The 55,655-nt window shown below is 63.7% G+C and carries 55 protein-coding genes (2 of these 55 only partly in view); 22 read left to right on the top strand and 33 right to left on the bottom strand.

Annotation, left to right across the window (positions count from 1 at the left end; genetic code table 11):
- From ftsH to dacB, 6 genes are all read right to left on the bottom strand, one after another.
- Nucleotides 1-124: the 5' portion of an ATP-dependent zinc metalloprotease FtsH gene (gene ftsH / locus ACIQH5_RS15015; RefSeq protein ID WP_400404665.1), read on the bottom strand. 1,946 nt of this gene lie to the left of the window's left edge; 124 of the gene's 2,070 nt are visible here — the first part of the coding sequence; its start codon is at nt 122-124; the stop codon falls past the left edge of the window.
- Between the two features lie 264 nt (nt 125-388).
- Nucleotides 389-1,204 (bottom strand): hypothetical protein, encoded by an 816-nt coding sequence (locus ACIQH5_RS15010; protein WP_400404662.1) that lies wholly within the window; start codon nt 1,202-1,204, stop codon nt 389-391.
- A gap of 187 nt (nt 1,205-1,391) precedes the next feature.
- Entirely contained in the window at nt 1,392-1,943 is a 552-nt protein-coding gene (gene hpt, locus ACIQH5_RS15005; RefSeq protein ID WP_026540856.1) for a hypoxanthine phosphoribosyltransferase, read from the bottom strand.
- Between the two features lie 30 nt (nt 1,944-1,973).
- Nucleotides 1,974-3,044, bottom strand: a complete 1,071-nt coding sequence (gene tilS / locus ACIQH5_RS15000) for a tRNA lysidine(34) synthetase TilS (protein ID WP_400404710.1) — start codon at nt 3,042-3,044, stop codon at nt 1,974-1,976.
- A gap of 110 nt (nt 3,045-3,154) precedes the next feature.
- Nucleotides 3,155-4,276, bottom strand: coding sequence for a zinc-dependent metalloprotease (locus tag ACIQH5_RS14995; protein ID WP_400404660.1), 1,122 nt, complete (start codon nt 4,274-4,276; stop codon nt 3,155-3,157).
- A gap of 60 nt (nt 4,277-4,336) precedes the next feature.
- Nucleotides 4,337-5,782 carry a D-alanyl-D-alanine carboxypeptidase/D-alanyl-D-alanine-endopeptidase gene (dacB, locus tag ACIQH5_RS14990; RefSeq protein ID WP_400404707.1) on the bottom strand — a complete coding sequence of 482 codons (1,446 nt, stop codon included), beginning with the start codon at nt 5,780-5,782 and terminating at the stop codon, nt 4,337-4,339.
- A 147-nt stretch (nt 5,783-5,929) separates the two neighbouring features.
- Here dacB and ACIQH5_RS14985 point away from each other — a divergent pair, with 147 nt between their 5' ends.
- The 7 genes from ACIQH5_RS14985 (at nt 5,930) to ACIQH5_RS14955 (ending at nt 10,888) form a co-directional block, all read left to right on the top strand.
- Entirely contained in the window at nt 5,930-6,418 is a 489-nt protein-coding gene (locus tag ACIQH5_RS14985) for an inorganic diphosphatase (RefSeq protein ID WP_024818962.1), read from the top strand.
- A 172-nt stretch (nt 6,419-6,590) separates the two neighbouring features.
- Complete coding sequence (locus ACIQH5_RS14980) at nt 6,591-7,571, top strand: hypothetical protein (protein ID WP_400404658.1); 981 nt, start codon at nt 6,591-6,593, stop codon at nt 7,569-7,571.
- Complete coding sequence (locus tag ACIQH5_RS14975; RefSeq protein ID WP_400404655.1) at nt 7,568-8,374, top strand: hypothetical protein; 807 nt, start codon at nt 7,568-7,570, stop codon at nt 8,372-8,374. The genes ACIQH5_RS14980 and ACIQH5_RS14975 overlap by 4 nt, the downstream gene beginning before the upstream one ends.
- A 60-nt stretch (nt 8,375-8,434) precedes the next feature.
- Nucleotides 8,435-9,070, top strand: a complete 636-nt coding sequence (locus ACIQH5_RS14970) for a hypothetical protein (protein WP_400404652.1) — start codon at nt 8,435-8,437, stop codon at nt 9,068-9,070.
- Complete coding sequence (locus tag ACIQH5_RS14965) at nt 9,057-9,692, top strand: hypothetical protein (RefSeq protein WP_400404650.1); 636 nt, start codon at nt 9,057-9,059, stop codon at nt 9,690-9,692. The genes ACIQH5_RS14970 and ACIQH5_RS14965 overlap by 14 nt, the downstream gene beginning before the upstream one ends.
- 71 nt (nt 9,693-9,763) lie before the next feature.
- On the top strand, nt 9,764-10,363 hold the full coding sequence (locus ACIQH5_RS14960; RefSeq protein WP_400404647.1) for a hypothetical protein: 600 nt from the start codon (nt 9,764-9,766) through the stop codon (nt 10,361-10,363).
- Between the two features lie 27 nt (nt 10,364-10,390).
- Nucleotides 10,391-10,888, top strand: a complete 498-nt coding sequence (locus ACIQH5_RS14955) for a phage tail protein (RefSeq protein ID WP_400404645.1) — start codon at nt 10,391-10,393, stop codon at nt 10,886-10,888.
- Nucleotides 10,889-10,958: 70 nt separating this feature from the next.
- On the opposite strand, the gene ACIQH5_RS14950 is transcribed toward ACIQH5_RS14955, so the two are convergent.
- From ACIQH5_RS14950 to ACIQH5_RS14940, 3 genes are read right to left on the bottom strand one after another with little or no spacing between them, the layout of a single operon-like run.
- Entirely contained in the window at nt 10,959-11,555 is a 597-nt protein-coding gene (locus tag ACIQH5_RS14950; RefSeq protein WP_400404643.1) for a DUF3618 domain-containing protein, read from the bottom strand.
- Entirely contained in the window at nt 11,552-11,983 is a 432-nt protein-coding gene (locus ACIQH5_RS14945; RefSeq protein ID WP_142937200.1) for a phage holin family protein, read from the bottom strand. The genes ACIQH5_RS14950 and ACIQH5_RS14945 overlap by 4 nt, the downstream gene beginning before the upstream one ends.
- Entirely contained in the window at nt 11,980-13,008 is a 1,029-nt protein-coding gene (locus ACIQH5_RS14940) for a hypothetical protein (RefSeq protein ID WP_400404641.1), read from the bottom strand. Before ACIQH5_RS14940 ends, ACIQH5_RS14945 begins: the two co-directional genes overlap by 4 nt.
- A gap of 184 nt (nt 13,009-13,192) precedes the next feature.
- Here ACIQH5_RS14940 and ACIQH5_RS14935 point away from each other — a divergent pair, with 184 nt between their 5' ends.
- Nucleotides 13,193-14,275 (top strand): aromatic acid exporter family protein, encoded by a 1,083-nt coding sequence (locus ACIQH5_RS14935; protein WP_400404639.1) that lies wholly within the window; start codon nt 13,193-13,195, stop codon nt 14,273-14,275.
- 3 nt (nt 14,276-14,278) lie between these two features.
- Here ACIQH5_RS14935 and ACIQH5_RS14930 read toward each other — a convergent pair whose 3' ends face one another.
- On the bottom strand, nt 14,279-15,313 hold the full coding sequence (locus ACIQH5_RS14930; protein ID WP_400404637.1) for an NAD-dependent epimerase/dehydratase family protein: 1,035 nt from the start codon (nt 15,311-15,313) through the stop codon (nt 14,279-14,281).
- 10 nt (nt 15,314-15,323) lie between these two features.
- Nucleotides 15,324-16,994 (bottom strand): D-glycero-beta-D-manno-heptose 1-phosphate adenylyltransferase, encoded by a 1,671-nt coding sequence (gene rfaE2 / locus ACIQH5_RS14925; protein WP_400404635.1) that lies wholly within the window; start codon nt 16,992-16,994, stop codon nt 15,324-15,326.
- 157 nt (nt 16,995-17,151) lie between these two features.
- Between rfaE2 and ACIQH5_RS14920 the strand changes: the two genes are divergently transcribed.
- Entirely contained in the window at nt 17,152-18,327 is a 1,176-nt protein-coding gene (locus ACIQH5_RS14920) for a glycosyltransferase family 9 protein (protein ID WP_400404633.1), read from the top strand.
- Here ACIQH5_RS14920 and ACIQH5_RS14915 read toward each other — a convergent pair.
- The 7 genes from ACIQH5_RS14915 to ACIQH5_RS14885 form a co-directional block, all read right to left on the bottom strand.
- Nucleotides 18,293-18,988 carry an SDR family oxidoreductase gene (locus ACIQH5_RS14915; RefSeq protein WP_062072416.1) on the bottom strand — a complete coding sequence of 232 codons (696 nt, stop codon included), beginning with the start codon at nt 18,986-18,988 and terminating at the stop codon, nt 18,293-18,295. The genes ACIQH5_RS14920 and ACIQH5_RS14915 overlap by 35 nt on opposite strands.
- Before the next feature lie 30 nt (nt 18,989-19,018).
- A complete protein-coding gene (locus ACIQH5_RS14910; protein WP_400404631.1) occupies nt 19,019-20,500 on the bottom strand; it encodes a PfkB family carbohydrate kinase in 1,482 nt (493 codons plus the stop codon).
- The gene (locus tag ACIQH5_RS14905) at nt 20,497-21,150 is read right to left on the bottom strand and encodes an SIS domain-containing protein (RefSeq protein ID WP_400404704.1); all 654 of its coding nucleotides are present in this window, start codon (nt 21,148-21,150) and stop codon (nt 20,497-20,499) included. The genes ACIQH5_RS14910 and ACIQH5_RS14905 overlap by 4 nt, the downstream gene beginning before the upstream one ends.
- 77 nt (nt 21,151-21,227) lie before the next feature.
- Nucleotides 21,228-22,496 (bottom strand): glycosyltransferase, encoded by a 1,269-nt coding sequence (locus tag ACIQH5_RS14900; RefSeq protein WP_400404629.1) that lies wholly within the window; start codon nt 22,494-22,496, stop codon nt 21,228-21,230.
- On the bottom strand, nt 22,493-23,560 hold the full coding sequence (locus tag ACIQH5_RS14895; protein ID WP_400404627.1) for a glycosyltransferase: 1,068 nt from the start codon (nt 23,558-23,560) through the stop codon (nt 22,493-22,495). The genes ACIQH5_RS14900 and ACIQH5_RS14895 overlap by 4 nt, the downstream gene beginning before the upstream one ends.
- Nucleotides 23,557-24,645, bottom strand: coding sequence for a glycosyltransferase family 9 protein (locus ACIQH5_RS14890; protein WP_400404625.1), 1,089 nt, complete (start codon nt 24,643-24,645; stop codon nt 23,557-23,559). The genes ACIQH5_RS14895 and ACIQH5_RS14890 overlap by 4 nt, the downstream gene beginning before the upstream one ends.
- Complete coding sequence (locus ACIQH5_RS14885; protein ID WP_400404623.1) at nt 24,642-25,220, bottom strand: D-glycero-alpha-D-manno-heptose-1,7-bisphosphate 7-phosphatase; 579 nt, start codon at nt 25,218-25,220, stop codon at nt 24,642-24,644. Before ACIQH5_RS14885 ends, ACIQH5_RS14890 begins: the two co-directional genes overlap by 4 nt.
- Nucleotides 25,221-25,306: 86 nt before the next feature.
- Here ACIQH5_RS14885 and ACIQH5_RS14880 point away from each other — a divergent pair, with 86 nt between their 5' ends.
- Nucleotides 25,307-26,269: a glycosyltransferase family 9 protein gene (locus tag ACIQH5_RS14880; RefSeq protein ID WP_400404621.1), complete on the top strand. Its 963-nt coding sequence runs from the start codon at nt 25,307-25,309 to the stop codon at nt 26,267-26,269.
- Between the two features lie 20 nt (nt 26,270-26,289).
- On the opposite strand, the gene ACIQH5_RS14875 is transcribed toward ACIQH5_RS14880, so the two are convergent.
- Entirely contained in the window at nt 26,290-27,066 is a 777-nt protein-coding gene (locus ACIQH5_RS14875; protein ID WP_400404619.1) for a sigma-70 family RNA polymerase sigma factor, read from the bottom strand.
- Nucleotides 27,067-27,208: 142 nt separating this feature from the next.
- Between ACIQH5_RS14875 and ACIQH5_RS14870 the strand changes: the two genes are divergently transcribed.
- On the top strand, nt 27,209-27,949 hold the full coding sequence (locus ACIQH5_RS14870; RefSeq protein ID WP_400404617.1) for an ANTAR domain-containing protein: 741 nt from the start codon (nt 27,209-27,211) through the stop codon (nt 27,947-27,949).
- Nucleotides 27,950-27,969: 20 nt separating this feature from the next.
- On the opposite strand, the gene ACIQH5_RS14865 is transcribed toward ACIQH5_RS14870, so the two are convergent.
- The 4 genes from ACIQH5_RS14865 to helR all read right to left on the bottom strand — a co-directional run bounded on the left by ACIQH5_RS14865 (nt 27,970) and on the right by helR (nt 32,458).
- A complete protein-coding gene (locus ACIQH5_RS14865; RefSeq protein WP_400404615.1) occupies nt 27,970-28,365 on the bottom strand; it encodes a DUF1761 domain-containing protein in 396 nt (131 codons plus the stop codon).
- Nucleotides 28,366-28,445: 80 nt separating this feature from the next.
- Nucleotides 28,446-29,300: a DUF6597 domain-containing transcriptional factor gene (locus ACIQH5_RS14860; RefSeq protein ID WP_400404613.1), complete on the bottom strand. Its 855-nt coding sequence runs from the start codon at nt 29,298-29,300 to the stop codon at nt 28,446-28,448.
- 37 nt (nt 29,301-29,337) lie between these two features.
- Complete coding sequence (locus ACIQH5_RS14855) at nt 29,338-30,183, bottom strand: HAD family hydrolase (RefSeq protein WP_400404611.1); 846 nt, start codon at nt 30,181-30,183, stop codon at nt 29,338-29,340.
- A 58-nt stretch (nt 30,184-30,241) separates the two neighbouring features.
- The gene (helR, locus tag ACIQH5_RS14850) at nt 30,242-32,458 is read right to left on the bottom strand and encodes an RNA polymerase recycling motor ATPase HelR (protein WP_400404609.1); all 2,217 of its coding nucleotides are present in this window, start codon (nt 32,456-32,458) and stop codon (nt 30,242-30,244) included.
- Between the two features lie 223 nt (nt 32,459-32,681).
- Here helR and ACIQH5_RS14845 point away from each other — a divergent pair, with 223 nt between their 5' ends.
- Nucleotides 32,682-33,428, top strand: a complete 747-nt coding sequence (locus ACIQH5_RS14845) for a class I SAM-dependent methyltransferase (protein WP_400404607.1) — start codon at nt 32,682-32,684, stop codon at nt 33,426-33,428.
- Between the two features lie 255 nt (nt 33,429-33,683).
- Here ACIQH5_RS14845 and serS read toward each other — a convergent pair whose 3' ends face one another.
- Nucleotides 33,684-34,964 (bottom strand): serine--tRNA ligase, encoded by a 1,281-nt coding sequence (gene serS / locus ACIQH5_RS14840; RefSeq protein ID WP_400404605.1) that lies wholly within the window; start codon nt 34,962-34,964, stop codon nt 33,684-33,686.
- Between the two features lie 113 nt (nt 34,965-35,077).
- Between serS and ACIQH5_RS14835 the strand changes: the two genes are divergently transcribed.
- The gene (locus ACIQH5_RS14835) at nt 35,078-36,139 is read left to right on the top strand and encodes a diacylglycerol/lipid kinase family protein (protein WP_400404603.1); all 1,062 of its coding nucleotides are present in this window, start codon (nt 35,078-35,080) and stop codon (nt 36,137-36,139) included.
- A gap of 9 nt (nt 36,140-36,148) precedes the next feature.
- Here the strand turns inward: ACIQH5_RS14835 and ACIQH5_RS14830 are convergent, their stop codons facing one another.
- The 3 genes from ACIQH5_RS14830 to ACIQH5_RS14820 all read right to left on the bottom strand — a co-directional run bounded on the left by ACIQH5_RS14830 (nt 36,149) and on the right by ACIQH5_RS14820 (nt 37,762).
- Nucleotides 36,149-36,367 (bottom strand): hypothetical protein, encoded by a 219-nt coding sequence (locus tag ACIQH5_RS14830; protein WP_400404601.1) that lies wholly within the window; start codon nt 36,365-36,367, stop codon nt 36,149-36,151.
- A gap of 105 nt (nt 36,368-36,472) precedes the next feature.
- Nucleotides 36,473-37,405: a prephenate dehydratase gene (pheA, locus tag ACIQH5_RS14825; protein WP_400404599.1), complete on the bottom strand. Its 933-nt coding sequence runs from the start codon at nt 37,403-37,405 to the stop codon at nt 36,473-36,475.
- Between the two features lie 30 nt (nt 37,406-37,435).
- Complete coding sequence (locus ACIQH5_RS14820) at nt 37,436-37,762, bottom strand: rhodanese-like domain-containing protein (protein ID WP_024818941.1); 327 nt, start codon at nt 37,760-37,762, stop codon at nt 37,436-37,438.
- A gap of 173 nt (nt 37,763-37,935) precedes the next feature.
- Here ACIQH5_RS14820 and ACIQH5_RS14815 point away from each other — a divergent pair, with 173 nt between their 5' ends.
- From ACIQH5_RS14815 to ACIQH5_RS14805, 3 genes are read left to right on the top strand one after another with little or no spacing between them, the layout of a single operon-like run.
- A complete protein-coding gene (locus ACIQH5_RS14815) occupies nt 37,936-38,679 on the top strand; it encodes a Type 1 glutamine amidotransferase-like domain-containing protein (protein ID WP_400404597.1) in 744 nt (247 codons plus the stop codon).
- Nucleotides 38,672-40,108, top strand: coding sequence for an amidase (locus tag ACIQH5_RS14810; protein ID WP_400404595.1), 1,437 nt, complete (start codon nt 38,672-38,674; stop codon nt 40,106-40,108). The genes ACIQH5_RS14815 and ACIQH5_RS14810 overlap by 8 nt, the downstream gene beginning before the upstream one ends.
- Nucleotides 40,109-40,162: 54 nt before the next feature.
- Complete coding sequence (locus tag ACIQH5_RS14805) at nt 40,163-41,662, top strand: peptide MFS transporter (RefSeq protein WP_400404593.1); 1,500 nt, start codon at nt 40,163-40,165, stop codon at nt 41,660-41,662.
- A gap of 99 nt (nt 41,663-41,761) precedes the next feature.
- Here ACIQH5_RS14805 and ACIQH5_RS14800 read toward each other — a convergent pair whose 3' ends face one another.
- Nucleotides 41,762-42,442 carry a DUF4190 domain-containing protein gene (locus tag ACIQH5_RS14800; RefSeq protein ID WP_400404591.1) on the bottom strand — a complete coding sequence of 227 codons (681 nt, stop codon included), beginning with the start codon at nt 42,440-42,442 and terminating at the stop codon, nt 41,762-41,764.
- Between the two features lie 218 nt (nt 42,443-42,660).
- Here ACIQH5_RS14800 and ACIQH5_RS14795 point away from each other — a divergent pair, with 218 nt between their 5' ends.
- Nucleotides 42,661-43,416, top strand: coding sequence for an SDR family NAD(P)-dependent oxidoreductase (locus ACIQH5_RS14795; protein WP_400404589.1), 756 nt, complete (start codon nt 42,661-42,663; stop codon nt 43,414-43,416).
- Between the two features lie 265 nt (nt 43,417-43,681).
- The gene (gene pgm, locus ACIQH5_RS14790; RefSeq protein WP_400404587.1) at nt 43,682-45,343 is read left to right on the top strand and encodes a phosphoglucomutase (alpha-D-glucose-1,6-bisphosphate-dependent); all 1,662 of its coding nucleotides are present in this window, start codon (nt 43,682-43,684) and stop codon (nt 45,341-45,343) included.
- 2 nt (nt 45,344-45,345) lie between these two features.
- Here the strand turns inward: pgm and ACIQH5_RS14785 are convergent, their stop codons facing one another.
- Nucleotides 45,346-46,329 carry a sigma-70 family RNA polymerase sigma factor gene (locus ACIQH5_RS14785; RefSeq protein WP_400404585.1) on the bottom strand — a complete coding sequence of 328 codons (984 nt, stop codon included), beginning with the start codon at nt 46,327-46,329 and terminating at the stop codon, nt 45,346-45,348.
- Nucleotides 46,330-46,571: 242 nt separating this feature from the next.
- Nucleotides 46,572-47,225: a TetR family transcriptional regulator gene (locus tag ACIQH5_RS14780; RefSeq protein WP_400404583.1), complete on the bottom strand. Its 654-nt coding sequence runs from the start codon at nt 47,223-47,225 to the stop codon at nt 46,572-46,574.
- 105 nt (nt 47,226-47,330) lie between these two features.
- On the opposite strand from ACIQH5_RS14780, the gene ACIQH5_RS14775 reads away from it, so the two are divergent.
- The gene (locus ACIQH5_RS14775) at nt 47,331-48,803 is read left to right on the top strand and encodes an MFS transporter (protein ID WP_400404581.1); all 1,473 of its coding nucleotides are present in this window, start codon (nt 47,331-47,333) and stop codon (nt 48,801-48,803) included.
- Nucleotides 48,804-48,867: 64 nt separating this feature from the next.
- Here the strand turns inward: ACIQH5_RS14775 and ACIQH5_RS14770 are convergent, their stop codons facing one another.
- Entirely contained in the window at nt 48,868-49,473 is a 606-nt protein-coding gene (locus ACIQH5_RS14770) for a malonic semialdehyde reductase (protein WP_400404579.1), read from the bottom strand.
- 202 nt (nt 49,474-49,675) lie between these two features.
- Here ACIQH5_RS14770 and opgC point away from each other — a divergent pair, with 202 nt between their 5' ends.
- From opgC to ACIQH5_RS14755, 3 genes are all read left to right on the top strand, one after another.
- On the top strand, nt 49,676-52,183 hold the full coding sequence (gene opgC / locus ACIQH5_RS14765; protein ID WP_400404577.1) for an OpgC domain-containing protein: 2,508 nt from the start codon (nt 49,676-49,678) through the stop codon (nt 52,181-52,183).
- Nucleotides 52,184-52,267: 84 nt separating this feature from the next.
- Nucleotides 52,268-53,623, top strand: coding sequence for a uracil-xanthine permease family protein (locus tag ACIQH5_RS14760; protein WP_400404575.1), 1,356 nt, complete (start codon nt 52,268-52,270; stop codon nt 53,621-53,623).
- Between the two features lie 264 nt (nt 53,624-53,887).
- Nucleotides 53,888-54,532: a DUF6338 family protein gene (locus ACIQH5_RS14755; RefSeq protein WP_400404573.1), complete on the top strand. Its 645-nt coding sequence runs from the start codon at nt 53,888-53,890 to the stop codon at nt 54,530-54,532.
- Between the two features lie 85 nt (nt 54,533-54,617).
- Here the strand turns inward: ACIQH5_RS14755 and ACIQH5_RS14750 are convergent, their stop codons facing one another.
- Entirely contained in the window at nt 54,618-55,442 is an 825-nt protein-coding gene (locus ACIQH5_RS14750) for an ABC transporter ATP-binding protein (RefSeq protein ID WP_400404571.1), read from the bottom strand.
- On the bottom strand, nt 55,439-55,655 hold the 3' portion of the coding sequence (locus ACIQH5_RS14745; RefSeq protein ID WP_400404569.1) for an ABC transporter ATP-binding protein. It continues 521 nt past the right edge of the window; the window shows 217 of its 738 coding nt (coding positions 522-738); the start codon falls outside the window, past its right edge; its stop codon occupies nt 55,439-55,441. The genes ACIQH5_RS14750 and ACIQH5_RS14745 overlap by 4 nt, the downstream gene beginning before the upstream one ends.

The following is a 55,655-nucleotide window of genomic DNA, read 5'->3' as shown; positions in this document are numbered from 1 at the left end:
GGCCTTCCTTGGTGTCAATGCGCGTGGAACCGCCCGGAGCCAGTGTTGCGAATGCCACCAGGAGCAAGCCAACAACGACAACAATCCAGATGCCCGGGCCCTTGAAGAAACTCTTAGCTTTCATCTGATCGGGGTTTTGCCCCGTCCCTCCTGGTAGTGCTGCAAGGCGCAACTTCTGCGCGCGAGTGGTGCTGCTTCAGTTTCAAGCTATACACCGTTCCCAGTAATTCACGCATTGGAAAGTGCAAAAGTTCCCTCTGGGCGTACACAGGATACTCGCGTTGCGTGTGCTGGAACAGGGTTTTCTGCGTTGCTCTGGTGATGCGGAGCGTTGCTCTGGTGATGCGGAGCAGTGTTGCCTGCGCGCGGAACAGGGCACCCAACGGAGTCAGGCTGCGACTGGAAGCACCAGCAGGTAACCAGTGGGCAGGTCCGTGCTCCAGCGCCGGGGCTCACGGACCACGAATTGTGTGGCCAGCTGCTCCGGAGTGAGCAAACTGTTGGGCTCCGGTGAGGCTCCCCACTGCCCGCTGCCGTGAGGGTAGAGCGGATCCAAGACACGAATCCCCGTCACCTGGAACTCCGCGAACTGCGCGGGATCACCCATGGACTCAAAGCCGCTCATCACCCAAGCGTGCCGACCGCTCCACATGACCAATCCCACCGGCCGGCCAGTTTCGGCTATTGCTCGCGACGCCGTCTGCAACGCGTCCTCGTAACTCGCAATACTCACCACCGCGTACGGGCCCATTCCAACTTCAGTCAACACCTGTGCCCAGCCCCTCGGGTTGGCACCGTTGAATGAATTCGAGGACCGCGCACGGGCCATCTCCCACAACTCGCTTTGCTGTGCGGAGGACGCCCATGTTCCACCGCCGGTGTCATCGATGAGGTTGTGTGCCATTTGGATGCTCGCGGCAACACACCAGTCAAAGGTGTACTGCGGGACGAAGTCACCCTCCTGGTAAAGGTTGAGGGCAAAGGCCTGAGGCACAGCGGGTGGAGGTGCGGGCGGCGCGGGCTGCGGCGGCGTGGCGGGCTGCGGTGGCACAGGAGTTTGAGTGGCGTTCGTTGACGGAGCGGACGAGGACGCAATTGGCTGCCCGGAATCGGTCTCAGTGAGATCGACCGCAGGAGTGCAGGCCGTGAGGAGAGTCGCCATGACGGCGAACCACGTCAAGAGACGGGCGGGGGCACCGGTCATGGTCCAGTTTAGCGCGAGGGCTTGCCGCAGCGGCAGGGTTCACGAACCGGATACACGCGCCCGCCACCGCCAATCGCACCCCTTAAGCGCCAACGCCGCACCCAGTCCCGCCACGCGCACCAGAGGTTACGGGTGCAATCGGCGGAAAAGGGCGCGGCGGCGGTGTGAAGAGGTGAAGCGGAGAGGCCTACTCGTAAACGTGCGGAGCCAAGGTGCCCACGAAGTCCAGGTTGCGGTACTTCTCGGCGTAATCCAGGCCGTAGCCCACCACGAATTCGTTAGGGATGTCGTATCCGACGTACTTGACGTCGATTTCCACCTTGGCGGCGGTCGGCTTGCGGAAAGCCGTGCAGATTTCGACGCTTGCCGTGCCGCGGGATTCAAGGTTGGACTTGAGCCAGGACAGGGTCAGGCCGGAGTCAATGATGTCCTCGACAATCAGGACGTCCTTGCCCATGAGGTCGGTGTCGAGGTCCTTCAGGATCCGGACAACACCTGAGGACTGAGTACCCGAGCCGTAGGATGAGACCGCCATCCAGTCCATGCTCACGTGGCTGTGCAGCGCACGCGCCAGGTCAGCCATGACCATGACCGCACCCTTAAGGACACCGACAACGAGGATGTCACGGCCTTCGTAGTCTTTGTCGATCTGCGCCGCAAGTTCCGCGATACGCGTCTGGATTTGCTCTTTGGTGTAAAGAACGTGCTTGAGATCTGCCTGGACGTCGTTTGAATCCACCAATGGCTCCTGTTTTGATGCTCGGTGCGGCTACTGTTGGGACGGTTTCTGATGCCGGAATACTAGCTTCCCACAGGGGGAGGCCAGTCGGGGAACGCCGTCAACCGCAGCACCCGCCGAAACTGCCGACGAAGCACCCGCGGAAACAGCGCGTTCCTGCTCCAAATCATTGAGTGATAAGCGGTACACACTGACGTGGCCGGGAAGCTCCACGGGCCCCGCCGACCCTTGCCGGCGAAGCAGCGCTTCCGCAGCGTGAAGGCGCCCGTAGCCGGGTTGTTGACCGCCGACGTCGGCCGCCGCCTTCGCGATGACGCGGAACCGGAGCGCTGCAGGCAGCTCACGGACGGCGTCTTCGGGAAGCCACGCATCCCTGCCTTCCCGCTGGACAAGTGAGAGATAAGTCTCGTTGGCAAGGTCTTCAAGGAAGTCTGCGTCTTGCTGCAGGATTGCAGCGGTCCTCGCCAGCGATTCAGCGACCCCCGGGCCGAGCTTTTCCTCCAACACCGGCATCACTTCCACCCGGGTCCTGGAACGGGCAAAGGCGGGATCGGCGTTACTCGGATCATGCCAGGGGTTCAGTTCTTCAACCTCGCAGATTTCCAGGGACTCTTCGCGTCGCAGTCCAAGGAAGGGCCGGAGCAGACGGCCGCGGGCGGGCCGCATGCCGGCCAGCGAGCGCGTTCCGGACCCACGGGCCAAGCCCAAAAGCACCTGCTCTGCTTGGTCGTCCAAAGTGTGGCCGAGCAGGATCGCGTCACAGCCAAAGTCATCAGCAGCGGATTCCAACGCAGCGTGACGGGCATCCCTGGCCGCTGCCTCGGGCCCAAAGCCTGTTGCCGCAACGTCCACTGTGCGCACTTCCACCGGAGACAGACCAAGTTCGCCCAGCACGGCGGCGGTGCGGGAGGCGACTTCCGCAGAGCCCTCCTGCAGCTGATGATCCACCACCACACCGGCAACGTTCACCGGGTGTCCGTCCACGTGGCCACGCCTGGCGAAGTACGCGGCGATGGCGGCCAGAGCCAAGGAATCCGGGCCGCCACTACAGGCAACCAGCACATGTGAGGGGTAGCCCGCAGAGGCCAGGGCGTTCTGCAACTGCTTTCGCGCTTTGCCGACGACGGGCGCCAAACGCCCTGGCCGGCGTCGACCTTTAGCCACGGAACCAGCTACGGAACCGACGCCGGAGCCAGAACCGGAAGGAACGCTCAAAGCCCCATCCGCTCAAGCCACAGCTTGGAGTTGTGGATCTCTTCTTCGGTGGGCAGGTACTCGGCGGATTCCCAGACGTGGTTGAAACCCTCCATGCCGGCCACGGCAACCACTTCGCGGACAAACTTGGCGCCGTCGGTGTACTGGCGCATCTTGGCGTCAAGGCCCAGGAGGTTGCGGATGAACTTCTCCACCACGCCGCGGTCCTTGCCGCGCTCATTGAAGCGCTGGCGAATGGTCTTAACGGAGGGGACGATGCTCGAATCCACGGCGTCCATCACCACGTTGGCGTGACCCTCAAGAAGGCTCATGACGGCAGTGATGTGGGACAGAGACGCTTTTTCCTCCGGGTTCTGGAGGAGGTCCAGGATGGCGCCACGGCCCGGCGTCTTCTCGGTGGGGTTACGGTCCCGCAGGGACTTGGCCACAGCGCCGGCGCGTTCAACCAGCGTATCCATGTTGCCCAGAAGATTGCCGCTGAGCTTCTCGATCTCGTCCAGCATGTGGTGCCGGAGCCACGGTGCGGCCGCGAACTGGACCCGGTGAGTCTGTTCGTGCAGGCAAACCCAGAGACGGAAGTCGTCCGGGTGGACGTTGAGTTCACGCTCCACGGAGATGATGTTCGGCGCCACCAACAGGAGCCGGCCGCCCGGGGGAACGTTGGAATCCGGGGCCAGGGCGGCAAAAGGATCGTACTGGCCGAGGACTTTGCTGGAGAGGAACGCAAGCACTGTGCCGAGCTGGGCACCGGTGATGGCACCGCTGGCGGCCGCTGCGGCGGGGGTCATGGACACTCCGCTGCGGCTGTCCAGCATCTTTTTCAGCGCGGGTTGGAGCATCACGGCGAAACTCTGCGTGTTGGCCTTGGACCACGAGGCCCGGTCCACAACAAGAACGTGCGAATCACGCAGGTCTCTCGCGGCATCCAAGCCGGTGATGTCGTGCACGTGCGGGACGGAGATATCCGCGTTGAAGCGCAGATTATCCACGGCCTTGCTAATCTCCCCGGCGCTCAGCTCCGGGCCGGGAGGGGCAAGCCGGGCAGCCGTAGAGGCGGCCAGGTCCCAATTGATCAGGGACGGGGCCCCTGCTGACGAATCTCGGGCAGATGACACCATACGGTCCATCAGACCACATGCGACTGACAGTGAGCCTTAAGTTCGCTCCGCGCGGAGGACTCAGCCCCGGCATCCGCACGCGGCAAGTACCGACGCCGAACGGTCCATTGCCACTTTGTTGCCCGCAGCACCGGGGTCCAGCCCATTGCCGATGAACGAGAACACCAGCAGCCGGCCATCAGCATCCACCACGTAACCGCTCAACGCGATCACGGTATTCAGGGTCCCGGTCTTGGCGCGTACCAGCCCGGCGCCCTCGGATGTTCCGGCGTCGAGGTACCTGTCATCCAGGGTCCCGGTGAGTCCGGCTACCGGGAAACCGTCGAGCGCGGTCCGCAGGGCAAGGTCCGGCCCGCTGGTGATGGCGCGAACAACCTCGGCAAACTGGTGGGCGGTGACCTGGTTCTCCAAGGCAAGGCCCGAAACGTCGGCCAACTGCATCGAGTCCGTGGCGATCCCCAACTCCCCCAGCCTTTGCCGCACGGCCGCAGTGGCGCCGTCGTACGTTCCAGCCTGGCCGGACGCCAAGGCGGTCATACGCCCCAGCGCTTCGGCGAGGAAGTTATCCGAGGACTCAAGCATGAGGTCCACCTGCTCGCTGACGGTGGCCGACTCGGCAGCAGCCAACACTTTGGCGGGGAGGCCTTTGCCGCGTTCGACGCCGGGAGTCACCGCAACACCGGCAGCCGCCAACTGCTCGGCGAACGCCTGCGCGGTGGTGATGGCGGAATCCTGGGGCCTGGGTCCGGTAAGAACGTCGGGGCTGTACCGGCCGGAGTTCAACGCCAAGGAGAACAGCGGCGCGGTCTCTCCGGCCGCGACGTCGTCCAGGCTCCAGGCCGGGTTGAGGGGTGCGCCGGTAAAGAGGGAGTCGTCAACGCGTAGGGTGACCGGTCCCGTCACCCCGGCCGCGGCCAAAGCGGCAGCCGTGTCCGCAGCCAATGATGCGAGTCCTGCCCGCCCAAGAACGGCGGTGGGTTCTGAGGCGCCGGAACCCAGCAGCACATCCCCTCCCCCGGTCAGCACCACTGTGGAGGGATCATCGGATGCGAGCACACGGGTGGTGAACCGGGATTCCGGACCGAGCGCCTTCAAGGCGGCGACGGCGGTCAGCAGCTTCATGTTCGAGGCCGGGATGCGGTTGGCGTTGGCGTCCCGGTCGAAGAGAACTTGACCGGTGGATGCGTCCAACACCACGCCGCTGATGCTGCCCGCACCATCTGGTTTGAGCGTGGCGTCGAGGAGTTTCGCCACCTGGGCAGGCACAGGCAAGGGCGCCCGGGCATCCAAGGGAAGCACACTGTTGACCTCGGAAAGGCGGTCCGGCACCTTCTGCCAGACGGGGACTGGAGCCGGAGGCTTTGGGACGCTCAGCAGGCCCGGGAACATTCCCGTTGCCACCACGGCGCCAAGGCACAACAGAACAGTGGTCAGCAGCACCGGCCATGTAAAACGCCCCCACGCCGGGGAATCCCCTTTGCGGGCACCCCCGTTTTTAACGCCCATCATGGAAGTCGCTTGGTCCTGTCAGTCTTGAAATGTCCCCGCCGGTTCAAGAAACCCGGGCCTCTCGCTATATCCTCAATAGTAGTCGGCGGCGCCGGCCGCGCTTTTGCCTGCCGCGCCCCACCCACCCCCGTCAAGGAGCATTCCATGAAGCACGACGTGACCATCGAGATCCCCAAGGGATCGCGCGTCAAGTACGAAGTTGACCACGAAACCGGCCGTGTCCGCCTGGACCGCGTCCTGTTCACCTCCATGCAGTACCCCACGCACTACGGTTTCTTCGAGAACACCCTGGGCGAAGACGGCGACCCGTTGGACGCACTGGTGCTCCTGCAGGACTTCGACCTCCACCCCGGCGTCATCGTTGAATCCCGCCCCATCGGCGTCTTCAACATGACCGACGACGGCGGCGGAGACGCCAAGGTCCTCTGCGTCCCCGTTGACGCGCGTTTCGACCACATCCAGGAAGTCAGCGACGTCAGCGAATTCCTGATCAAGGAAATCGAGCACTTCTTCACTCGCTACAAGGACCTGGAGCCCGGCAAGTGGGTCAAGGCTGAAGGCTGGGGCGACCGCGCCGCTGCCGAAGCCGAGCTGGAAGCTTCCATCAAGCGTTACGTTCCGGCAGCACACTAGCTCGTCCCCGGTTCACGCCCGACGGCGGCTGGCACGGTTCCCTGCGAACCGAGCCGGCCGCCGTCGTTCTTTAACCTTTTATGCACATGGGCATGTCTCCCCATCGCGGTAGTTTGCAGCTCCGCCTAGGCTGGGACGAGACTTTTCGATGCTTGTTTACAGGGGGTTCCTCATGGCTGGGTTCTATGGCGCGGACATCGCGCAGCTTCGCAGTCTGGCTGGGGTGATGGGCAAAGCCGCCGACGCCATCAGCCTGCAAGGCACGCAGTTGTCCAACGCGATCAACTCCACCACGGCGTGGCAGGGCCGCGACGCCACCGTGTTCAAGGGCGACTGGAATTCCCAGCATCGGCAGAGCCTGGTCAAGGCCGCAAACATGCTGCGCGAGAATGCGAGCCAGCTGAAAAAGCACGCCAACCAGCAGGAATTCGCCAGCCACAATGACGGCTCGGGCACGTCAGTGGGCGTCCTCAAGGACGTCTATGACACCGCGATGGGCGTTAAGGGCCTGGCCGCGCCGCTGTGGACAGTGTACAAATACCTCAAGCTTGGCAACGCCGAATGGGTGAAGACCCGCGAAGTCCTGACCAACTGGCGGGCCGGCGGAACTGTGGTCCGCGACGCCATGACCGCGCTGCGCAATGGTGAGAAAGCCACCGACGTCCTCACTGACCTCAAAGCCAACATCCCCTACAGCCAGGCGTTCCAGGATGCCAGCAAATTCTCCAAGGGCCTCCGCGTGGCCGGAGCGTTGGCGGCGCCGCTGAACATCGTGGGTGGCATCAGCGACATGATCAACCCCCAGCACGATGGCTGGCGCGGCACCGGTGACCGCGTTGCCGGCGGCCTGTCCGTGGTTGGCGGTGTTGGAAGCATCATGCTCATGACGGCCGGCGGTGCGGCCTTGCTGGGGCCGATCGGAGCGCCGATCGTCATCGGCGCCGGCATTGTTGCCGGTGCTTGGGCACTGGGCAACCTCGTGGCCGACAACTGGGACTCCATCAGCAACTTCGCGCGCAACCCGGGCAGCTACATCGCCGACGGCGCCAAGGAGGTGGCAGGCTTCGCGAAGGACGTAGGCAGTAAGGTGGCAGACGGGGTCAGTGACGCCGCCAAGTCAGTCGGAAACTTTGTCGGAGGGATATTCGGATGACCACCAGCACCATGAAATGGACCCAGCGGGACATTGAGGCCGCAGCGAAGGTCCTGGCTACGGCCAGCGCAATCGGCGCGCCCTTGCCCACTCTGACCGATGAAGAAGTCGTGGCACTGGACGGCGTTCAGCACGAACAGCTGGTTGCCCTGCCATGGCTTTCGGCCCAGGACGCCAGCAAGGAGCTCATGTGCGCCATTGCCCTGCGCGGACTGCTGGCCAAGGAACTCGTGTACCCGGTGGTCTTCGAGGGCGAAACCGAGCCCTCACGGCTGCACGCCACCGAGGAAATCACCGGCGCGCTCACCCTCCGCCGCAGCGGCAGCAGCGTTGTCTCAGTGGAACGCACTGTTTCCACCGGCAAGCGCTGGCTCTACGGCTACCTTCACGATGACGGCGTGCTGCTGGAAGAAGTGGACGAGAGCGGCCTGCACGGCTTCACCGTGGTCACCCGCGATCAGCTGGTTCCGCGCCTGGCTGAGTTTGTGGACCCCCAGCAAGCCGCGGCCCGTGACACCGAGCCTGCCCTGTACACAGAAGCCCAGTTCGAGGCCCACGCCGCCACAGCCTTGGCCGACACTCAAGCTGCGAGCAACGTGGTGGCGTTCAACTCCGACACCAACGAGTTCCCCACCGTCACTGTTTACACCGGCCCGTCCGGCGTCCACGTGCTGACTCCGCGTGTGGAGGGATCACCGGACTCCGATCTGCCGGAGCAGGGCGGAGCCGTGACCTTCGAGTTGCAGGAAACTTCCGTTCCTTCCTTGGCTCGCGTCCTGGGCGGGTTGGCCGGCCTGGCCTGACACTCCGCTCCAAAACGTGCCGCCCAAAGCCGCATCCCGCCGTCGAGCTGAAAGCCCCTCATGAGCACTCCTAAAACCACAACCTCCACCGGCTTGGTGGATCCGCTGACCGGACGCGCTGTCCGCCGCCACACCGATACCGGCGCGTACTTCGTCAAGGCCTCCGGGACAGCCCACTTCTGGGGCCGTGTGTTGGATGCCGTGGTGTTCCTGGTGGGCTACATGGTCCTGGCCGTGATCACCGCAGTGGTCCGCGAGTCCATCATGAACAGCGGCTCGGCCTTGGGATACAACGACGGTTTGTGGCTGACGCTCTACGTGGTCCTGTGGTTTGTTGGGCTGTTTATTTACGGCATGATCTGGGGATCCGTGGGCAGTGTGGGCGATGCCGCGGCCGGTATGCGCTCTGTGCGGATCAAGAACGGCACGACGGCGGGAGCATGGTTGGGCGGTTGGCGTGCCATTTGCTGGTCTTTCTTCCCGTTCTTCGTGGTGATGCTCATTGCCTCGGCCATCAGCGGCGGCGGAGATGACACATGGGACCCGAAGTTTGCGGCTATAGACCGGCGCTCGGGAATCGCGCAAGGCCAGCAGCCCATCCCGGACCCCAAGGTAGCGGCGGCGGAGCAGGCGGCCGCGGCCGAGCGGCAGAACCTGCCCAACCTCTACGGCCAGCGCCCGGATGCACGGCCGTAATTGGCTGGTTCGCCGGGTTGAGCGCAGGCTCGGTCCTGAACTGGGGCAGCTCCGCTACGTAGCCTCCTCACGCAAGATCTTTTGGAAGGTCCTGCTCCCCTGCCTTGTTGTGGGTTTCGTCTTTGGGACCATCGCCGAGTTCGTCAGCCCCATCCGCTCCACGCGGGAAGCCGGACACTTCAATGACCCCGTCTTTTTTGCGTTGACGAGCATCCTTACCGGCCTGCTGCTGTGGTCCATGACCCTCTTGGGGAGCTTCCGGAAACTGCTGGTCTTCGACGGCGGGCTTGTGGCCAAATACTCCCAGGCGAGCACCCGTCTGGTATTTGCTTGGGGTGACATTGTCCCCGGGACCATCAAAGCCGTGACTACGGTGGACGGTACGGATCCCGATCGTCGCCTGACTGCCCGCCGGAAGGTTTCCTTGGGTGCAGGAGGGCGGAGTGCTCTGGTCTTCAAGGCACGTGACACGTTCTGGGTTTTTGCCTCCAACGACGACCCCGCTCCCCTGGTTCTTGCCATCCAAGGGGCCATGCAGGACGCCGGAATACCCGACGCCCCGCGGACAGCGGCAGGTGCCCTGCCCGCCGTCGTACTGACGGGGCGAACGGCGCTCGACTGAGCGGTTTCACGCAACAATGGGCGGATATGGCCCTTGCAGACCGACTACCAGCCGGTAGCATGTGATCCACTATGTTCACTCTCACCATCAACCAACGCGACAGCCGCCACGACGGCGATCTTGTGCCGCAATTGCTCAAGGACCTGCGGCACATTCCTGCGCGGCTCGACTTTGACCGATCGGTTGAGGATGAGGTTCAGGGCATCGTGGACGGCAGTCACCAAGCCGTGGAGACAGCCCTGATCGCGCTCCGGTCCGGCCAGTGGTACGTGGGCATCGGAGTGGGACCCATCAACGAACCCCTGCCCAACCTGGTCAAGGACGCATCCGGCCATGGCCTCGTGTACGCCCGGAGGGCAGTGGATCGTCTTCGCAATGGCAAAGAACGTGTCCCCGTGGCAGTTGACGGCCCCCTCGCCGCCCTGGCTTCAGAGGCTGAGGCGGTGCTGCGGCTCCTCGGACACATCGTGCAGCACCGGAGCGCAGCGGAATGGCGGGTGTTGGATCTGCTCACACCGGGTGTCCGGGGACAGCAGAAAGCGGTCGCCCAGGAGCTCGGCATCACCACGCAGGCAGTGAGCAAAGCGTTGGCCCGCGCACAGTGGGCAGAGGAACACGCCGCCCGCCCGGCCGCCGCCCGTTTGCTGCAGATGATTCTCGACGTTCGCTGATGAGATCAGCGCTGACCAGGAGGTCCCATGCCGTACACCGTTGATTTCAAGACTGTCTCTACAGTGGGCCTGGAATCCTCACCGGTAGCCGAGGCTGCCGCTGGGTTGCGTGCCAATGAGGCCCGCTATTTCCAGAATAAGTACAACCACGTCTTTGTGGTGAGCCCGGCACGTGAGGTTCCGGAGGTGGTGGACCGGGTCAGCCGGATCCTTCGGGAAGAGCGCGACATTGCTATTGAGTCCCGCCCCCTGGAGGCCACTGCTTTCCAGGTTGAAGACCTGCATATGGCCTACGTCTTCTACGAGTCAGGCCTGGCCATCAATGTGATGTACAGCCTCGAGGACGGGAAAAGGGCCGTGGGTTTCAAGCTGGCCGATGGGATGGAGATCCCCGTCGAGTTGGATGCAAAGTTCAAGTTTGCCCGGCAGAAATCGAAGCTCGCCGGAACTATCCGGGGCTCTTACTTCGTCATCAAAGGCGAGTACCCACCCGCTCCCACCCAGACGCAGGACCAACCCAACTAAGTAGCAGATCAGGCCGTTCTGAGCCCTCAGAACGACGCCAACTGCTACCCAGTTGGGTTGGCGCGGAGCGTTACTGGCTGCTGATGTTGTCCTTCGCTGTCCCGGCGCGGTCCTGGACGTCAGCGGCGGCCGCCTGACCCTCGTCCTTGACGTTGGCCGCAGCTTCCGTGGCGCTGTCCTTGACGTTCTGCACGGCATCCTGAGCGGGCTCGCGCAGGTGCTCGGCAACTTCCTGGGCTGCGTGGCTCAGCTCATCAGTCAGCGGCTGTGCTGCTTCCTTAACTGCTTGGGCAGCTTCCCGTTCCTTCTCAGACGCCGGGAACAGGGAGGCCACCAGCAACCCTGCGCCGAAGGCGATGAGGCCTGCGGCAACCGGACTGCCCTGAGCCTTACGGGTCAACACCTGAGGAGCATCGCCAAGATCCGAAACGGCGCTTGAAACATTGCCTGCGACGTCGGAAACGGCCTCGCCGGCCCGGTGGGCGGCGTTGCCTGCAGCATCGCTGGCGTCATCGCGAGCGCCGAAGACCGCAGTCTTGATCTTGTCCACCCGGCGGTTGACGATGTGCGACGGCGTGACCTTGTCAGCCACCGCATCAACATTGGTACTGAGCCGCCGGCGAGTTTCTTCGATATCGGCGCGCAGGGCGTCGGGGTTCTGCGTCATCGTGTCTCCTCAGTGTTCGGTTTCAAAGCGGGGGGTATTTCTTTGACCGTCTCAGCGGTCTGGGGCATGCCCTTAATAGCGTTAAGTTCCTTGCGGCCCTTGGCAGCCAGGACGGCTGCGACAATTCCCCAGATGACCGCGACAATGACGGCGGACCACCCGAGGCCAACAAGCTGGCCCAATGCCCACCACAGGGCAATGGACAGGAACAGCACGGTGATGTGGCCGGCATACGCGGCTCCACCCAGCATCCCCGCACCCTTGCCTGCCTTGGTGGCGGACTCCTTCAGTTCCGCCTTGGCCAGCTCCACTTCCTGCCGCATCAGCGTAGAGACATCACGCGTCAGGTCGCTCAGGAGCTCACCGAGGGGAAGAGTCTCCGCCTTCATGTGGGCTTCTGTGGGGGGCAGATCGGCGGGACTGCTCATCGGTGACCTCCATACTGGGGGTCATCGGGGTCGAGCGGTCCTGCCAGCGGATCTCCCTGAGCCTTAACGCCACCGGCCTCGGTTTCCGGGTACGGGAGCGTGGATCCTTCGTAGCCGCCGGTGGTGCCTGCGTCGTACCCGGTGGTTCCGGCGTCGTATCCAGTGGTGGTTCCGGCGTCGTATCCAGTGGTGGTTCCGGCGTCGTATCCAGTGGTGGTTCCGGCGTCGTATCCGGTGGTTCCGGCGTCGTATCCAGTGGTGGTGGCCGCACCGTATCCGGCGGTGGTGACCGTCGGTCCGGGGAGGTCCACGGCCGGAGGAGTTACCGCGCCTCCGGCGCTGGGGTTGTAGGCGGAGTGAGGTGTCCGTGCAGCATCAGCTGAACCTGCAGATCCGGCATCGGAAGCGTTGCCTGCCATGCCCCGACCCAGACGGCCCGCAAGGACACCGGCACCGGCAGCGAGCAACAGGAATGTTCCTGGCTTGCGGCGGGCGAAGCCCTTCACTTCATCCAGCAGCGAGCCGGGATCCCGGCCCTCCAGCCACTGGGCGATCGAGGAAGAACGCTGGGCTGCTTGCTGGACCAAGTCCGTAGCAACGCCACCGTTTTCGCTGGATCTAGCCATGCTGGACAGCTCGTCGGAGATGGACCGCAAGCCTTCGGCAACCCTTTGTTGCTGGGCTTGGGCTTGGTCCGTGAGTTCGCCCTTGGTTTGAGTGAGCAGCTGGCGGGCGTTCACTTTGACCTCGTGGGCCACGTGGCCAGCCTCGGACTTGGCAGTGTCCACGACACCGCTGGCGGCGTCGCCAACGGCACCGGCAACTCCTGCGGCTTCTTGCTTGGCAGTCTGGACGGTTCCGGAGTCAGCAGAACCGGCGGCTGCGCCGGTGGTGGTAGTTCCCGAAGTTTCTGTTTCAACGTCCGGCGAGTCCAGGTAGCTTCCGGTGAAGGGTTGGGTCCCGGAGTGGGTCCCTACCCTCGGCGTTGCGAAGCTTCCGTCCTGCGGAGATTGGCTCTCAGTCATTGTCGCTCTCTTTCCACAGTTGGCAGGCTGCGGACAGCAGCCGGGATAGTAAGTATCGTTACTATCAATGGGTGTGTACCCGCTTGCGGCGCTTCCAATCACCATCGGAAAGGAAATTGATGCATAGCTCACGTTCACCACTTTCCGCTCGACAGGTGACGCCATACCTGCGAACGTTGGCTTGATGAGCCAACTGCCAAGCAGGCGGCGGCTGATCCCCGCGCTTCGAAAAACCGTTACCCGCCACCGTCTCCTCTTCGCGGCCAAAACAGCCGTTGCCGCCGGGCTCGCCTGGTACCTCGCGCCCTTCATGCCAGGATCCGCAGCCGCCTATCCGTACTACGCACCCCTGGGCGCCTTGGTCAGCATGCACCCCACCGTGGCGGACTCCGCCAAGCATGGGCTGCAAAGCCTGGCGGGACTGGTCCTGGGCATTGGCATGGCCTTCGCCATCACCACTGTGGCAGCGCCCACGGCCTTGGCCGTTGCTTTGGTGGTGGGCCTGGGCGTGCTGATCGGCGGCCTTCCCCGGCTGGGCACCGCGTCCGAATGGATTCCCATGGCAGCCCTGTTCGTGCTGGTGTTGGGAGATTCAAACGCCGAAGGGTTCTCCTTTGCGTACGTCCTCCAGATGGCACTTGGCGTTACGGTCGGCTTCGCCGTGAACTGGCTGGTTTTCCCGCCTCTGCATCTCGACGACATTGATCCCGCAATCGCCGGCCACCAGGGCGCGTTGTCCCGACAACTCAAGGACATGGCCAAGGCAATGCAGGAGTCGTGGCCACCCAACCACGAGGCCTGGGCCAGCCGCAGCGACGAACTGTCCCTCACGGCGGCGGCCGTGCGGACTGCGGTGCACCAAGCTGAGCTGAGCGCCAAAGCGAACCCCCGGTCCCGCCGTCGGGCCACCCGCCTTCCGGGTGATTTGGCTGAATTGCGGACGCTCGAGCGGCTCACGTTCCACGTTCAGGACATTACCGACGTCCTGGCGAGCGCCATCTGGGAGGAAGGCGCCGGGACAGTCATCCCAGATGCCGTAGTGGGCAATCTGGCCGAGTCCCTGAATGCCGTTGCGGCCGTGATAGATCACTGGCGGGATGCGGAATCCGGCGAATTGGCCAGTCGCCTGGCGGAGGCGAAGGACAGCATCACCGCCCTCGGTGATGCTGTAGCCGAGGCGGCCGCCAACCAGTCCCCTGTCAACGCGCCGGCGTCAGTGGCCATGAGCCTGCGCCGGATCCTGACCGTGGTGTTGTCCTCCGAATAGTGGCTAGCGCGGTCTCAGCGGAGGCGAGCCCTTCCGGCCTTTTCCTGCACCGATCCCGTCCAGCATCTCCGCCAGCGCCTCCAGCGAAGAATGCTTGGGTGACCAGCCCAACATTGCGTGAGCACGAGCCGTGTCCATGATGGGCGCGTTGGCCGCCATGTCCACCCATCCGCCGTCGGTCACCTGCAGCCTGAGCCGCCAACTAACCTCGACGACGGCGCGCAGCACCGCCAGCGGGAACGGCATCACCCGCCGGGCGTTCAGTATCCACGCCAAGGCGTTGGGGTCGATGACCGGCTCGGCGGCGATGTTGAACGCGCCTTCCGCTTTGCGCTCCACCACACGCCAGTAGGCATCTGCGACGTCGGCCGTGTGGACTGCCTGGAACACCATCTCCCGGGGGATGGCGAGCAGCGGCAGCCACGGCTTCCGCGGAACCAGCCGAGGCAGAACCCGTCCCAGGAAGTATCTGCCAACCTCGCTCCCGCCACCGGCACTGAACATCAGCGCGGGGCGGAGCCGTGCCACCACAACGTCCGGGTTTTCCTTGGCAAAACCATCCAAGAGCCTTTCCTGCGCTGCCTTGTCCACGCTGTAGTGGGAACTGCGGATGCCGCCGGCAGGCCAGCCTTCCTTGATCCGCTGGTCCTTGGGTGCCGGCGAGTACGCTCCCACGGATGACGCGCACACCACGTGCCCCACTCCCGCTGTGCGCGCCGCGGCGAGCACGTGGGCTGTTCCAGCCACATTGGTCCGGCGGAGCATCTCCCGGTTGTGGTTCGGTTGAATCAGCCACGCCAAGTGAACCACGGCATCGGCTCCTGCCAAGGCTGCTTCCAAGGCAGGCTGATCCTCGGTGGCGCTGATGTCCAGGGTGTGCCACTCCACGCCGTGATACGGGGCGGCTTCCTGGTCAGGTTGACGCCGGACCACGCCCACCAGTTCCAGGTCCGCGCCCTCTTCAGACCGTGCCCTCTGGAGCCGCTTCAGCAGTTCCGTGCCGCCATGTCCTGTTGCACCGATGATCGCAATGCGCATGATTGGCTCCTCAGGCCTGCGGGGTTTCGCCCGTGGAACGGATGCGCTCCAGGACCGCTGTGGTGGAGTGCTCAGGCACATAGTCCAGGATGGTCACCGTGCCGCCGTAGCGTTCCACCGCTTCGGTTTCCTGGAGCATCTCCGGCGTGTAGTCGCCGCCTTTGGCGTAAACATCCGGTCTAAGGAGCTCTATGAGCGGGATGGGCGTGGGGGTTTCGAACACGGTGACATGGTCCACGCAGCTCAAGGCGGCGATGACTGCCGCCCGGTCGGCCTCGTGGTTAACCGGCCTGTCCGGGCCCTTGAGCTTCCGCACGGAAGAATCGCTGTTCAGCGCCACCACCAGCACGTCTCCCAGTTGCTTGGCTTGGTTGAGATAGCGGGTGTGGCCACGGTGGAGGACATCGAAGCACCCGTTGGTGAGCACAATCCGCTTGCCCTCCCGGCGATGATCCTCCACCTCCCGGGCCAACTCGCGGTCCGTCAGCGCCGTATCGGCGAACCCTCGGAGGTGGTTTGCCAGTTCTTCCGTGGTGCACACGGAGGTGCCCGGCCTGTGCACAACGACGTCTGCGGCGGCTTGGGCCAGGTCCACACTGGTGGTCAACGGCAATCCCGCGGCGCGGGCAATGGTCAGCGCCGCCACGAACGTATCTCCGGCACCGGATGCCTGCTTTTCCGCCTGCGGCCTGGCCCACGTCCGGTGGGTTGCCGGATTGTGGGTGGCGCTGTTGGGCCGGATGGTCAAGGTCCCCTCCCGGTCTAAAGTCACGACGACGGCTGCCGCACCCGATGCGCGCAGGAGCTGGTCCGAGTGGGCTTCCACGAAGGGGCACCTGGCAGCTCCCCCGGGGAATTCGGTGCCGAGCAGCCTGGCCGCTTCCTGCGCGTTCGGAGTAGCGAGATCCGGCTTGAGGTGGGCCCAACGACCTGGATAGTGGGCGTCCACTACTACCAGCGTGTTCTGCCGGACCGCCGGGAAGCCGGCCCCTGCGCCGCCGGCCCCTACACCCTCGGGCTGCGATCCCTCGGTCTGCGGCCCCAGGTTGTCGAGAATCGCGTCTCTCACGCAACCCTCCAAAGCACCCGCACCGTAGTCGCAGATGACCACGGCAGAGGAGCCGGGGAGGGCTTCGGGAAGAGCAGCGGCCATATGGCGGAGGCCATCAACAGGGACCTCACTGGCGGCGTCGTCCAAGCGCAGCATCACCTGGCCTCCGCTGCTCACACGGAATTTGGTGGTGGTAGTCATGTCCGCGTGGGACACCAAATGCGAGACGTCCACCCCCGCGGACTTGAGCTGCTCAAGGAGCGTGCGACCCCCGAAATCCTCTCCTACCAAGGAGACGAAACGCACCTCAGCCCCCATTGCGGCAAGGTTCATCGCCGTATTCGCCGCACCTCCCGGGGCGAAGTCCCGGCGCTGGACTTGAACCACAGGGGCCGGGGCTTCCCGGCAGAACCGTTCAATAGTTCCATCCCACCAACCGTCCAGGATGGAGTCGCCGATGACCGTCACAACAGGACGTGCCTCGGCCAGGCGGCCCGGCAACCAGTTAGCCAGGCCCTCTTGACTCGCCAGGCCCTCTTGATCGGCCGGTCCTTCTTGATCGGATGGGCCTTCTTGATTGGCCGGTCCCTCGTGATTCGGTAGGCCCTCTTGATTGGATAGGCGTGCCATGGGGTACCTTCCGATTGGGCTTGGAGTTTCCTGTTCTCCTCAGGTACCCCGAGGCGCGGGCTTCACACGCCGGAGCCGGGAGTTTCCGCACGGAATCACAAGAGCCCGAAGCTCCGGAAGAACCCACGCGCCGCTTTGCCAGCGAAAGGAATCAGCCATGAAAAAGCCGCTGACGACTCCAAACGTCGGCGTGGGTCCGGTGCTGGAAAAGTTCAGCAACGTCAAGCGGATAGCAGTCCTTCGGGGCGGTGGGCTGGGAGACCTGATCTATACCTACCCGGCCCTGCACGCAATGAAGAACGCCTACCCCAATGCCACCATCACGGTTTTGGGCACGCCTATCCACGCAGCGGTGGTGGCCACAACGGAAGGCCCCGTTGACGTCGTCGAGATGTTGCCCGTGGCGCGTGGTATCCACGACGGTCCGCGCAACGGCGAGCGCTTTCAGGACGATGCGGAGGACGTGGCGGCACAGGACGCCTTCATTGAGGCGATGCGTGCCAAGGAGTTCGATGTTGCGTTCCAAATGCACGGCGGCGGACGGTTTTCCAACCCTTTCCTGCTCCGCCTTGGTGCGCGGCATACCGTGGGCACGCGTACCAGGGACGCTGAGCCGTTGGAGCGGAACCTTGACTACGTCTATTACCAGAACGAACCGGACCGCTGGCTGGAGGTGGCGGGTCTCTCCGGAGCTCCGAGCATCGGTTCCCCTCCCCTGCGTCCCAGGCCTGAGCATCAGCAGAACATCGTGGGATTGCGGGATCCCCAGCGGACGTCGCTGGTAGTGGTCCACCCTGGTGCCACCGATCCGCGGAGGCGATGGCCGGCGTCGTACTTTGCGGAAGCCGTTGCGGCATTAGTGCGGGAAGGAGCCCAGGTGCTGATCGTGGGTGACCCAACAGAGAAGGCATTGGCACAGGAAGTAGCGGAGTTGGCGGCCAGCCAGCTGCCGGAGGTGAGCAGGAGCTCTGTTCGGTCCGTGGCCAGCGAGCTGGACATTGGTGATCTGGCTGCCCTGCTGGCGGATGCAACAGTCATGCTCGCCAGCGACAGCGGTCCACGGCACCTGGCCCAGGCATTGGGCACGCCCACGGTGGGGATCTTCTGGGTGGGCAACGCCATCAACGCCGGCCCCCGCGGGCGCGCCTTGCACCGCATCCAGATGTCGTGGGTTACGCAGTGCCCACGCTGCGGAGCGGACGTCACCCAGGTGGGGTGGACGGCACCGCATTGCGGCCACGACGACACTCTGATCAAGGGCATCGCCGTGGCCGACGTTGTTCAGGACGTGCTGGACCTTACGGCCACGAGCCTTCTTCTGCGGGGCAGATGAGGAGCTCACGGACCTCGCTGCCGAACGGCTGGGAAAGGGCGAACACCACGGCCTGCGCCACGTTGGCGGGGTCGTTCAGCTTGGAATCGTCCTGCGGCTTGTACTGCTCGTCGCGATCGTCAAAGAAATGGGTCTTCATGCCGCCGGGGATGATGGTGGTGACGCCGATGACACCCCCGGTTTCGGCTGCCAAGGCCCTGCTGAAGCCGATCACGCCGAACTTCGAGGCGCAATATGCCGTGGCGTCCGGGAGTGCCCGGAGACCCAGCGTGGAGGCGATGGTGATGGCCCGGCCGCGGGATCCCTTCAAATAGGGCAGCGCCGCCCGGACTACGGACACCGTGCCCAGGAGATTCACTCCGATGACCTTTTCCCATTCCTCCGCCGGGACGTCGCCCAACTTGCCGCAGCGATCAATGCCAGCGGCTGTGACCACACCGTCCAAGCCGCCCAGGGTTTCCGCGGCCTCTTTGACGGCAGCTTCCACGGCTTCACGGTTGGAGACGTCCACTTCCAAGGCTTTGGCACCGGAGACACTGCTGACATCGCGGTCAAAGACAAAGGGTGTGCCGCCGGCGTCGCGGATGGCTTCCACGATCGCAGCGCCAAGGCCGGAGCCGCCTCCAGTAACGATGACGCGGCCAGGATTTTGCGTGTTCATGCGATTCCTTTCGGTTACGGGTGCGTTGTGTCAGCTGACTTTGGCCAGTGCTGCAGCCAGGCCGCTGGTGGAGCGTGCCGGGTGGAAGGGCACTGTGACGCAACGCCCTCCCCATCCCGCCACCAGGCGGGCTTCCGGCAATTCTTCGGGGGTGTAATCACCGCCCTTGACCCAGATATCGGGCCTGATTTTGCTGAGGCAGGCCTCGGGCGTGTCCTCGCCGAAGACCACCACGGCGTCAACGGATTCCAATGCCAGCAGCAACTCCGCGCGGTCTTCCACGCTGACGATCGGCCGGTGCGCGCCCTTAAGCCGGCTCACCGATTCATCGGAATTCAGGCACACGATGAGGCAATCGCCCATGCTGCGCGCGGCAGCCAGCGTCCGGGCGTGGCCGGCGTGGAGGAGGTCGAAGCAGCCACCGGTGGCTACCACCGTCCCGCCTCTGGCCCGCACGGCATGAGCCAGGTGGACGCCGTGCGGATGCAGGTCACCGGGGTCAACCAGTTCCAGTCCCTGAAGTTCGACGACGGGACTGGGCTCGTTCTCGGGGCTGGCCTCGACGACGGGACTGGCCTCGGTTGCGGGGCGCGGCTTCTGTATTCCATTCGGCGCCGGTGCGTCTGCCACCACCGCCAGCGATGCTGCTCCGCCCGCGGCGAGAAATGCTGATGCGTCCTCCACGGCCTTGGTCGCCGCCTGTTCGATGTCGAGCCCCATCCCCAAATGAACGGCGAGGCTTCCGGCCAGCCTGTCGCCGGCTCCGCACGGATCGCTGACGTTGGTCCTTGGCGCAGGGATGCCTTGAGCCACGTCACCTGCGGCGAGAAGGAGTGCCCCCTCTTCACCCTTGGTCACCAGAACGGCGCCGCTTCCCCATCTTTTGAGCAAGTACCGGCCCGCCTGTTCGGCGCCAGTGCACGACGGTTCCAAGCCACCCGCTCTCGCGGAGGCCAGAGCCTCGGCAAGGTTGGGCGTCACCACGGCCACTCCCCCCACGGGCGCGGAACCGGCAGGATGCGGGTCCCACACCACCGGGGCACACTTGGCAGCGTCGGCGAGGGCTGAACGGATGTCAGTGTTGGCCGTGATTCCCCGGCCATAGTCGGCCACCACGATGGCGTCCGCCGAGGCAATGGCAGCGAGCATTTGGGCAGTACAGGAAGGGACAGGAGCGGGCGCGCATCCTTCATCGAACCGGACCATCGGATGTGTCCCGATCCGCACGCGGGTCTTGGTGGGCGTCGGGGCGAGCGGGGCTCCCGCAAGCACCAACACGCCGGACAGTGCCCGCCTGAGGTGGCTGGCGCATGCGTCGTCCGAGAGTGCGGTGACCAGCGCGACGTCATGGCCGTCGTGTGCGAGCACGGTGGCCACCAGCCCGGCACCACCCGCACGACGCCGGATATCGGCGACGTCCACCACGGGCACCGGCGCGTCGGGGCTGAGCCGGGTGGCGGCCCCGTTGATGTCGACGTCCAGGAGGACGTCCCCCACCACGGTGATCCTCATGGCCTCCGCGCTCCAAAAGATGGTGAGCCGGATCCGGTCCGCCGGGCTACCTCGGCATCAAAAGCCCGGCACATGGCGTGGATGGCGATGAGGTGTCCTTCTTGGGCATTCGCGGAGATGGCATCAACGGTGATGGCTTGATCGCTGACATCGGCCAGCGGGTTGGGGCCGGCGCCGGTGAGTGCCCAGGTGACCATCCCGCGTTCCTTGGCGGCACGCACAGCCTTGATCAGATTGGGGCTGCGGCCGCTGGTGGAGAGGAGGACGAGGACGTCACCGGCCCGGCCGTGGGCCCTGACTTGACGGGCGAAGACTTCCTCAAAACCGTAGTCGTTGGAGAGTGCGGTGACGGCGGAGGACTCTGCGTGGAGTGAGATCGCGGAAAAGGGTGCGCGCTCCTCATCGAACCTGCCCACCAGTTCGGCAGTGAGGTGCTGCGCCTCAGCCGCTGAGCCACCGTTGCCGGCGGCCAACAAGCGTTGCCCGGACAAGAGACGCTTGGCCAGCACGGTTCCCCACTCGGACAAACGGCCCGACTGCGAGCGCAGGGAGTCCAGCGCCGGCAGGACGTTGTCCAGGTGCTTGGTCACCGCGGCGATGTGGGTGTCAGCGGGATCGGCGGCCCATCGCGCCGACGCCGTGCTCGGCACAGCGGAAGGGGCGGTGCCGTTGGTAGACACAGGACCCTTGATAGTCACGGCGCCTTTGATAGTCACAGCTTTGATAGTCACAGTGCCGTTCCTTCCAATGGCTCCAAGCTTTCGCCGGCTTGCCGGGATAGGCCTGCCGCCAAAACTGATCCGTAGGCTTTCTCGGTGACCGCGGCGATCCGTTCCCAGGAGTAGCGTGAGCGTGCCCGGCGTGCCCCGGCGCGGCCCATGTCGGCGCGAAGATCCGGATCAGCCAGCAGCTTTCCGAGCGCCTCGGCCAAGGCTTCGGGATCACGTGGCGGGACATGCAGCCCGGTTTTCTGATCCACCACCGTTTCCCGGAGGCCGCCCACGGCTGCCGCCACCACTGGGATGCCGCACGCCATGGCTTCAAGGGGCACAATGCCGAACGGTTCATACCAAGGGGCACAGACCACGGCGTCAGCGCTGCGGAAAATGCCCGGCATCGCATCCCGCGGGACCTGTCCACGCATGGTTACTTTGTCCTCCACGCCGAGTTCCTTCGCCAGGGTGTGGAGCCTTTGGGCCTCCGGGTCTTCTTCAAGCGTCAAGGCGTCGCCGGAACCCCCAACAATCAAGAGCTCAACGTCGTTGAAGCCAGCCTCGGCCAGCAGCGGAAGGGCCTGGATGATCAGGTCCACGCCCTTGCGTTGCACGAGGCGTCCCACGCTCAGGATCCGGTGCGTGCGGGTCTTGGGTTCGGCGTCGGACGTTCCGGGAAACAAGGTGAGGTCCACGCCGCAGGGTGCTATGGAAATCCTGGACCGGCTGATGCCAAGGGCCATAAGTTCGAACACCTCGTCCGGGCAGGTGGCAATGACCCAGCTGGCGGTGCGTCCTACCCACGGTTCCAGCCATTCACGGGCAGGAGGGCTGGTGTCAGCAGCGCCTTGGTGCCTCCGTTTCACCGACCCCAAAGCGTGGAAGGTCTGCACCACGGGGACGGGAAGGTCAGCGCCGGCCCGGCGGGACGCCTGGAGGGCAGCGAGCCCGGACATCCAAAAGTGAGCGTGCAGCACGTCCGGCACGTCGCCTGCCCAGTCTGCACAGATCCCGTCCGCCAGCTCTCCCATGTACGGCAGGAGATGGTCCTTGGGAATGCGTCGTGCGGGACCGGCGTCCACATGAACCACGCTGAGCCCCGGCCCAACCTGCACCTTTGCAGGAAGGTCGGGGTCGTCCCGCCGCGTGTACACCGTGACCTGATGGCCGCGATCTGCCAGGGCCGACGAAAGCGCTGCCACGTGGACGTTTTGCCCCCCGGCGTCGACGCCTCCCAACGCGGCCAGCGGACTGGCGTGTTCGGAGACCATGGAGATTTTCATGGGTGCGTCCTCTCAGTATCTTGGCGGGAATCGGTATCTTTGCGGGCGTTTGCTGTTCCGGTGTGCGGGCTGCTTCCGCTGCGCGTGCCTTTGGGGAGTTCGGCCAGGAGTTCGTCCCAGGCCCCGAGAAACTTGTCCAGTCCGTAGCGTTGCAGCGCGGCCTCGCGGGCAACCATGCCCATGGCGTAGGCGTCGTCGGGGTCATTCAGCAGCCGCCGGGCGAACCTCTGGAGATCGCCGACGTCGTTGGAGACCAAGCCTGCACCGCGCGGAATGGCGCGGCTCGCCTCGGTGGTGGCCAGCGCGAGGACGGGCATGCCAAGGTGCATGGCTTCCAGCAGCGCCAACCCGAGGGAGGTCCAGCGGAGCGGGTGGAGGTACAGCCGGCAGCGGGCCAGTTCCTGATGGAGTGTAGGAGTGGCGACGTCGCCGGCAATGCGGAGCCTTTCCTCGCTGAGGCCGAATTCTTTGAGGTTCAGTGCTTCCGGTAAGGCCTCGGTCCCCATGCCGAAGACCCGTAGCGGCGCCACGCCCGCGAATCCGGGCAAGAGATCGGTTCCGGTGACTCGACCGCGCCGGACAGGCTCGTTGACCACCACGCCCATTTCTTCCCGCTCACCGGTGTACAGATGTCCGGGATCCGGAATCCCATGCTCGATCACCGTGGTGGTTGCCGTGCCCGTGTCCCAGAAGAGCTGGTTGAAATGGGTCACGTGGACCACGGGAATGGTGTTCTGGTCCGCCAACGGGTGCAGCGTGAACGGGACGTCGCCTTTGGGGGTGTTGTGTTCCAGGTACACGGCCGGAAGGTCCACTCCCGGGCGGCGGCCGAGGCTTCGGGCAACGGCTGCGATTTCTTCCGGCCGTTGAAGGACCACGGCGTCAACGCTGGCGGGGTCCAAGGTTTCCACGTTCACGTCCTGCGCGGCGGCAGGCCACTCACGTCCGCCTCGCCCCAAACCCCATGCGCCGCCGTCGGACGATTTCGGCAGGAGGTACTCATGCCGGCCGCGGACGAATGCCTCCATCCACCCGCCGTGGACGTGCCACACCAGGATCCTCATGGCTTCCAAACCTTTCGTCGGGTGGACAGGGATGACACGCCGCCCAGGAGCCGTTCAACAGCTTCCACAACCTGCTGCGGCGTTACCGAGCTCAAACAGGGATGCCCGGCCACCGGGCAAACACGGGCTCGGGTGTTCTTGCAGAGCGCCTCCTGGTCGCCAAGGAGTTCCAGCGGGACGCCGTAGGGCGCCCAGCGGATAGCCGGAACCACCGGGGCGAACAGGCATACCACCGGCGTTCCCACCGCTGCCGCCAGATGGGCGGGGCCGGTATTGCCGGTGACCACGACGGCGGCTCCCGCCAGTACCGCTGCGAGCGTCCGCAGGTTGGTTCCGCCACCGAGGTCCAGGGCGGAGGGACCGGCCACCGTTGCCGTGAGTGAGGTTTCTCCCGGGCCGCCAGTCACCACCACCCGGTGCCCGTACGCCTCCAAAAGTTCCACGGCTGCTGCGTGATGGAGGGCGGGCCACGCCCTTGCCGAAGCAGCGGATCCTGGGTGGACAACGATGTACTGGCCCTCGTCAGCCAGGTCTTCGGCTACGCCGTCAGGGTCCGGGCCGGAGGTGATGTGCAGCTTCCCGTCGTCGCCGTTGGGCAGCACATACCCGCCGGCCTCTGCGATGGTGAGCGCCCGGACCGCTTCCGGTTGTTCCTCCGGGAAGTCCTCGCCCGGTTTGAGCCGGACGTCCAGGAGTGAGCCCGCATAGTCCGTTGATGCGCCCGTGATCTTGGTGACGCCGGCCAAGCGCAGGAGCATCGCCAGCGGAAGCGGGGACTGATGGAAGGAGGTGAGAATGACCGCTTCCTGTATCCGTGAACTGCGGACAAAGTCGATCAAGCCCCGGGTCATCTCCTCCGTGACAGGAGGCGCGGGATTCACAATCCACGGGCACGCCCACGTGTGCACTTGCGTCACCCCGGGCAGCATCTCCGCCGCGCTCGAACCTTCAGGACCGCAGAGCAGAACCACATCATTGGGTCGGCTGCCATCGGGGCGGCTCCCGTTTGCCACGGCCCGCAGTGCCGGTCCGGAAAGGAGGACATCGCCCATACTGTCCAGCCGGGCTACCAGGACGCGGCTCATAAGCGGGCATCCAGTTCGGCCAAAGCCCCGCCGGGCTCCCCGTCCGTAGCCCCTGAAAGCAGGAGGTCCACAGCCTGACCCAAGTCCTCGGCAACACAGGCGGCAGCCTCGATCTCCTCACGTCGAGTGAGCCTTGTTGGCACCAACACAGCTCTGGCCCCGGCCGCGGCAGCTGCCTCCATGTCGGCACCGATGTCGCCCACCAGCGCGGCCTCGGCAGTTTTGATACCCAAGGTGTGGCAGGCTTCCACGATCATTCCCGGCTCAGGTTTGCGGCAGGCGCAGCCTTCCTCCGGTCCGTGCGGACAGAATTCCCACACGTCGAACGGGCCCAGCAGCTGATCCACCCGCCGGTTGACGGAATGCATTTGCTCCATCGTCAACAGCCCCCGCGCCACGCCTGACTGGTTGGTCACTACTCCCGTGGCCATCCCTGCCCGACGAACCTTTTGCAATGCTTCACGGGCACCGTCCATGGGCCGCACCAGCTGCGGATCGCCGTTATACGGCACGTCAACAACCAGTGTCCCGTCGCGGTCAAACAGGACCGCCTTCAACGTTACGGTTCCTCCCATACCCGCAACGTTCCCCGCTTCTCCCGGCGCTAAACAATGCGGCCCCCAGAAGTTTCCTGCCGCTAGACTCCTAGCGGGAGGCCACCTTGGACACAGCCTTGGACAGTCATGAGAGCAACGATCAGCCCTTGCTTCTTGCCCTGCGCGCCCTGAAATTAGGGGATTTACTGGTTGCCGTCCCGGCACTCCGTGGCCTGAGTCGGGCGTTCCCCGAGCACCGGATTTTGTACGCCGCGCCGGCATGGATTGCCGAGGCTTTGGAGTTGGTGGGCGGCATTCACCACCTGCCAACCCCTGGGCTCGATGACCCCCTCAGAGTCCCCCGGGGTGCCGTGGATATCGCCGTCAACCTGCACGGGAACGGCGCTGAAAGCCGTTTGCGGATTGAGGAACTCCAAGCCAACCGGGTGGTGGCGCATGCTTCCAACGGGATGGACGGGCCGGAGTGGATCACCGGCATTCCGGAACGCGAGCGCTGGACGAGGCTGCTCAACTGGCACGGGATCGATGCCGATCCCTCGGATTATCGGTTGAACCGTCCCGCCGTCGCCTCGCCGCGGCCCGGCGCCACCGTGGTGCATGTGGGCGCGGCTTATGGCAGCAGGCTGTGGCCGGTGGAGCGGTTCGCTGACGTCGCGGTGGAACTTACCGCGGCCGGGCACGAGGTGGTTCTCACAGGCGGCACGTCCGAGCGTGGGCGCGCTGAGGAGACGGCTGCCTTGGCGAAGCTCAAAGGAGCAAACCTCGACGACGGGTTGCTGGCCGGGCGCCAAGGACTCGCCGAGTTTGCGGCCACCATTGCCGAGGCCCGCCTAGTGGTCTCTGCCGACACCGGCGCGGCGCATCTTGCGTCCGCCTATGAGCGCCCCTCGGTGGTGCTGTTCGGCCCAGCGCCCGTGGAAGAGTGGGGACCACCGCCCGGACCGCACGTGGTGCTGACCGCCGTCGAACTCCGCCGTGGTGACGTGTTTTCCGCCGATCCTGATCCGGCGCTGTTGGCCGTCAGCGTCCGCGACGTTTTGGACGCTGTGGAGGGACTGGCCTGCTAGTTGCCTGTGCTGGTGGGTGGTTAGGGGGCCGTCCCGTCCCGCAGTTGTGCTTCTTCGTCCAACAGTTGCGTTTGGAGGGACACCAGGATCTTGGCGAGCTTCCGCGAGACCTGCATCTGCGACATTCCCAGCGCCTCCGCGATGGTGGACTGCGTTTCCTCGCGGTAATAGCGGCGGTACAGCAAATGCCGGTCCGCGGCGCCGAGGCTGCGGATGGCGTTTCGCAGAGCCAGCACGTCCTCGAGCCGGTCTGTGGGGCAACCGAGGGCCGAAAGAGTGCCCTGAAGGCCGTCGCGCCCTTCGGATGCCGGGACATCGAGTGAATCCGGGCGTTTGCTGGTACCCGCCATCAATGCCTCGCGGACCTGGCACGGCTCCAGCTGCAAATCCTCCGCCACCTCTTCCGGCGACGGCGTGCGTTGCAGTGTTTGCGTCAGTTCCTCCGTCCGGGCCAGCACTTGCCGGCGGACATCCTGGATGGTCCGTGGCGGGCGCACCACCCAGCAATGGTCGCGGAGGTAGCGTTTGACCTCCCCGGCGATGGTGGGGGCTGCGTAGGCAGGGAAGCTCACGCCTTTGGCTTCGTCGTAGCCGCGCGAGGCCTTGATGAGGCCCATGTACGCAACCTGTCTGACGTCGTCGAGGTCGTGGGTGTGGGCGGAGTATCTGGCGGCAATGGACTTCGCCAGATTGAGGTGGTCCAGGACCAAACTGTCCTGGAAGCTCTCCCGAATGCTGCCTTCGGGTTTGCCTGCGGCCGTCCGGCTGTGGACGCCAAGGGGAGGGACTTGTCGCATGGGACTTCAATCCTCGAACAAGCTGGAAAGGGTGAGCCCACGGCAAGACTCCTTAAAAAGAGAAGCACACTTACTATTAGCTTTCAACGGGTCCCCGGGGTTAGTCTCAAAAGGTAGCCTCATCCACGGATCGGAGATCCACATGGAAGACCCCCAACTCGCAGAGACGAGTACGGTACTGTCCGATATCCAGGACTTGCTGCTCAGCACGCCTGACGTTGAGGCGTTCCTCGAGGAGTTGGCGCGGCACTCGGCCACCATGTTCAGCAGCCCTGACGCGGAGGTTTACTGCGGCATTACGCTGATGCGTCACCGGACAGCCGGCACGGTGGCCAGCAGCAGCGAGCGTGCAAGGCAACTGGACGAGGTTCAGTACGCATATGCCGACGGCCCCTGTCTCCACGCTTGCCGCGAAGGCACACAAGTCCATATCCCGGACTTCGAAAAAGACAACACGTGGCCCGACTACAACCAGGCCATCACCGGCCATGGCCTTCGTTCCGTACTGGCCGTTCCCTTCCCGCTTCCGGACCGCACCTCAATGGCCGGCCTCAATCTCTATTCCGATCGTCCCAACGCCTTTGACCAGGCCGCTGTACAGCGCGCAAACGACTACGTGGGGCAGGCGTCCAAAGGGCTGCAGCTGGCCGTGCTGATCGCACAGCACAGCCAAACGGCCGCCAACCTCCGGGCAGCCATGGAGTCACGGACGGTGATCGATGTCGCCACAGGCATCATCATCGCGCAGAACCGCTGCACCCAGGAGGAGGCGATGGAGCTCATCAAGAAAGCCTCCAGCAACCGGAACGTCAAGCTTCGGGTGGTGGCTCAAGCCATTGTTGAATCAGCGGGCGGCGGACCCATCCAGACGGTCTTCAAGTAGCGTCTCAGGCCTGCATCGAGTTAGGCCTGCATCGCGCCGATGATGGCGCCCATGACGGTGAAAGTGACCACGTTGTAGCTGCCGTTAATGGCAAACAACGCCAAGCTACGGCGCTCGAACAGATAGTTGACGCCCAGCGCTGTTGCTACCCATCCCAATCCAGCGGCCAAGCCGGCAAAGGTTCCGAACGCGAACCCACCGCCACCAATGAACGCCGCAAGGAAGACGGCCATCACCACGGCAAGGAGGAACGATCCCACAAAGGCCCGCGCCGTTCCGGACTTTAGTTGCTCATCACTGACACCTGCCGCCTTTTGCCACGGCTTGGCGAACAGCAGTGAGTACCACAGGCCACCCACCACGAAAGTGGCGAGCGCAGCCAAGAGGACGGCGAGCCAATTTATCTGAAGGTCCATCAGTGTCCTCTCAAACGAATGCAGGTCTTGAGTGGACAGTACGTGGGTTACCCGGCGCCGTCTTGTAAAAAACCCGCAGGTTATCCGATGACTTCGTCCACCGGCACGAAGGTGGCGTACTCCGCGCCGTAGCTCTGAACCACCCGCATGTACTCAGTCGGTGTGAAACCGCTGAAGCGCTTGAACGACCTGATCAGATGTGGCTGGTCGTAGTAGTCAGCCAGTTGAAGAAGTTCGCGGCCTGGGACGGAGCCCTTTGGCAGGGCCGCCGCTTGGTTCACCATCCTGTTGAAGCGGCAGACATCCGAATACGCCTTTGCCGTGGCTCCGCAGTCACGCATCATGATCCGCTCCAGCGTGGACGCGCTGATCCCCAGATCGGCGGCCAGCACGCTGATTTCCACATCATCCCGGGCCAGGATTTCTGTTGCCTTCTCCGTCCGGGGGTCTGCCTGGTAACCCGGCCTGAGCCGTTGCTGCAGGAAGGTGCTCAGGGCCGTGAAAGCCTGTTCAGGTTCTGCGTTCGCCAGGCTCTGACGTAAGTCTTGAAAGCCTGGGAAGACACTTTCGGCGTCCACCACACGGTTCTGAAACAACGACGGCGGTTGGCTGGTGAACGCTGCCAGGCCGAAGGGAGTCAGGCGGGCACCAACGTTGAAGAGCTGGTCCGGGTTTTCGCTGATCAAGTAGCTGCGCTGAAGGCCCGCATAGAAACCCGTGGACACTTCAGTTGAACCGGCTTCCGGCGAGGCCGCAACTGCACCGGCCTCCGGAGGGTTGATCAACCGGTAAGGGTCAGACAGGTTGAGGATCAGGTGCGCCTCCGGCCCCGGAAGAATCTTCTCAAACCGGGCCTGAGGCTCCGCGCGAACTAACCACAGCCGGGTGACGAACGGCTGCAGGGCCTGTGGCGCCGGGCATTCTTCGTAGAGCACAGGCTCAATCTAGACAGCCCGCTGAGAAGAGTGGCTGTTACAGCAGGCTGCGCAAGACGTGCGCCGCGCCGTCGTCGAGCACTGAGGCGGTGACCTCATCCGCAACGGCGATGACTTCATCGGGAGCCTGGCCCATGGCAACGCCCCGGCCAGCCCAAGTGAGCATCTCGATGTCGTTGCGGCCATCACCAACCGCGACTGTGTTGGCCTGGTCCGTGCCGAGCTTGTGGCGCAGGACCTCCAGTGCGCTTGCCTTGGTGACGCCCTCAGCTGCGATGTCCAGCCAGGCAGTCCACCCCACCGAGTACGTCACGCCGGAAAGTCCGATGTGCCTGATGGCCTCGTTGAACTCGTCCGAAGTATTCTCGCTGCTGAAGACCACTACGCGGACTGCCGTGGCATCCAGCATGGTCTGGAAGTCGACGCCGATGGACTCCACCCCGAAACTGGCGTCCTGAAAACGCTCCGTGGAGAGGAAATTTCCGTCCTCATCTTCCAGCGCGTACTTTGCGTTGGGCAGCCGTTCGCGCAGGGCCTTCAGGGCGGGCGCTGGATCAAAAGTTGCCTTGTGGATGATCTCGTAGCCCTTCTCCAACGAGGGATCCAGGCGAAGGGTCACGCCGCCGTTGCAGCACACAGCGTAGCCTCGCTCCAGACCGATCTGCTGGATGATGGGAAGGGTCGCGTTGAGCGAGCGGCCCGTGGCAATCATGACGTCGTGACCCTCGGCTACTACCGCCTGCGCAGCAGAGCGAACAGCCGGGGACATGTGGCCATCGTGGTCCACGAGTGTGCCATCCACGTCCAAGGCGATCATGAGCTTGTTGTTGTTATTTGGCTGGTCATCGATGCCAGCAACTGGAGTATCAGTCAAAATAGTCATACTTACAGTAGAGCAGACACCCCGGACACTGAACTAGGACCGGCGCCACAGCTGTGGATTAACGGACGGTGAATACTGGTGGCGTGCCCGCTTCCTTGCCGCTCCGAAGGATTACCAACTGCTGGGTGGCCCGCGTCATGGCCACGTACCGATCCACTGCTCCTTCAATGCCCGGGCCAAACGTCTCCGGATCCATGAGGACCACAAGGTCAAACTCCAGGCCCTTCGCCAGTTCAGGAGTGAGCCAGCTGACCCGGTCCTGTTGAGTCCTGCCCATCGCGCTCTTCCGGCTGATGACGCACGCGATGCCTTCCGGGTTGCTGACCAGCCAATCATCCACAATGGTGCTGAGCCGGCTCGTTTCACCGTGGACCACAGGAATGCCACTGCTGCGGACCGAGGTAGGCACATTTGCGTCCGGGAGCGCCCGGCGGATTGCTGGTTCCGCAACAGCGATGACCTCTTTCGGGGTGCGGTAATTGATGCTGAGAGCGGCCACGTTGACGTTTCCAAGGCCAACCCGTCCCAGGCGCTCTTCCCATGATTCCGCGAACCCGTGCCTGGCTTGGGCCCGGTCTCCCACCACCGTGAAACTTCGCGAAGGGCAGCGAAGAAGCAGCATCTGCCACTCAGCGTCGGTCAGCTCCTGGGCTTCATCCACCACAATGTGCGCGAACGGCCCTGCCAGAACATCGGGATCCGCCGGCGCCAAAGCGTCCCCGTCTACGAGCTTCTCCCGCATGTCCTCACCGCGGAGCATGTACATTTCCAGGTTTTCGGAGTCATCCGCGGCTATCAGGTCATCCACCACCCGGTCCATGAGCTCCCGCTCAGCGGCCAGTGCGGCTCTCCGTTTCCTTCTGCGCCGCGAATCCTCAGGGTCCCCCAAACGTTGGCGGGCTGCGTCCAAAAGCGGCAGATCCGCCGTCGTCCATGGCGCGGTGTGTTCCCGCTGAAGCATTGCTGTTTCGGCAGGCTGCAGCCATGGTGCGCACAAGCGCAGGTACGCCGGTACCCGCCATAAGTCCGCCACCAACGCCGGGTAATCAAGGAGCGGCCAGGCTTTGGCGAACGCCGCGTTCAGCTCCGCGTTATGAGTGAATGCGCGGCGCAGCAGGCCCTGCGGAAGGTCATGCTCAGCCAGCTTGTCCACCAGAACAGCGAGCAGCGCCTCCCACACCTCATCCCGGGCTTCATTGTGCGGGGTGCCCGGTTCCACGGCATCAAACGCCTCCAACCAGTCCTCACTGCTGAGCCATACATCCGCGTAGGGCGTCTCCACCTCCATGCCATCAGTTGGCGGCGTTTCATAGAACCGCACCGCCGCCTCAATCATTTTGACCATCTTCACGGATGACTTCAGCCGCGCCACTTCGGGGTCACTTTCGACGACGGCCGTGGCACCTTCCGGGACAAGGTCCCTCAACGTGCACGTCTGCACACCCTCTTCACCCAGGCCTGGAAGAACGTCAGCCACATAGTTCAGGTAGGGCTGATGTGGGCCCACAAAGAGGACGTCACTCCTACGGTTGCTGCCGCGGTGATTCAGCCGGGGATCCGAATAGAGCAGGTACGCCGTCCGGTGCAATGCCACCACGGTCTTTCCGGTACCCGGACCGCCGTCCACCACTAAAGCTCCGCGTGATCCTGCCCGGATGATCCGGTCCTGATCAGCCTGGATGGTCCCCAACACATCACGCATCCGGGGCGAGCGGCTGCCACCCAGACTGGCGATGAATGCCGATTGATCATCCAGGGCAGCATTGCCTTCCAGTCCGTCAGCTGTGAAGACCTCGTCCCAATAGTCGCTGATCCTGCCTCGAGTCCAGCGATACCTCCGCCGGCTCACCAGGCCCATCGGGTTGGCATGGGTTGCTCCGAAGAAGGGCTCGGCGGCCGGTGAGCGCCAGTCGATCAGGAGTCTTCTGCCTTCGCTGTCGGTCAATCCGAGCCTGCCCACATACACCGGTTCCGGACTGTCCGCCGTGACCATCCTGCCCAAGCAGAGGTCCAGACCGAAGCGCCTGAGGGCCCTCAATCGCCCGGTGGTCCGGTGGATTTCCTGGTCGCGGTCCAGGGCGGCCTGTCCTCGGCCCCCGGGCTGCTTTCGGGTGGCATCAAGGTGCGCGGACAGTTCCTCCAGGGACGCAGAGAGGCTGGCAGCGATTGCCTCGAACTGCTGCTCGTCACTGCCGATCAGCTGAGGATCGGCCTTTCGTGCAAGGCGCTCAGGCAACGCGAAGACATTGGTTTTTGCTGGGTTGGTTTTGGGCATCACACGACTCCCTTTTCTTTGGGCGGTGGGGGTTCGTGGATCAATTGTTCGGCATGCAGGGGGTCTTGCCGCAAGGCCCGGGGTGCGTTATACATTGAATATGGAAGGGATTATTCCCTTCCTTTTTTGCCCCCAGATCCCGCACTTGTTCGAATTCCCCGCCGCTCAGCGCAGAGTGAGGCCAACAAGACTGGGATCCACCGCGCGAGGTTAGGGTTGGCAGATGTCCTCGCGAATGACCCAAGCTCAGCTGTCAGACCTCTACGATGCCGGGAACCAATGGGCCGAGGATGATGACTTTTTCCTGGCCTTCGCTAATGAGCGCCCGAATAGCCGTGTGTTGGATCTGGGATGCGGTACCGGCCGCATGACCCTGGCCCTGGCCGCAAATGGCCATGCCGTTGTGGGTATCGACCCAACCACCGGCTCCCTTGCAGCCGCGCGCAGGAAACCCGGCGCTGAAGGCGTCACGTGGATTGACGGTACGTCAGCGGAGATCCCCCCAAACGCCAGGTTTGACGTTGCCATCATGACGGCGCACGTGGCCCAAGCGATTAATCACGACGGCGACTGGTCCCGGACGCTTGCCGACGTCAACCGGGCGCTGGTCCCCGGAGGTCGGCTGGCCTTCGATTCCCGCGACCCTGCCGCCAAAGCCTGGGAACGCTGGACACCGGCCAAGACGCGACGGCTGCACACTCTTTCCGGTGGTTCGGTTGTGGAAACCTGGATGGAAAGCACTCTCAGCAGCGAGGGCCTGGTCACCCTCACCGAGCACCGGGTGTTGAACGGCAGCAGCGGGGAAATGGAGATCTCGGTCCTCGCGTTCCGGACAGAAGATCAACTGCGCCGGGACCTGAACCGGGCGGGCTTCACGGTGGACCACCTCTACGGCGGCTGGCGCCGTGAAAATGTGGGCTGTGGCCAGGGGGAACTGATTGCGATAGCCCACAAGCCCACCCTGAGCTAGATTTCCCGCCCTGGTTCGAATCTCGCGCCGCTCACCGGGGAGCGGGACGGAGAATCGCGGGGGTTTCAATGAGGCCAGGTGGTAAGTCCATGACCCTCACCTTGCCCGAGCGGGCACCGTTGGTCAGCAGCAGAACTTCCTTATGTGCACAACCACAGCAGTGGAGGACAAGTGGCAGCAAAAGATCCCGCCCTTATCCGCCTCGCGAGCCGTACTACGGCCAGCGGAGCGAACAAGGACGGGATCCGGCAAAGACTAGAGAACCGGCAGAACCTCAAGTCCACCAAGGTACTTCTGCAGCGCCTTGGGAACGTTGACTGAGCCATCCGGATTCTGGTGGTGCTCAAGGATGGCCACAATCCAGCGAGTGGTGGCCAGCGTGCCGTTCAGCGTGGCAACAGCACGGGTTCCCTTGGCAACACCTTCGTCATTGACCGCGCGTTCGCGGATGTTGAGGCGTCGGGCCTGGAACGTGGTGCAGTTGGACGTCGAGGTGAGCTCGCGGTAGGCGTTCTGGGTGGGAACCCAGGCTTCGCAGTCGAACTTGCGGGCCGCGGACATGCCGAGGTCACCGGCAGCGGTATCGATCACACGGTAGGGAAGCTCGCACTTGGCCAGCATTTCCTCTTCCCAAGCCAGCAGTCGCTCATGCTCGGCAGCAGCCTCCTCAACGGTGGTGTAGATGAACATCTCCACCTTGTTGAACTGGTGCACGCGGATGATGCCGCGGGTGTCCTTGCCGTGGGATCCGGCCTCGCGGCGGTAACAGGAGCTCTGGCCCGCGTAGCGGATGGGGCCGGCGGAGAGGTCCAGGATCTCATCTGCGTGGTAGCCGGCGAGGGCCACCTCCGAGGTTCCCACCAGGTAAAGGTCGTCTTCAGCGAGACGGTAGATCTCGGCGTCGTGCTTTACATCGAAACCGGTGCCCTGCATGGTCTCGGGGCGCACCAAAGTGGGGGTGATCATGGGGACGAAACCGGCGTCGATGGCCTGCTCCATGGCCATTTGCAGGAGCGCCATCTCCAACCGGGCACCAACGCCGCGGAGGAAGTAGAAGCGTGAACCGGAAACCTTGGCGCCGCGTTCCATGTCGATTGCGCCGATCAGTTCACCGATTTCAAGGTGATCCTTGGGCTCAAAGTCGGTGAATTCGCGGGGAGTGCCCACGGTTTTGACCACGACGTAGTCATCTTCGCCGCCCTCGGGAACACCATCCACCACCAGGTTGGGGATGACGCGGAGCAGTTCCTCCTGCTTGGCTTGGGCAGCTGCGGCTTCAGCAGACGCGGCCTTGACCGAGTTGGCGAGTTCCTTGACCTCCGCCAGCAGGGCCTGCTTTTCCTCGCCCTTGGCCTGCGCCACCTTCTTGCCGAAAGCGTTCTGCTCGGCGCGGAGGGTTTCGTGGCGGATCAGCGCGGCACGACGGGAAGAGTCAGCGGAGATGATCGCGTCCACAACGGACTCGTCGGCGCCACGGGCGCGCTGGCTGGCACGGAACTTGTCCGGATTTTCGCTGAGGTCTTTTACGTCGATCACCAGACAAGAGTATTCGAATCTGCCGCGGATTTCCGGCCCATAGCGGGCAACGTCCGTCCGCCCCGGGCGCGCGGCAAAGAGGGGACTGCCCGGGAGGATAGTGTTGGAGCACCATGAGCGACTGGATCCTGTACCTGATTCTGGCTGGGGGCGTGGCGTTTGCCGTCTCCAGTTGGTGGGGTGTGCGCCGATTGAAAGCCCGCCACATCAGGAGCGCAGTCCGGGAGGACTCACACAAGCCCGGCCCCGGGGACCAGCGCGTGGCAGTCATTCTCAACCCGGTGAAAAACAACGCCGAAGAGGCCCGCCAAGCCATCATCGACGCCTGCGATCTCGCCGGATGGGACGCGCCGAAATTCTTTGAAACCACCGTGGACGACCCCGGATACGGGCAGTCGCGCCAAGCGCTGGCGTACGGCGCCGACGTCGTACTGGCGTGCGGCGGCGACGGTACAGTGCGCGTCGTGGCTGAGTGCCTGGCGCACAAGAACGTGGCCATGGGCCTCGTCCCGCTGGGCACCGGGAACCTGCTGGCCCGCAACGTGGATCTGGACGTTACCGACCTTGCGGAGTGCATCCAGGTGGCGCTGTTCGGCCACCAGCGTTTCATCGACACCGCAACCATGGGGATCGACAACGAGATCACGGGCGAGTCCGCCGAACACACCTTCCTGGTGATCGCCGGCATGGGCTTGGACGCCGAGGTTGTGGGCGACACCAAGGAAGATCTCAAGAAAAGCGTTGGCTGGCTCGCGTACACGGAGGCCGGCGTCCGGCACCTGCCTGGCCGCCGCAAACGCGTCACCATCACCATGGATGACCAGCCCGAGCAGGCACGGAAAATCCGCAGCGTACTGTTCGCCAACTGTGGCCTGATTCCCGGCGGGATCGACTTCATCCCACAGGCCATGATCGACGACGGAATGCTGGACATTGTGGTGATGAGCCCGCGCAGCGCTTTCGGCTGGCTCGCCATGTACACAAAGGTTCTGTTCAAGCACAATGCGAACCTGCCGATGATGAGCTTCTACCGTTCCGGGAAGGTCATCATCCGCAGTCAGGAACCTATGGCTACCCAGCTCGACGGCGACCCCTCCGGCGAGGCGACAACCGTCACCGTTCAGGTGGAGCCAGGGTCATTGCTGGTGCGCGTGCCGAAAGCAAAGACCCTCTAGACAGCGCCCTTATTCGGGTTGAGCTGCGTTCTTCCCGGCCTCTTCAGCGGCTGCCTTGGCGGCAGCCCGGGCCTCGGATTGCTCCTTGATCATGGCTTGTTCTTCTTCAAAACGCAGGCGATCCGCACGATCAGCTTCATCGCCGTCCCAGTCAGCTTCATTGTCACTTGAAGGCTTGGGATTGACGATCATGCCCTGGCCGTCTTTGTCATCGCTGTGGACAGTCATGACCGCTCCCTTCGTTTGGCATTCATCCATCGTTTATGGATCAGGCAAGCATACGCACAGAAGCATCCTTGCGAAAGGGCAACGATTGCGCCCTGTGGACAGCGGCTATGAGCCCTTCACGATCGAGTCAACCCACGCATGCGCCGAGGCAAAAGCAGCATCCGAGGTGTGAGGTGCCACCACTGCCGGCTGCTTATCCGCGCGGGCGTAGGAGCCCAGGAACCGGGTTGCCGGACTGATCCGGTGCAGTCCAGCCAAGGCGTCCGCCACGCGGGAGTCGGTGGCGTGGCCGTCGGCGTCAATGCTGAAGAAGTAGTGGCCCAGGTATTGTCCGGTGGGCCGTGATTCAATGCGGCTCAGGTTCACGCCGCGGGACGCGAATTGGTCCAGGATTTCCATGAGCGCTCCCGGGTGGTCCTCAGGCAGCGGGACCACCACGGTGGTCTTGTCCGCGCCCGTTCGTTCCGGAAGGAGGCCGGGCTTGCTCACCAGGATGAACCGGGTGACCGCGTCAGGGTTGTCGCCGATGTCCTCGGCGAGGACGTTGAGGCCGGGTTGTCCCGCAGCAACCAAGGGGGCACAAATGGCCGCTTCATAGGGAGCGTCGTCTTCCAGCAGGCCCATGGCGGACGCCGCCGTCGAGGAGCCCGGGACGTAGTCGGCATCCGGGAGGTGCTCATCCACCCACAGGCGGCATTGCGCCCAAGCATGGCCGTGCGTCGAGATCCGCTTGATCCCGGAAAGCTCGACGCCGGGTCTCGCCACGAGCACGAAGGTGATGGGAACAAGGGCCTCACGAATAATCCGGAGTTCCTGGCCTGTGGCAATCGCGTCCAGGGTGGCAGTAACCCCGCCCTCCACCGAGTTCTCGATGGGCACCATGGCCGCGTCAGCTTGGCCGGCCCGGACCCGGTCCAGCGCTGTGTTGACGTTGGTGCACGGAATGCGAGTGGCGTCACCAGCCCCCGGAACCTGCAGGAGGGCAGCCTCGGTGAAGGTGCCCTCGGGGCCGAGGAAGGTGTAGGTGACTGCCGGCATTCAATATTCCTTGCTGGTTATATACGCGGGTTAGAGAACAACCGGTTTGAGCCCGTTGTCCGACACCATTGGCTTCCCGGTCTCGAACCACATATCCATGCCACCGGCAACGTTCACGGCGGAGTAGCCCTGCCCCACCAGCCACTGGACAGCACGGAATGACCGGCCTCCGGTGCGGCAGATGACAAAGAGGTCATCATCCGGATCGAGCTCGTCCAGTCGGGCCGGCAGCTGGTCCATGGGGATGTGGCGCGCACCTTCGGCGTGCCCGGCCACCCACTCGTAGTCTTCGCGGACATCCAGGATGCTGGCGTCTGCCGGAATGTCGCCCACAGGTACGGTATCGAAGTCGCTCATGGCGTTCCCTTCCATCGAATAAGTCCAGCATCCAGCCTAGTCCCAGAGGCGTGACACCGTAACTTCACGGTCACCGGAACGTCGAGGCAACCCCGGCCCTTGCTTCCCGGCGCCCGGACGTTAAGACTGGGACGGACGCGCATCCCCATCAACGGCCCGTGAGGAGTACCCGCATGACTACTGGGCAGGCAACGATTCTGGCCACATCCGGCGGCTACAAGCCGGGTGAGCGGACCAGGATTGAGTTCAATCACCTGATGCATTATGCAGTGGAGTTGTCCGGCGCTTCCGGCAGGGCTCCCCGGGTGACACACATCGGCACAGCCTCCGGTGATCAGCGTTGGTGGGCTGCGGAGATGGACCAGGCAGCGCGCATTGCAGGGTTCGATTTCAGCCATCTCAACCTCTTCACCATGCCTAACTTCGAGGACCCGGAGGCGCACCTCATGGCTCAGGACGTTATCTGGGTGAACGGCGGTTCTGTGGTGAACTTGCTGGCCGTGTGGCGGGCACACGGGCTGGACGGAATCCTGCGGAAGGCATGGGAACACGGAGTGGTGCTGGCCGGCGTCTCAGCAGGCTCCATCTGTTGGTACCAGGGCGGTGTGACCGATTCCTTTGGTCCGGAGCTCAAGCCTGTTACCAATGCGCTCGGCTTCCTCCCCTACGCAAACGGTGTGCACTACGACTCCGAACTGCGGCGCGCCCCGGCCATCCACAAGCTGGTGGCCAACGGCACGCTCGGCGAGACCCACTGCACGGACGACGGCGTCGGGCTGGTTTACCGGGGAACGGAACTGGTGGAGGTGGTGTCCGAGGTGAAGAACAAGGCCGCCTTCCGGGTGACCGCCGGCGCTGGTGAGAGCGTGGACGCTGTTGCTGTGGAGGAACGGTTGGAGCCACGTTTCCTTGGCTGATCCTTACCTGCATGACCTGTCACGTTTGACCGCTGTTGAGCTCCGCGACGCCTTGGCTGCGGGGGAACTCTCTGCCCGTGAGTCCGCGGAACATTTCCTGCGGGAGATCGAATCGCGGAACAAGCAATTGGGTGCTTTCGTCACCGTCACAGCCGAACAGGCACTCAAAGACGCCGAGGCTGCAGACGCGCTGCACGCAAGGCTGGCCCGGGAGGGACGCCGCGACGACATCCCGGTCCTTCACGGCATGCCCCTCGCGTTCAAGGACCTCACCGATGTGGCCGGGGTTCCCACCACGCACGGCAGCGCAGCCCTCGAGCACAAGCCTGCGCCGGAAGACGGTGCCCTCGCGGCAGCCTTGAAGCGTCAGGGAGTCATCTCGCTGGGCAAGACCCAGGTTCCAGAGTTCGGACTCACCGCTTACAGCGAAAACCGCGTAGCACCGCCGTCGCGCAATCCGCACGCCTTGGGACGCAGCTCCGGCGGATCTTCGGGCGGTAGCGCCGCCGCCGTGGCTGCGGGACTTGTTCCGTTCGCGCCGGGAACCGATGGCGGCGGTTCCATCCGCATTCCAGCTGGCGCTTGCGGACTGGTGGGGCTGAAGCCGGGACGGGGCCTGGTGGCATCGGGCGCGAGCGCTGGCGATGCCGCCAAGTTGGTGGTTGCCGGGCCGCTCGCCCGGACCGCGGCAGACGCGGCACTGCTGATGGACGCGCTGGTCCCCCGGGATCAAGCGCCCGACGGCGGATACCTCGCCAATGTGGGGTTGGCGCCGGAACCCCTGAGAATCGGCGTGAGTTTGGACAGCCCCTGGGCTGGCGTGTATCCGTTTGAGATCGAACCGGAGGCAATGGACGCCCTCATGCTGGGCACGAAGTTGCTTGAGAAGGCTGGCCATAACATCGGCGAAGCCGACATCCGGTATGACAACCGCTATCCCGAATCCTTCACAACAGCCTGGACTGCCGGCGTCGGGAGTGCCCGGATAGCACCCCAGCGCGAGGCCTTGCTGACACCGCTGACCCGTACCTTCCGGCGTCGGGCGCAACAGCGGAGCACCCTGAAGGTCAACGAGGCCCTGAGATTCCTGCGGCAGTTCGAACACGATACCGTGGCGCAGTACGCGGAATGGGACCTGATTCTCATGCCTACCTTGGCGCAGACACCGCGGCCGATCGGATGGTTCACGGGTGGCGGGCACAGCGGCGAGCCGTGGCCGAGCGAGTGGACCGGCGATGCTGACGAGGACTACAAAAGGCAGTGCGAGTATGCGCCGTGGTCCTCCATGGTGAACGTGTGCGGGCTCCCGGCCATCAGCGTTCCGGTCCACACCACAGCCGCGGGGTTGCCCATGGGGATTCAGCTGATTGGCAGGCCCGGATCTGAACTGCTGCTTCTGCAGCTCGCAGCAGTCCTCCAGACCCACTAGGACCCGCGTCTAACATATGGGAAGTGGTTGCCCCGGGCATTCATCGATGTGACAATGCCCGCAGTCAGTGCCAGCATTGAGAAAATGAGCACACCTCAAACCACGGCTGAGTCCGCACAGCCAGCGGGCGATACGTCATTCTTCGGCCACCCAAAGATGTTGGCCAGCCTCTTCTCCGTGGAAATGTGGGAGCGATTCTCCTTCTACGGCATGCAGGGAATTCTGCTCTACTACATGTACTTCACCGCCGAGCAGGGCGGACTTTCCATCGACCAGGGGCTCGCTGCTGGTTTGGTGGGCGCGTACGGTGGTGGCGTTTACCTGTCGACGATCCTCGGCGCCTGGCTCGCCGACCGTCTCTTCGGCTCCGAAAAGGTTCTGTTCGGTTCGGCCATCATGATCATGGCCGGCCACATCGCGCTGGCCCTCCTGCCGGGTATTCCAGGCCTGATCGCAGGCTTGGTGTTGGTAGGAATTGGTTCCGGCGGCCTGAAAGCCAACGCCACGGCGTTGGTGGGCAGCCTGTATGGCGAGAAGGACGAGCGCCGCGACGCCGGCTTCTCCATCTTCTACATGGGCATCAACCTGGGCGGCCTCATCGGCCCGCTGGTCACTGGTTGGCTGCAGACGAGTTATGGCTTCCACATCGGCTTCGGCGCTGCAGCGGTGGGTATGGCGATCGGCCTGGTCATCTACTCCTTGGGCCGCAAGCGCCTCCCGGAAGAAGCACACCGCGTTCCCAACCCGCTCCCGGCGAAGGACCGCACCAAGTACGGCCTGATCTTCCTGGGCATCCTGATTGTGGTGGCCGTCCTGCTCGGCACTGGACTGGTCAACGCCAACAACCTGGCCAGCAGCATGGCCTACGCCGCGATCGGCGCCGCAGTGATATACCTGTTCCTGATCTTCCGTAGCCCGTTGGTGACCGGCGTGGAGCGCAAGCGCGTAGTGGCCTTCATCCCCTTGTTTATTGCATCGGCCGGGTTCTGGGCACTGTTCCAGCAGCAGTTCACGTTCATTGCTGTGTACTCGCAGGAGAAGCTGGACCGCAACCTGTTCGGCTGGGAAATGCCGGCTGCCTGGGTCCAATCCATCAACCCGGTGTTCATCATCATCTTCGCCGGCGTCATGGCTGCCCTCTGGACCAAGCTGGGCTCCAAGCAGCCGAGTTCACCGTTGAAGTTCTCCGCCGGCCTGTTGATCATGGGCCTGGCATTCCTGGCGTTCATCCCACTGGCCGGCGAGGGCAAGACCCCGCTGCTGGCGCTCGTGGGCATCCTGTTCATGTTCACCTTGGCGGAACTGTTCCTCTCCCCCATCGGCCTGTCCGTGAGCACCAAGCTCGCACCCAAGGCATTCCGCACCCAGATGGTGGCGTTGTTCTTCCTGTCTGTCTCGCTCGGCACCACACTGGCCGGCATCCTCGCCGGGCTCTACAACCCCGACGACGAACTCCCGTACTTCCTGGGGATCGGCGGCGTTGCAGTGGTCCTGGCCGTTGGCCTGGCTGCAGCAACCCCGGCAATCAAGAAACTCATGGGCGGCGTTCGCTAGGGTTCCTGGCTGACGGACCTCCTCTTAACGACTTAACGACGGCGACCCTTGCGTCCGGTGGGAATCCCACCTGACGCAAGGGTCGCCGTCGTACGTGCCCTAGTAGTTGTAGCGGCTGCCGCTGCTTGCTGCTCCAACTCCGATAATGAAGATGATGAAGATGACCGCCAGCGCCACGCCGAGGTAGCCCATCACCAAACCGGCGATTGCCATTCCTTTGCCGGCGGGCTCGCGCTTCAAGGCGAGGTGGCCCAGGACCACGGCTGCGATCTGCGGGAGGATGAAGAACCCGAAGCCAATGTAGACGGCGATGCCACAGCACATGCTGGCGATGCTCAGGCCCTTGGGCTCGGCCTGCATGGCGTAGTAGGCGGGCTGGCCGTAGGGTGACTGCGGCTGGCCGTACGGCTGCTGGCCATAGGGCTGCTGGTTGAACGCCTGCTGCTGGTACGGGCTGGGCGGCTGGCCGTAGGGCGAGGGGGGCTGCTGGCTGTAATCGCCAGGCGTGTACGCGCCGGCCGGGTCCTGCGGCGGGGTGTACGGGCTCTGCCCAGGAGCGCTCTGCCCGGGCGCGCTCTGCTCGTAGGGCGGGAGCGGCTGAGTGGCGTTGGCACCGTATTCCGGTGCGCCGTATTCGGGAGCGCCCTGTTCAGGTGCACTTTCGCCGGATGGGCTGGACGTGCCTGGCTCGGGCGCGCTGAACTGTGCGGGCGGGACGTACTGCGGCGGTTCGTAGCCCGCGGGCTTGTCCTCGTTGCCCTTGGATGGCTGGTCTGACATAGGTATCCCCCTGGATGTGGTCTTTGGTCCCAACACTACCGCCGCCGGGGGCGCCGCATAAGGTAGCGCGCGTCCCGCGTGTGTGCCACCGTTGCGAGGACGGTCACATTCATGCATACGCATGGAATATTTTCGAGCCGGACTTGGTTTTTGGTAATAGCGACTTAAACAGCGCTCACCAACGAAATCTGCGGGACCTGTCCCGCAAAGGAGGAATCATGGGTAACTTCGAAGGCAAAACCGCGCTCGTCACCGGCGGGGGCTCCGGCCTCGGCGAAGCAATCAGCAAGGACCTCGCGAAGAACGGCGTCAACGTAGTTGTTGTAGACGTCAACCTCGACGCCGCCACACGTGTGGCCGGGCAGATCACGGCCGACGGCGGCAAGGCAGTACCGTTCCAAGGCAACACAGCTGTGGCCGAGGACAGCAAGAAGGCAGTCGACTTTGCAGTAGAGACCTACGGTGCGCTCAACTACGCCGTCAACAACGCCGGCATCGGCGGCGCCAGCGCTCCTGTTGGAGAAATCGACATCGAAGACCGGGACCGCGTCATCGCCATTAACCTGAGCGGCGTCCTTTACGGAATGCGCTACCAAGTCCCGGCCATCCTTGCCGCAGGCGCATCCGAGGGGGCCATTGTGAACATGGCATCCATTCACGGCGCTGTAGCCGCCCCCGGCAACGCAGCGTACACCGCAGCCAAGCACGGCGTAGTGGGCATGACCAAGAATGCTGCCGCTGAATACGGCGCCCAGGGGCTTCGCGTCAATGCGATAGGGCCCGGCTACATTGATACTCCCCTGTTGGCCGCAGCGCCGAAGGAAGTCATCAGCGGCCTCGAAGCAAAGCACCCGCTTGGCCGGCTGGGCGCGGCGGAGGAGATCGCCAACGTCACAACGTTCCTCCTTTCTGACAAGGCCAGCTTCATGACCGGCTCTTACGTACTGGTGGATGGCGGCTACACCGCCGTCTAGCGTTATCTGCCACTGGGTTGTTCGCTACCCCTACCCCCGGCCGCACCCCTAACCTCTGTAGCGAATAGCGCGAAAGGGCGCGCCACCGGTGAACAAGTGGTGCGCCCAGGGGGAACGGGTGCGCCTGATGTGGTCTGAACGGGGAATGAATCTTTGCTGACTTTGCCGTTTTTGTTCTGACGAAACAACGCCATTCGGCGTCACAGGGGCCGGATCGGCGGACATTTCGTGTCAGCAGACCCCATGGTCTGGCATGCTGGACCCCATGGCTAGCCGAGCGGGCACAGTTGCCCTTCCCCAGGACCTTGTTGACATCACAGCCTTGCTGGATGCGTATTTCGACGTAACTCCGGATGTGGGCGACCCTGCGCAGCGCGTGGCGTTTGGTACGTCCGGGCACCGCGGATCCAGCTTGAAGGCGTCCTTCAACGAGCCGCACATCCTCGCGATCACGCAGGCAATCGTGGAATACCGTGGCCGCCAGGGCATCACAGGGCCGCTGTTCATAGGACGCGACACCCACGCCCTCAGTGAGCCGGCACAGAACTCTGCTCTGGAAGTACTCGCTGCTAATGGCGTAACCGTTCTGGTGGACGCCCGGCACGGCTACACCCCGACGCCGGCACTAAGCCACGCCATCCTCAAATACAACCGCGAAGCCGCGCCGGGCACGCCCCAGGCTGACGGCATCGTGGTCACGCCTAGCCACAACCCTCCAGGCGATGGTGGCTTCAAATACAATCCTCCCCACGGCGGCCCGGCAGACACCGACGCCACCGGATGGATCGCAGACCGCGCCAACCAGCTGCTCGAGAACGGCCTCCGCGGCGTCAAGCGCATGCCCCTGAATGATGCCCTTGCCGCTGACACCACCGGCAAGTTCGATTTCCTCAGCAGCTACGTGGACGATCTCCCCTCCGTGCTGAACCTTGATGCGATCCGCAACGCCGGGGTCCGCATCGGCGCTGACCCCATGGGTGGCGCCTCTGTGGACTACTGGGGCGAAATTGGCGAGCGCCATCAGCTCAACCTCACTGTTGTGAACCCCACCGTTGATCCGCAGTGGGCTTTCATGACGCTCGACTGGGACGAGAAGATCCGCATGGATTGCTCGTCGCCGTCGGCCATGGCGTCGCTGATCCAGCGTATGGCCGCTGGCGCCGACGGCACCGCCGCCTATGACGTCGCTACCGGGAACGACGCCGACGCCGACCGCCACGGCATCGTGACACCTGACGGTGGCCTCATGAACCCGAACCACTACCTCGCCGTCGCCATCGACTACCTGTACCGGAACCGCAATGGCTGGAACCCGGAGTCCGTGGTGGGCAAGACGCTGGTTTCGTCCTCGATCATCGACCGCGTTGCCGCCGGTCTGGGCCGCAAGCTGGTTGAGGTTCCGGTTGGCTTCAAGTGGTTCGTGCCCGGGCTGCTCTCCGGTGAGGGCGCGTTCGGTGGCGAGGAATCGGCCGGCGCATCCTTCAACAAGCTCGACGGCAGTGTGTGGACCACGGACAAGGACGGCATCCTGCTGGCCCTGCTGGCTTCCGAGATCACGGCCGTAACTGGCAAGTCCCCTTCGCAGCTCTACAAGGGCCTGACTGACCAGTTCGGCGCACCCGTGTACGCCCGCATTGACGCCGCAGCTACCCGCGAGCAGAAGTCCAAGCTGGGCAAGCTGTCCGCGGCCGATGTCACCGCTACTTCGCTTGCCGGGGAAGAGATCACGGCCAAACTCACCGAGGCCCCCGGCAACGGCGCATCGATCGGCGGCCTGAAGGTGGTCACGGAGAACGCCTGGTTCGCGGCCCGCCCTTCCGGCACCGAGGATGTGTACAAGATCTACGCCGAGTCCTTCAAGGGCGCGGACCACCTTGCACAGGTGCAGGAAGAAGCGAAGGCGCTGGTAGACGGGGTTATTGCGTAGCCTCACCGCCGATCTGCAACTGCGGTGGCAGTCATAGCCATGTGAATATCCCACTGATTCTCACGGATCGTCAGGGAGCCGGCTCGAATCTTCCACCTCAACGGCGTCGCCGTTGAGGTGGAAGGCTCACCACGGGAAACGGACAGATCCCCGGCACCAGCCGGAGGAGCAGCCAGCGACTGAGCGGCCAGGGACGGAACCGCCAGCGGCTGAGCGGCCACGGCCTGAACCGCCGTCGTGAATCCAATGCCGGTCATCAGGGGGAAGAGGGCGGCCCGCATTGCCGATTGGACATCGTCCAGGTCCAGCAGCACGGCAGTGCACTTGGGGCATCCGTCCAGATGCGCCCGGACCTTTTGCTCCGATCGTGCGCTTAGTCCTTTACGGGCGTAGGCACCGAGTCGGGAAGAGTACTCTTCGCATCCCTTGCCAACGGAAGTTGAGATGTGGTGTTGCAAATATGCCTGGCGAAGCCCTTCCCTGGCGCGAAGTACCAGTGACGAAACCGCGTTGGGGCTCAGTCCGAGCAGCGGCGATGCCGCTTTTGGCTTCATCTCTTCAATGTCTATGTACCAAAGTACGGCCTGCCAGCGCTCGGGCAGTGACGTGAAAGCCTGGGCTATGGCTGTGGATTCGAACTCCGCCAGGATTGAGTCATGATGATGTTCCACACTGTCCAGGTGATATGACTCGGTAGGCCGGGTCCGGGAGCCTGCCTGGTTGGCTTTGTAGGCGATTCTCCGCACTGTGGTCAGCAAATATGCGCGGAAGAATGTGTCGGGGCCCTTCCCTGCGGTGAGGTACTGAAGCACAGCGGCAAATGCATCGGACACGATGTCCTCGACGTCGGCCACGTTATCGGCTTGCTTGGAAGCTATGTACAGGGCCATCGAATGATGGCGTTGGAACAGTGCCTCAAAGGCGTCTTTATCCCCGGCCCGGACGCGTGCCACCAGCACTTCGTCACCGTCGTTGGTGCTGGACACGTCGCGAGAATTGCCGTCCAGTGGAGCTACGTTGCCCATACCAGTCCCCGATTCGGACACGACCCAAGAGGTGGATCACATAGACCATCGGGCAAGGTCCAAGGAGCCACTCTGCTGCAGCTCCTACGCGGCGGCCATGTCCAGACCCGCGCTCCAAGGCAAGCCTACGACTAATGCGGGCACACAATGACCACGCGTTCGACCCATGGTTTGGGAGCATGGATCGGCCCTCGAGGAGGGAATCAGATCCGGCCGTCCAACAGCACTCGAAGAACTTGTTCCAAGGGCTCCGTGAGTTGATCGGCGGAAGCTGAAGCCAAGGGCTGTACCTCCGTGGCAGTCCTCAGCATCACCAGCCCCAGCATCAGGGCTATAGCCATCTGGGCGCGAAGGAGTAGCGGCTGCGAGGCGGGGACATCCGCACTCCACCCTGCTGCTGCAGCGAGTTGTTCGGTGAAGCGCTCCAGGGTCCTGCGGCGGATCGCGTCGGCGTTCTCATCGCCGGATGAGCGGAGCAGGAGCAGGAGTTGCAGGGGGTCGTCCGCGTTGGGGGCTTCGACGACGTGCGTGAGAAGCCGGGCTATCACCTCGTCAACGCTGGATGCACGAGCCCGGGTTTGAGGATCAAGTTCATCCACAGTGCGGTTCATGCAGGCCTCGAAGAGACCTTCTTTGGAGCCAAAGTACCTGTTGATGAGCGCTACATTGACGCCTGCGTCCGCGGCGATGTGGCGGACCGTGGTGGCCCTGTAACCTTCCGTGGCGAAACGCCGTCGGGCAGCCCGGACGAGCGCCCGCCTGGTGACGTCCGCATCCCGGCCCGATCGAATCAGTTCGTCGTCAGCGATCGTTGCCGAGCCATCAAGAGTTTTTGGTTCCTGCACTTCGTTGCCCACTCCCCCACTCTAGCCCGGCAACCCGGCAAGTAAACGATTGTTGACATAGGTAACTATCTTGATTTACTGTCTAAGTAATCAAACGTTTACATCCCGAGGAGAATCATGTCCAGCACCATCGAGCGCCCCCAAAGCGCGCCGGCACCGGGTCAGGAGGCTCACGGCAAACGGGGCACCGCGATCATTGCCTACCTGTCCCTGGGTGGCCTGTCCTTCGCCGTCCTGCAGTCGCTCGTGGCGCCGGCCCTTGGCACCATCGGCAAAGATCTGGGCGTCGCAACGAGCGATGCGAGCTGGGTCCTCACGGCCTACCTGCTCTCCGCTTCGGTACTGACTCCGATCCTGGGACGGCTGGGCGACATGGTGGGCAAGCGAAAAGTCCTCATCGTTGTACTCTCCCTACTCTTGGTGGGCACCGTACTCGCGGCCCTGGCTCCGAACCTGACCGTGCTGATCATTGGCCGGGTACTCCAAGGTGCGGCGGGTGCGGTGATGCCACTATCCATCGGCATCGTCCGTGATGAGCTCCCGAAGGAGCGTGTCAGCGTCACTATCGGTTTGCTGTCCGCCATCTTCGGCATCGGTGCCGGTGTGGGAATCGTTGCAGCAGGGCCGATTGTCGAGGCTCTGTCCTGGCACTGGCTGTTCTGGCTGCCTGCCGGACTCGTGCTCATCGCCCTCCTCGGCGCCATCTTCGGCATGCCCGAGTCCCCGGTCAAAACTCCCGGCAAGCTCGACGTCCTGGGCACCGGGATCCTCTCGGTGGGCCTGGTTGCCGTACTCCTCGCGATCAGCGAGGGCCAGACGTGGGGGTGGGGCGATGGCAAGACCGTCAGCCTGCTGATCGGTGGCGGCATCGCCTTGATCGCGTTTGTGTTGGTCGAATTGCGAGTGGCAGAACCACTGATCGACGTGCGGCTGTTCCGCAACCGCGGCGTGTGGACCGCCCATATCGTTGCGTTGGCGTTCGGTTTCGCAATGTTCGGCACTTTTGTACTGGTGCCCACTATCCTTCAGCTGCCCACGGTCCTTGGCTACGGCTTTGGAAAGACCGTGAGTGAAGCCGGCATCTACCTGCTGCCGACCGTCGTCGCCATGGTGATTTCCGGCGTCGTTGCCGGCGCGCTGATCCGTAAGGTGGGGCCCAAGGTCCCCATGATTCTTGGCGCCGTGGCTGTCACGGTCGCTTTCGTCATTCCCGCACTGGGACACGGCGAAGAATGGCAGATCGTGGTCTCGGGCATTCTCACCGGTATCGGCATTGGGATGGCCCTCGCCGCGACCTCCAACGCCATCGTCGAGAGCGTGCCTGCTACGCAGACCGGTGAGGCCATCAGCGCCAACACGGTGCTGCGGACCATCGGCAGCAGCATCGGCACGGCCGTCATCGCGGCGCTGATCTCCTCCAACGTCACGCCGCAAGGCGCACCCTCCGATGATGCCTTCACCATCGGCTTCTGGGTTTCGGCGGGGGTTGGCGTACTGGCCCTGCTGGCGGCATTGGTGGTCCCGTCCCGCGTGAAGCGCCGCCAGAACGCGGAAGCGGCGGGCATCGACGACTTCGACGAAGCCCTGTAAAACCGCTTGCAACACAGAAACGCCCGCTCACGTTCGCGTGAGCGGGCGTTTCTACTATGAGAACTTAGACGGTGCGAACAACGTCGTCGTAAGCGAACTTCGGCTTGGCTTCGCCCCAGGCGTCCGGACCGGGCTGGCCGATGTTGACCACCAGGAAGCTCTTCTGGTCGCCGGCCGGGAAGAACTCGGCGTCGATTGCGGAGAAGTCGGCACCGGTCATCGGGCCGGCAGCGAATCCGAGGGAGCGCACTGCGAGGATGAAGTAGCCTGCCTGCAAATGAGCGTTGTTGTTGCCCGTAGCAGCGGCGAAAGCGGGATCGGCGTCGTACATGGCCTTGGGCGCGCCGTAGGCGGGCAGGAACTTGTCCCACTGGCCCTGCCAGTCGGTGTCGTAGGAGAGGATGGCGACCAGCGGAGCGGACGCGGTCTTGGCCTGGTTGCCACGCGAAAGGGTGTCCACCAGCTTGGCGCGGGCCTCGTCCGAGCGGACGTAGGTCACGCGGAGCGGCTGGGAGTTGAAGGCGGTGGGGCCGAACTTGGTGAGCTCGTAGATGGCACGGGCCTCCTCATCGGTGACCTCACCGGCGAAGCTGTTGGCAGTACGGGCTTCGGCAAAAATGGCGTCGACTGCTGCGGCGTCAATGACTGCTTCTTCGTGGGCGATCGTCATTCGTAAACCTTTCGCTGGGCCCAGGCCCTGAGCCGGCCGGGCACTTCTGCTTTCCATGGTTGCAACTTCAAGTTCCCTTGTCCTCTTCCCATGACGGCCCGTGACGTTGGGCACAGCGCGAAAGTCGGTAGCATCATGCATACGAGCTGCCTCCCGTTTGAGGGCGTTCAGCCGCGGGAATGACGACACCAGAAGGGGCCTGATGCCAACCTTTCCCCTAGCGTCCCGTCAGCGGGCGCTGGCTGTCCTTGTCTTACTTCTGGGCATGCTGCTGCCAACCGCGCAGGCATGGGGCTCTGTCCAAGCTATGGAACCAGCCCAGCAGCAGCCCAATATCGAGGATCCGGGAACGCGGTTCTTCGGCGCTTTGCTGGACTGGGACAAGGACTCGGCCGCCGACTACGCCCAAAGACTCGGCGCGCCCGCGGCACTCTACGGTCAAAACGTGTCCATGCCGGTGGACGACGGCGGCCGCGAATACCTGCAGGGCTACTTCTCCCAGATCGCGGACCAAGGCTCCCATGCGCTGCTCACGGTTCGCCCCGGGATTGACCTGAAGGACATCAACGACGACGTCGCGTCCTCTTTTGCCCGCCAAATCACGACGGCGGCAGCTGGCTTTCGCGGGAAGGTTTTCATCCGCTTCGCACCGGAAATGAACGCCCCGTGGGTCAGTTGGGGACAGGAGCCGGAAGCTTACCGGGCTGCTTTCGACAAGGTTGCTGCAGCGCTCAGGGCAGCCCTGCCGGATCCCGTGATGGTGTGGTCTCCGACAGCTGAGAAGGACTACCCGTTCCAGGTGGCCACGTCCACCCCACCCAAGGACGTGCCCTTGGCGTCGGTGGACACCAGCGGGAACGGCATGTGGGACCAGGACGATTCCGCTTTCGAGCCGTATTACCCGGGCGATGACGTTGTGGACTGGGTTGGGCTGTCCGTCTATCACGACACCACGGGCGCCGGCGCAGCAAGCAATACCCTGCCCGCGGCGGGCGAGTTCAATGACGCCCTGCATGCCTCTACTGGTGGAACGTCCAGTGGCGGGGCCGGAACCGACAACTTCTACAGCACCTACGTGCAAGCCCGCAGCAAGCCGCTCATGGTTGAAACCGGGGCCTTCTTCTCGGCGGGGACTGGCGGCGCGACTGAGCTCGATGTCAAGCAAACGTGGTGGCACCAGGTGTTCGCCTCGGTGGCGGAGCCCGGCAATGGCGCTGTCCGGGCAGTGGTCTGGAACGAAACCACTGATGTGCGCGATCCGGGCCGGGTCTCCATCGACTGGAGGACCACGGCGGATCCTTCGCTGGCGGACCCATTCCGTACCTCCTTGGACACCTCAGGCTTCGCCATCGGGCCCGTAACTGAGAAGGGCTTGGAGGACGTTCCCGGCGTTGAGGCACCCCAGCCGAAAACGGGGACCGTCATCCAGGGCTGGGCCGCCTGGGCTTCGGCCGTGTCCGTGCTGATTGCTGTCGCGGCGTTGTGGCTGTTGTCCTCCCGGGCCTTCGCCAGCAAATGGGCCTACACCGGCACGGGCAAACGTGATGCGCGGATCGACATGCTGCGTGGCTTGGCCATCGTGTTTGTGGTGGTCAACCACGTGGGCATCAACTCCGTTTTCCAGCTGCTCAGCCAGGAAACCATCGGGGTTGTTTCCGGGGCGGAGCTGTTCGTCATGCTCTCCGGTGTGGTTCTGGGCATGGTGTACGGCCCCCGGATTGCGACAGAACTCGGCGACGTTGTGGATGGGACCACCAAGCGTGCCTGGAAGCTGTACTTCACAGCACTTGCCGTTGTCCTCATCGTTTACGGGCTAAGCCTGCTTCCCTTTATCAATGCCGCGGCGGTCACAACCTTTACCGATCAAGGAACCGGCGGGGCAGGACGCGCAGCTGCGGGCACTACCTACGATCTTTACGCCGGGATGGAAGGACTGCTGCAGTTCCCCGTGCCGCAGGGGCTTATCCCGGCCCTCTTGCTGCTGCAGGTTGGTCCGTGGCAGTTCAACATCATGGGACTCTATGTGGTGCTGCTCCTCATCAGCCCGCTAATCCTCGTGGCGCTTTCCCGCGGGTTCACGTGGCTTGTTCTCACGCTCAGCGTGGGCCTCTACATTGCGGGATCCGTCTTCCGCTTCCGCCTGCTTCCCTCGCAGTTCGAGGATTCTTTCCCGCTCCTCGTATGGCAGCTTCTGTTCGTTGCGGGGATGACCGCCGGGTTCTATCGGCGTCAGATCATCGAATGGTTTGCCCATCCCCGCCGGCGCCTGCTGCTGGGAGTGTGCATTTTCCTGGCAGCCGCCTGCGCTGTCTTCTCTTGGAGCGGCCCCTATCTGACCAACCAGCTGGACGTTCGGCTGGCGCTCATCCCTGAAGCGACGTTCCGGTTTGTCTATGACACCTTCTTCAGCCGGACTTACCTTGGGCCGGGACGGGTGCTCAACGTCTTCCTCATCACCATCGCCTTGTACGCGCTGCTGAGCGCTTTCTGGCAGCCGCTGTCACGCGCCGTCGGTTGGTTCTTCATCCCTCTGGGCCAAGCCACGCTCTACGTGTTCATCATGCACGTGTTCTTCATTGTGGCCATTGCCAACATCCCTGCTCTGCGGGACGGAAACCTCTGGCTGAACACTGCCGTGTACATCGCGTTGCTCGCCACCCTGTGGGTGATGGTCAAAACCAAGTTCCTCTTCCGGCTGGTTCCTCGCTAAGGCGGCCCCTGCCGCCGCGTATGGGTGGGCATTTGGCGGTAATGTTGCACCGAATCCCAATACTCTTCTGAGGAAGGCCCCGCCATGAGCATGCTCGGCATGAAATGGAAGCTCCACGGCAACGGCAAGTCCATCCGTCCCGGCCACGTGGTGGCTCCCGACGAGCGGCTGGCTTGGCCCCTGACCATCGGCATCGGCATGCAGCACGTGGTTGCCATGTTCGGCGCCACCTTCCTGGTACCCATCATCACGGGCATGCCGCCGGCAACCACCCTCCTCTTCTCGGGCATCGGCACGCTGCTCTTCCTGGTGATCACCAAGGGCCGGGTGCCCAGCTACCTGGGGTCGAGCTTCGCGTTCATCGCCCCCATCATGGCGTCCCAGCAGCAGTACGGCGTGAGTGGCGCCTTGGGCGGCGTGGTGCTTGCCGGCGTCGTACTGGCGCTTATTGGTGCGGTGGTCCAGAAGTTCGGCGCCGAATGGATCAACCGGCTCATGCCGCCGATCGTTACCGGTTCCATTGTGGCGCTGATCGGCTTGAACCTCGCGCCCGCCGCCAAGACTAACTTCGACCTCGCACCCGTCACCGCGCTGATCACTTTGGTGACGATCATCCTGGTTTCTGTTCTTTTCCGCGGAATTCTGGGGCGCTTGAGCATTCTGGTGGGTGTTGTGGTGGGGTACATCGTGGCGATGATGCGCGGTGAGGTGTCCTACGAAAAGATGGACGCCGCCGCGTGGATTGGCCTGCCGTTGTTCCAGACGCCCGAATTCCACATCGGCGTGGTGGGGCTGTTCGTGCCCGTGGTGCTGGTGCTCGTGGCTGAGAACGTGGGGCACGTGAAGTCGGTGGCCGCCATGACCGGCCAAAACCTCGACGGCGTCTCCGGCCGCGCGCTGATGGCCGACGGCGCCGCGACCGTACTTGCCGGGTTCGGCGGCGGTTCCGGTACCACGACCTACGCGGAGAACATCGGCGTCATGGCCGCCACCAAGGTCTACTCGACGGCGGCCTACTGGGTGGCCGGTATCTTCGCCATCCTGCTGAGCTTCTCCCCGAAATTCGGCGAACTGATCGCCACCGTCCCCGCCGGTGTCCTGGGCGGCGCCGCGACCATGCTGTACGGCATGATCGGTGTGCTCGGCGTGAAAATCTGGGTGCAGAACAAGGTCAACTTCTCCAACCCGATCAACCTGACCACGGCTGCCGTCGCTCTGATTATTGGCATTGCTGACTACACCTGGACCATTGGCGAGCTGAAGTTCACGGGCATTGCGCTCGGGTCCGCCGCTGCCCTGGTGATCTACCACGGCATGAAGGGGCTGGCTAGCTGGCGCGGGACCGTCGCTGAGCCGGAAACCGAGACGGCGGGGCTGCCGCCTGCTGTGAAGTCGGCGATGAACGCTGCGGCGAAGCGGGGCGGGAGGAAGGGGAAGTAGGGTGGCCGGGGCCGCAGAATACCATTGCATTTCACGGAATAGTCGAGGTTGGCCGATAATGGGCCTATGACCGAGCAATCAAATTCCTCCCAGCCTGCCCCCACAACGCAGGTATCGGAGGCCCTTACAGGTTCCTTCACCCATGGTTCCCATGTGATGCCAACAGTGAGCCTTCCCACAAATTTCGTTCCGCCGTCCGCTGCCTTGAATTCCCCCCCAACCTCCACACAAGGAACGTCTACGTCGACTTCGAAGTAAAGCGGCTTGCTGCCAGGAAGCCTTTGGGCGGCGCTCGGACTGCTCGGGCTAGTCCCCGGCTGGATTTTTCTTGTCAGCCGGGAGAGGTACGTCCGCACGCCACCGAGGAGCGGGCTGGGTGAGCTTCTGCAAGTAAGTTCAGCTGGCCTGGGTCTGACAGGGACAGCATTCTTGCTGTGGTCTCTGTTCTCGGAGGTTCTTGCCCCGGCGGGGTTCATTAGCTTGGAACAACTTGGGCGCTCAAATTCGGGATACTTGGAGAACCACCCACGCCACGTTGTAATGACTGTGGCCGTTATCCTCATCGTTGCCTGCCTGCTGGCACTCCTGCTGGCGTGGATTCTCCGACGAAACGTTCCCGCTTCTTACCAGCCTGGTTCCCCTTGGGAGCAAGCTTTCGCGGGTGTCCCGAAAGGAAAATTTGTCTGGGTTGGAGTCCAGTTGAACGAGGGCGAACTTATCGAAGGTGTGCTCCACAGCTTCGATGTTGCCGAAGCCACTGACGGCGACCGCGACATCGTGTTAAGCGCTCCCATTTACGTATCGCAGGACCAAGAGAGAGTTACCAGACCTCTGGATAGAGTGGTCATCTCATCGGACAAGATTGACCACATATCCGCAATCTATGTTGACATTCCTAAACCGGACTAGAGGATGACCAAAGCAGAAGAGTAGCCAATCGCGGCCTTGCTACGCTTGAACCAGATGGTTGTGCACTTCTCACCTGGCACCACCCTCACGCCCCCACCTCCTCCAGGAACGCTGCCCGCCGCTTCAGCACGTCGTTCGGATCCCACCCCGGCCCCGGCATCGACGAGATCAGCAGCTTCGTGTAGCTGTGCTCCGGCGCATTCAGCACCCGTCCCGTTGGCCCCTGCTCCATGATCGAGCCTCGGTACATGACCAGAACGTCGTCGGTGACCTCGGAGACGACGGCGAGGTCGTGGCTTACGAATAGCAGTGCAATGCCCGAAGAAGCCCGGATCTCGTTCAGCAGTGCGAGGATCTGCGCCTGGACAGAGACATCCAAAGCTGACACTGCCTCGTCCAGCACCATCACTGACGGCTCGATCGCCAGGCACCGGGCAATCGCTACGCGCTGCCGCTGACCACCACTGAGTTGATGCGGCTTGGAATCACCGTGCTTGGCCAACAAACCCACCTGATCAAGCAGCTCAGCCACCCGGGCAGCCCCGGAAGTAAGCCCGTGCAACTTCATCGCCTGGTCCAAACACTGCGCCACTGTGAGACGACGATCCAGTGAGCCGTAAGGATCCTGGAACACCATCTGTATTTCCTTAGCGCGCCGGAGGCGGGCTGTTCGTCCCCGTTCCCGCGTCCCGAGCTGCCGTCCCCGCACGTGGATAGTGCCGGCGTCGGGCGCTTCAAGGCCCACCAACATACGGGCGATGGTGCTCTTACCCGAACCCGACTCGCCCACCAGCCCCATGGAGCCGCCTGGCGGGATGACGAAGCTGACGTTGTTGCAGGCAACCACGTTGCCCGCACCCACGCGGAATGCCTTCTGCAGACCCGCGACCTCCAGGACGTGACCGGTCATGATGCCCTGCTTTCTGAATTAGGAATATGGCCGATGGCCGGGACGGCTGCCAACAGCTGCCGGGTGTATTCGTGTTGCGCCCCGTGGAAGAGGTCCGTGCCGCGCAGTTCTTCCACAATCCGCCCCCGGTACATCACGTACACGCGGTCGCAGTAGGCGGCGGCCAGATGGAGATCGTGGGTGATGAGCAGGACTCCCAAGCCGCGCCGCGAC

Source organism: Paenarthrobacter sp. NPDC091711 (assembly GCF_044756605.1).
Classification (GTDB): Bacteria; Actinomycetota; Actinomycetes; order Actinomycetales; family Micrococcaceae; genus Arthrobacter.
This window is presented reverse-complemented; position numbering and strand designations above follow the sequence as displayed.

Excerpts from the sequence above, each read along its gene's own strand:
- ACIQH5_RS15010 (WP_400404662.1), bottom strand. The coding sequence starts at position 1,204 with ATGACCGGTGCCCCCGCCCGTCTCTTGACGTGGTTCGCCGTCATGGCG.
- ACIQH5_RS14995 (WP_400404660.1), bottom strand. The coding sequence starts at position 4,276 with ATGGTGTCATCTGCCCGAGATTCGTCAGCAGGGGCCCCGTCCCTGATC.
- dacB (WP_400404707.1), bottom strand. The coding sequence starts at position 5,782 with ATGGGCGTTAAAAACGGGGGTGCCCGCAAAGGGGATTCCCCGGCGTGG.
- ACIQH5_RS14985 (WP_024818962.1), top strand. The coding sequence starts at position 5,930 with ATGAAGCACGACGTGACCATCGAGATCCCCAAGGGATCGCGCGTCAAG.
- ACIQH5_RS14980 (WP_400404658.1), top strand. The coding sequence starts at position 6,591 with ATGGCTGGGTTCTATGGCGCGGACATCGCGCAGCTTCGCAGTCTGGCT.
- ACIQH5_RS14975 (WP_400404655.1), top strand. The coding sequence starts at position 7,568 with ATGACCACCAGCACCATGAAATGGACCCAGCGGGACATTGAGGCCGCA.
- ACIQH5_RS14970 (WP_400404652.1), top strand. The coding sequence starts at position 8,435 with ATGAGCACTCCTAAAACCACAACCTCCACCGGCTTGGTGGATCCGCTG.
- ACIQH5_RS14965 (WP_400404650.1), top strand. The coding sequence starts at position 9,057 with ATGCACGGCCGTAATTGGCTGGTTCGCCGGGTTGAGCGCAGGCTCGGT.
- ACIQH5_RS14960 (WP_400404647.1), top strand. The coding sequence starts at position 9,764 with ATGTTCACTCTCACCATCAACCAACGCGACAGCCGCCACGACGGCGAT.
- ACIQH5_RS14955 (WP_400404645.1), top strand. The coding sequence starts at position 10,391 with ATGCCGTACACCGTTGATTTCAAGACTGTCTCTACAGTGGGCCTGGAA.
- ACIQH5_RS14950 (WP_400404643.1), bottom strand. The coding sequence starts at position 11,555 with ATGACGCAGAACCCCGACGCCCTGCGCGCCGATATCGAAGAAACTCGC.
- ACIQH5_RS14945 (WP_142937200.1), bottom strand. The coding sequence starts at position 11,983 with ATGAGCAGTCCCGCCGATCTGCCCCCCACAGAAGCCCACATGAAGGCG.
- ACIQH5_RS14940 (WP_400404641.1), bottom strand. The coding sequence starts at position 13,008 with ATGACTGAGAGCCAATCTCCGCAGGACGGAAGCTTCGCAACGCCGAGG.
- ACIQH5_RS14935 (WP_400404639.1), top strand. The coding sequence starts at position 13,193 with ATGAGCCAACTGCCAAGCAGGCGGCGGCTGATCCCCGCGCTTCGAAAA.
- ACIQH5_RS14930 (WP_400404637.1), bottom strand. The coding sequence starts at position 15,313 with ATGCGCATTGCGATCATCGGTGCAACAGGACATGGCGGCACGGAACTG.
- rfaE2 (WP_400404635.1), bottom strand. The coding sequence starts at position 16,994 with ATGGCACGCCTATCCAATCAAGAGGGCCTACCGAATCACGAGGGACCG.
- ACIQH5_RS14920 (WP_400404633.1), top strand. The coding sequence starts at position 17,152 with ATGAAAAAGCCGCTGACGACTCCAAACGTCGGCGTGGGTCCGGTGCTG.
- ACIQH5_RS14915 (WP_062072416.1), bottom strand. The coding sequence starts at position 18,988 with ATGAACACGCAAAATCCTGGCCGCGTCATCGTTACTGGAGGCGGCTCC.
- ACIQH5_RS14910 (WP_400404631.1), bottom strand. The coding sequence starts at position 20,500 with ATGAGGATCACCGTGGTGGGGGACGTCCTCCTGGACGTCGACATCAAC.
- ACIQH5_RS14900 (WP_400404629.1), bottom strand. The coding sequence starts at position 22,496 with ATGAAAATCTCCATGGTCTCCGAACACGCCAGTCCGCTGGCCGCGTTG.
- ACIQH5_RS14895 (WP_400404627.1), bottom strand. The coding sequence starts at position 23,560 with ATGAGGATCCTGGTGTGGCACGTCCACGGCGGGTGGATGGAGGCATTC.
- ACIQH5_RS14890 (WP_400404625.1), bottom strand. The coding sequence starts at position 24,645 with ATGAGCCGCGTCCTGGTAGCCCGGCTGGACAGTATGGGCGATGTCCTC.
- ACIQH5_RS14885 (WP_400404623.1), bottom strand. The coding sequence starts at position 25,220 with ATGGGAGGAACCGTAACGTTGAAGGCGGTCCTGTTTGACCGCGACGGG.
- ACIQH5_RS14875 (WP_400404619.1), bottom strand. The coding sequence starts at position 27,066 with ATGCGACAAGTCCCTCCCCTTGGCGTCCACAGCCGGACGGCCGCAGGC.
- ACIQH5_RS14870 (WP_400404617.1), top strand. The coding sequence starts at position 27,209 with ATGGAAGACCCCCAACTCGCAGAGACGAGTACGGTACTGTCCGATATC.
- ACIQH5_RS14865 (WP_400404615.1), bottom strand. The coding sequence starts at position 28,365 with ATGGACCTTCAGATAAATTGGCTCGCCGTCCTCTTGGCTGCGCTCGCC.
- ACIQH5_RS14855 (WP_400404611.1), bottom strand. The coding sequence starts at position 30,183 with ATGACTATTTTGACTGATACTCCAGTTGCTGGCATCGATGACCAGCCA.
- helR (WP_400404609.1), bottom strand. The coding sequence starts at position 32,458 with ATGCCCAAAACCAACCCAGCAAAAACCAATGTCTTCGCGTTGCCTGAG.
- ACIQH5_RS14845 (WP_400404607.1), top strand. The coding sequence starts at position 32,682 with ATGTCCTCGCGAATGACCCAAGCTCAGCTGTCAGACCTCTACGATGCC.
- ACIQH5_RS14835 (WP_400404603.1), top strand. The coding sequence starts at position 35,078 with ATGAGCGACTGGATCCTGTACCTGATTCTGGCTGGGGGCGTGGCGTTT.
- ACIQH5_RS14830 (WP_400404601.1), bottom strand. The coding sequence starts at position 36,367 with ATGACTGTCCACAGCGATGACAAAGACGGCCAGGGCATGATCGTCAAT.
- pheA (WP_400404599.1), bottom strand. The coding sequence starts at position 37,405 with ATGCCGGCAGTCACCTACACCTTCCTCGGCCCCGAGGGCACCTTCACC.
- ACIQH5_RS14820 (WP_024818941.1), bottom strand. The coding sequence starts at position 37,762 with ATGAGCGACTTCGATACCGTACCTGTGGGCGACATTCCGGCAGACGCC.
- ACIQH5_RS14815 (WP_400404597.1), top strand. The coding sequence starts at position 37,936 with ATGACTACTGGGCAGGCAACGATTCTGGCCACATCCGGCGGCTACAAG.
- ACIQH5_RS14805 (WP_400404593.1), top strand. The coding sequence starts at position 40,163 with ATGCCCGCAGTCAGTGCCAGCATTGAGAAAATGAGCACACCTCAAACC.
- ACIQH5_RS14800 (WP_400404591.1), bottom strand. The coding sequence starts at position 42,442 with ATGTCAGACCAGCCATCCAAGGGCAACGAGGACAAGCCCGCGGGCTAC.
- ACIQH5_RS14795 (WP_400404589.1), top strand. The coding sequence starts at position 42,661 with ATGGGTAACTTCGAAGGCAAAACCGCGCTCGTCACCGGCGGGGGCTCC.
- pgm (WP_400404587.1), top strand. The coding sequence starts at position 43,682 with ATGGCTAGCCGAGCGGGCACAGTTGCCCTTCCCCAGGACCTTGTTGAC.
- ACIQH5_RS14775 (WP_400404581.1), top strand. The coding sequence starts at position 47,331 with ATGTCCAGCACCATCGAGCGCCCCCAAAGCGCGCCGGCACCGGGTCAG.
- ACIQH5_RS14770 (WP_400404579.1), bottom strand. The coding sequence starts at position 49,473 with ATGACGATCGCCCACGAAGAAGCAGTCATTGACGCCGCAGCAGTCGAC.
- opgC (WP_400404577.1), top strand. The coding sequence starts at position 49,676 with ATGCCAACCTTTCCCCTAGCGTCCCGTCAGCGGGCGCTGGCTGTCCTT.
- ACIQH5_RS14760 (WP_400404575.1), top strand. The coding sequence starts at position 52,268 with ATGAGCATGCTCGGCATGAAATGGAAGCTCCACGGCAACGGCAAGTCC.
- ACIQH5_RS14750 (WP_400404571.1), bottom strand. The coding sequence starts at position 55,442 with ATGACCGGTCACGTCCTGGAGGTCGCGGGTCTGCAGAAGGCATTCCGC.